Here is a 45,716-nt window from a genome sequence, read left to right as displayed (position 1 = left end):
TTTACTAATAATTATATAATATTTTATTACATTTTTGGATTAATTTATCTCGAAATATTTTTACTCGTTAAAGCTGAATTACTAAGATATATTTAAGTAAAAAATTCTCATCTTTATTTTCAAATATAAGGGTTATATGGTACTATAAATATATTAGAAAAGTTTGTTTTAAAGTGAGGTATGAGTATGGATAACAACCAAAGTAGTGGTATGCAATTTTCTATGGATTCATTTAAAATGCCTGGTACAGAGAATGATACTGTAGATAATCCTTTAGAAAAAAATAACAAAAAAGAAAATAATAAAGAAGAAAACATTATTCTTTGGCATAGCACAAATGTATTTGAGGATATGTGTCAGACTATTGAGGGAAAAAAGAAACATAATCTTGCAAATGAGACCAAAAATAATTTAAGTATAATTCTATGTAGATATAGTGGTTTTGATGATAAAAAAATATATTTAAGCTCCATAAAAAAACTTCATGAGAGACTTTTGAGTTTGAATAATCTATATAAGTTTTTCTATAAGGGAATTCCTATTTTATTAAATGAACATATAACTAATATAGTGTCAAATCGAATTGATAATGGATTGGATGTTAAAAAAACAGATTTTAGAATATTGTTAAATGAAACAGAACTATTTAATCATGTTGAGAAATCTAAAGTGAATAAGTCTTTTAAAGAAGCTTTCTTTATTGTATTAGAAAAGTATATTGATAGTGAAACAAGAGTAAATGCAAGTAAAGTAAAAAGTTTTATTGTAAAGTTAATATCTTGGTCAAAAGAATATATTTCAGTATTATTTAGAGATGAGATAGTAAATTACAATCCTAAAATAGTATATTTCGGAGAGGCAAAGAAGCATGAATGTTACTTTTTTATATTGCTATCTTTATTGGGTTGTGATGTGGTAGTCTTTGAGCCAGAGGGTGAAAAACAGTGGCATAATATTGATAAGTTTGGTAAGTATTCTTTTAGATATGAAGGAAGATACAAAGAAGATTTAAAGGAAAATCCATTTATAGTAGAAAATAAAAATACAACAACTAGCAATGTAGTTAAGAGAACTAGTAATGAAAGAAAAACTAATAGTAAATTTCAACCTATACCAAATGGAAGTCCTATTATTGGCACAAGAATAAAAAAGACATTGGATATATTTACAGAAATTAAACTTCCAACTGAAAAACGTGGAGGATATTTGCAAGGAAGTAATCCAATAGTACCTGTGTATTTTTATAGATATATAGGATTAGAAGAAGGAGAACTAGCCCAGGAAGAATATTCTAACAAAATATATTTATTGGATAAAGAATTTGAAAAACAGGAATATAATTACATTAAATTTATCGATAGAATTCCGTCACCTAGCAATAGTGAGTTAGGAAAAATAATTAACATAATAGATAGAATTTTTAAAGGTAAGACTACTGTTGATGTGGAATATATATTGAATGAAGTATATAGAAATAAATTATTGCCACAATCATCTAATGTAAGTTTAAATAATTCTTTTAAGTATGCACTTATGGAAGTTTTTAATATGTACTTGGCAAACGAGAATCCAAATGTATCTAAGACAAAAAATTTACTAGTTAAATTTATTGTTTGGATCAATAAGTACTCTAAAAATTTATTTAAAAATATCAAAGCTGATAGTTTAGATGTGCACAACCCCAAGATATTATATTATGGTGAAATAAAATATACTGAAGTATATTTGCTTATATATTTTTCAAGAATTGGTTGCGATGTGTTGTACTTAAATACTGAGTACAAAAGTGATGATATTTTTGCGAGAATAGATAAAGAAGAACAATATACAGTACTTCAGAAGAATGAAATATCTAGATCACTGATGGCATTTCCAACTGAAGAGAAGATAATAAGAAAATCAACAGTAGCATATAATGCTTCAAATGAAATTCAGGAAATGTTATTTAATCCCGATACAGGTATGTACAAACCTTGGCAATTCCAAGAATATAACACAATACCAGTTACTCTTAAGACAACCTTTGAAGAGATAAAAATTCTATGGAGTGAAGAGGCAAGGATCAGACCAAATTTTAAAATTGCTAATAATACAGTATATGTACCTAATTTGTTTTCCAAAATAAATGGAACATACACAGACTTATCAAAATACTGGTCCGTTTTGAGTGAATTAAGTGCAGCAGATGATACTTACTTTATAGAAAAGCTTCCATTTTCCAGGGTTAACTATACTAGGGAGGATGTTTTTTCACTTGCCTATGTGCTTAATAGAGATGGGACTGTTGATAAAGAAAAGCTCATTAAAAACAAGTTCTATAATTATTCTCACTTAAAAAATTCCTTGCAAGATTTTATTATTTCAAAAATAAATGAAGTGATAAAGAGTAACTATTTTTGCAGAGAAGTTGATAATAAATTTAGTCTTAAAATTTTAATGACCATTCTTAATATGCAGGATGATATACTAAATTTAATACAAAAATTTGATTTTCCACACTATATACCAAAAGTAATTGTATATGTTAATGACAAATCTGATTTTAGTGAGGAAGATATCATTACTTTGGTTTTACTTAATATTATAGGAATTGATGTTTTGGTATTTGCGCCAACTAATTACAACAATATTGAAAATCATATAAAACAATATGCTTTCGATGTTCATCAGTTAGAAGATTTTAAATTAGATTTACCATTAAATTTGAATAAAAAAGAACCTAAATCGTTCTTTTCTAAAATATTTAAAATGAATTAAGGAGGCAATAACATGGATATGGAATTTAAAAATAACCAAGTTTTAGATGGAGTCGATAATGCACCAACTTTTGATTTAGAGAAAAAGAAAGCAGAGGTAGCACAAAAGATTCAAAGTTCGCCAGAAATTCAGAATCTTGTAAGACAAATTGATTTGCAAGACGCAAGTAGTATTTTAAGTTTCGGAAAACCTGCAACAGAAGAAATGTCAACTTTTGCAGATAAATTATTACACCAAATGGAAGTAAGTAAAGTAGAAGATTCAGGACAGATGCTTGTTCAACTTAAAAAAATAATGGATAAATTTGATATCAAAGAATTACAAGGTGAAGAGAAACAGGGTATGTTTAGTAAGATGTTCAAGTCAACTAAAAACTCACTAGAAGCACTTTTTAAAAAGTATCATACTATGGGAGATGAAGTTGATAAGATATACATATCAATAAAACAGTATGAAACTGAGATTGAAAAGGCAAACAAAGATTTAGATGAATTATTTATGAGAAATGTTGAATGTTATGAGCAATTAGAAAAATATATCTATGCAGGAGAATTAGCAACAGACCATATAAAAACAAATATGGTTCCACAATTAGAAAGTAAAGTTGATAGTGGCAGTGAAATGGATAGAATTAATTTAGAAAATATGAATAGAGTTATTGAAATGATGGAGCAAAGAGTACATGATTTAAAATTAGCAGAACATGTTGCTCTTCAAGGAATGCCTGACATTAAAACTATGCAGTATAGTAACTATGGACTTGTTAGAAAAATTAATTCAGCTTTTATTATAACAATGCCAATATTCAAACAATGTCTTGTTAAAACAATTATGCTTAAAAGACAGAAAGTACAAGCTAAGAGTTTATCAGCATTAGATGAAACAACTAATGAATTATTATTAAGAAATGCAACAGCAACAGCTAATCAAAATAAAGAAATAGCAAAACTTACTACAGGAAGCTCTATAGAAATAGAAACTCTTGAAAAAACTTGGGAAACAATAGTTAATGGTATTGATGAAACTAAGAGAATACAAGAAGAAGCTAAGCAAAAGAGAGAAGATAGTAATAGAAGACTTTCTGTATTAAAAGAAGATTATGAAAAGAAGAGATATGTACAATAGCTAATGCACAATGCACAATGCACAATGCACAATCAAGTTCAAAAGATAAAAGATAAATGATAAAAGATAAATGATAAAAGATAAAGAATAAAAGATAGTTCACAGTTCACGGTGCATAGTTTACAGTAATGGATGATTTTCTTTCTGTTGGTCAGAAAATCTTTAGGTTAGATAGCGGATTTTGCGTAGCAAAATCATCCTTCACTGTACTCTGCACTCTGCAAACTGCACTCTATATTTTAAAGAGCACTCTATGCTTTAAAAAGGAACTTTTTATATAAACAATATTATTGATGCTAAGTAAACTTTAAAATATAGCTAATAAAAAGAAGGAGTGTTTATATTGGATTATAAGATATTATATGAAGGGGCATACCCGATTATACAAGCTAATTTGCAGCGCGGAGAGACGATAAAAGCAGAATCAGATGCTATGGTTACTATGTCATCTACTGTTGATGTTAAGGGAAGTATGGAAGGTGGAGTATTAAGAGGGCTTGGAAGAATGCTTGCTGGTGAAAAATTCTTCTTTCAAAACTTAACAGCTAGTAGAGGAGCTGGTGAGGTTCTTTTAGCTCCAGCAATACCGGGTGGAGTTCTTGATGTAGAATTGGATGGGTCTTATGGATTATGCGTTCAGAAGGATGGATTCTTAGCTGGTACTCAAGGAATTGAAGTTGAAACTCAAATGCAAAATTTAGCAAGAGGAATGTTTTCAGGAGAAGGATTTTTTATAGTAAAAATAAGAGGAAAAGGAACTGTCTTTGTAAGTTCATATGGAGCAATTCACGCTATTAACATACCAGCAGGGGAAGAAACTATTATAGATAATGGTCATTTAGTAGCATGGCCAGATTATATGCAATATACGATAGAAAAAGCATCTTCAAGTGGATGGATTTCTAGTTTTACATCAGGTGAAGGTTTGGTTTGTAGATTTAGAGGACCTGGAACAGTACTTATACAAACACGTAATCCTAAAGCTTTTGGTAGTTGGATACAGAAACTTATACCACCATCATCAAAGTAAAAATTATCAATCGGTGTAGTTACTAAATACGCTAAGATGAAATAACTTTAAAAAATCAAGTTCATCCTTTTAAATTCATAACTAGTAACATCGGTGCTTCTAGTTATGAACTATAAGTGATGAACTTGCTACATAAAAAACTTTACTAATAATTTACTACCAACTATAGCTCCGAGAAATAGAAATATACCATATACCCAACCAGATAAAGATAGTGAAGAGAGTGAACTGTAAAATCCACCTATATTACAACCAGAAGCAATTATTGCTCCATATCCCATTAATAAACCACCTATTACTGCTCCGAAAACTTGTTTTATAGATTTGATTTTTTTAATCCTGAAATGAGAAGCTAATAAAGAAGCTAAAAGAGCACCAACTATAATCCCGAGATTTCTCATAGTGCCAGGGTCATTTAGAAAACCAGATTGTAAAGTTATTTGTGCGCTTTCACTACTGAAATAGAACCATTTATCTACGCTACCACCAACTAATTGGTATAGCCATGCTCCCCAATAAGAGAATGTTTCAGTAAGTCCCCATGGGTTACCAGTAGTAACTAATATAACGATTTGCATAAGGGATAGTATAACTGCACCAGCTATGTATGACCACGAATCTTTAAACCAACTTTTATAGTATTTATTATTTTTCAAATTCATAATTACCCTCCTAATTAATTGTGTTATTTCCTGCTTTGCCATTTATCAGCTAAAATATATAGAGTAGCAATTAGTAAAAGTTGGATCATTAATGCTCCGGCCCATCCTAATATATCAGGCAAAAATATAGCTTTGCCATGTAAAATAAAATTGAGTTTCCACCATGCATAATCATGGGCAGCTAAAAGGGTTCCAACAATGAAAAATAATATAGTTATTAATTGTACTAAGAAACCTTCTCCTATTCTCATAAGAGTACCAGAGGAGCAACCACCGGAAATTACCATTCCAATTCCAAACATAAAGGCGCCAATAGCTGTTGCTGGACTAATAGGAGTAACATAATTTTGTCCAGGAATAGGTAATCCATTAGAATATGCACTAAACTTTATTGCAGTAAAAACAATAGTTGTAATTGCAAAAGCTATAAGTACTGATTTTGTAAGCGTTGTACTTCCAGTTAAGTAAGGATCTCTTACTGCAGCTGTAAAACAAAATCTTGATTTTTGGAGAACAAATCCTAGGCAAATCCCTGTTACCCAAAATAATCCTAATTTAATAGAAACATTAGAGAGTAAAATTCCAGATATTATTATAGCTATAAAAACTGCAATACCTATTGGTATTTGGTTTTTTTTAGTGCTTGTGTTGGTATATTTCATTAGATTTGCCCTCCTTTTTATAATAAATGGTTAATTTGAAAAAAAACATATTGAACTTTAGTTTTATGGGTTAAGTATATCACAAAAAATCATTAGTTTTCAATTAGCATAAATTGTGCTATAATGAAAACGTTTCTGAAATAACTATTATTGGAAGCTTTAAACTATTAAAGGAGGGAATTGTTTTGCCTATAGAATCCTTTAGATATTTTTATAAGGTGGCAGTAAGTAAGAGTATATCTAAGGTTGCAAATGAAGTTCATATCTCACAGCCTGCTCTTAGTCAACAGATTCAAAAGCTTGAAGAAAATTTAGGGTATAAACTATTAACAAGAAGTAATAAAGGTGTTGAATTAACAGACAAAGGGTTAATAGTTTTTAAATATGTAGATAATATAGTAAGAACTTATGATGCTATGATACAGCATTTAGAGCAGGATTCAAAAGAGAAGCAAATTATAAAAATTGAAGCATGTGGACCTATTGCTACATATGCATTGCCATGTGTGTTATATAAAATAAAGAATAAATTTCCACATCATAATTATGAATTGAAATCTAATTCATCTGATAAAATTGAAAATAATATAAAGAATAATATCGCTGATATAGGAGTGATTTACGAAAAACCTACTGATCAATCATTAGAATATTGTGAGATAGATACAGATAATTTATCTTTGGTTGCAGGTTATGATTACGAAATAGATGAAGAAATATCTTTGAAAAAGCTATTAAAGCACCCATTTATTTTGTTGAGTGATAAACTTGATATCGAAGATCGATTAGTTGATAATATTAATAGTTCAGGGTACGAATATAATGAATTAAATGTTTTATATAAAAGCGACTCTATTGAATCAGTGAAAGCTTCTTTATTTCAAGGCTATGGAATTGCATTTTTACCATATACATCTATAAAGAAGGAATTATATGAAAAAAGATTAAAATTAGTAAAAATATCAGACTTTCAAATTAAATATAAAATGTATTTAATAAATGATAAAAGAACTCAATTAAATAAGGCAGTTAATGAATTTTTAGATTATTTTAAAGAAATAGGGAAAAAATCTATGTGTTAAAGTTTAGTAATTGTTATTTCCCAGACACCATTAATAACTTCTTCAATTTCTTGTTTAACATCATATTCTTTTAAAAACTCGGTAAGAGCTTCAACGGTACAACTATGATCTGTTACTACCATAATAGATTCTTTAGGTTTTATCTTTCGAAGTTCTTTTTTTGTTTTTATAATTGGTACAGGACATATATCGCCTAAGCAATCCACTTTTTTCATTTTAAATCTCCTTTTATACGTATATTAGTTTGTAATTATATTGAATCAATTAATAAGTTAACATTTATAGAAATATCCCTTTATAAGTATATTGATTAGGTATTATACCATAAAAAATCGATTTATGGTATAATGTCGTAAAAATGTTGATAAAACTAACTTATCATATAAAGAATGTGGATAAAACCAAATTGTTGTACAAAGAAATGTGGATAAAAATAAATGTGGATAAAAATAAATTATTATATAAAGAATAGAGAGGGCTAAATGATTAGATATTTAATTACTGGAGGGGCAGGATTTATAGGCTCAAATTTTATAAGATATTTATTTAACAAGAGTGAAGATATAAGTATTTTAAATGTAGATAAACTAACATACGCTGGGAATTTAGATAATCTTAGTTATATAGAAGATAATCCTAATTATACTTTTGTTAAAGAAGATATATGTAATAGTAATAGTATTCAAAATATTTTTGAGAGCTATAGACCGAATTTTATTATTAATTTTGCTGCAGAATCTCATGTCGATAGAAGTATTGAAAAAAGTCAAGAATTTATAAAATCAAATATATTAGGTACACAAGTAATGTTAGAGTGTTCACTGAATAGTAATGTAGAAAAATTTATACAAATTTCAACGGACGAAGTATATGGTTCTATAGAAAATGGATTATTTACTGAAAAATCTAATTTAAATCCCAGAAATCCTTATGCAGCTAGTAAAGCTTCGGCGGATTTATTAGCACAATCTTTTTATAATACTTATGGATTACCTGTGATAATTACTCGTTGTAGTAATAATTATGGGGCTCATCAGCACAGTGAAAAACTTATACCAAAAATTATTACAAATATTTTAGATAGAAAAGCAATACCTATTTACGGTGATGGAAGAAATATTAGAGATTGGATTTATGTTATGGATCATTGTAATGCGATACATACAGTATTAAAAAAGGGCGTTATTGGAGAAATATATAATATAGGCAATAATAACGAGATAAGAAATATAGACTTAGTGAAAATTATAATTAATAAAACAAAAGAAATATTACAAAATGAAGGCCTTGATGCAGAGGGTATAGATGAACAATTAATCCAATTTGTAGAAGATAGAAAAGGGCATGATAAGAGATACGGCATAGATGCAACTAAATTAAGAGAGAATCTTGGATGGAGTTGTAATACTCAATTTGAGGTTGCTTTAGAAAAAACAATTAATTGGTACATAAATAATAAATTATAGATGGTGATAAATGATGGATATTCCTTTCAATAAAGTACATTTAACAGGCAAGGAACTAGGATTAATAGAGGAAGCCCTAAATAGGGGAAGCGTTAGTGGAGATGGATATTTTACCTCTAAAGTAATGTCACTTCTAGAAGATAGATTTTTTATATCAAACATCCTTATGACTACTTCAGCTACTCATGCACTAGATATGGCCATGATGCTTATTGACTTAGTGCCCGGAGATGAAGTGATAATGCCTTCCTATACTTTTCCTTCTACTGCGAATTCAGTAATGCTAAGAGGCGCAACACCAGTATTTGCCGAGATATTACAGAACACTTTGAATATTGATCCAGATGATATTGAGAGAAAGATTACGAATAAAACTAAAGCTATAGTACCTGTTCATTATGGTGGAATTGGTTGTGAAATGGATAGAATTATGGAAATTGCTAAAAAGCACAATCTATATGTAATTGAAGATGCAGCTCAAGGAGTGAACTCTAAATATAAGAATAAATTTTTGGGTACATGGGGACATTTAGCTTGTTATAGTTTTCATGGAACTAAGAATTATATAAGTGGTGAAGGTGGAGCTTTAGTTATTAATACAGAAAATAAACAATTGTTAGAAAGAGCTGAAATCATAAGACAAAAGGGAACTAATAGAAATAAGTTCTTAAGAGGAGAAGTTGATAAATATTCTTGGGTAGATATAGGGTCTAGTTATACACCATCTGATATTTTAATGGCGGTGTTATATGGACAACTAGAGGAATTAGATGGTATAAAAGATAAGAGAAGGAAAATAGTTAGTTATTATTATGAAAACTTATATAAATATTTAGAGGCTGGCGTAATAAAGGGAATGACTAGCATGCAAGAAGATGAAGATTTAAGTTATCATCTTTTTTATATTCTATTAGAAGATGAAAAGAGTAGAGATAAAGTTATTAAAAGATTAAAGCTATGTGGTATTCAAGCTTTTACTCACTTTGAACCACTACATAGTTCTAGTATGGGAGAATCTTTAGGATATTCATTAGGGAACTTACCAATAACAGAAAGAGTGAGCAAAACCATTTTGAGACTTCCTTTATATACAGATATGACAGCTGAAGAAATGAAATATGTTGTATGCAATCTAGAGGAAATATTAAAGGGGATATAAATATGTGGAGTAGTGTATCTGTTGTAATTCCAGTTTACAATAGTTTTAGTTCTTTAGATGAGTTATATACTCAATTAATCAAGGTATTGGAAACTATATTCGTGGATTATGAGGTTATTTTAGTAGATGATTATAGCTCTGATGATAGTTTTGTAAAGATGAGAGAGATACATAAGAAAAATAATAAATTTAAAGTGATAAGACTAAAGAAAAATTATGGTCAGCAAAATGCAATTAAATGTGGATTGGATTTTGCATCTAAAGATTATGTCATTACCATGGATGATGACCTGCAGCATCCGCCTGAAGAAATAATAAATATAATGAAAAAGATGGATGAAGAGTATGATGTGGTTTATGGCATAGCAGAAAAAAAAGAACATAATTTTTTAAGAAACCTTGGCTCTAAAGCAACTAATTCTTTGTTTAATATTATTTGTCATAAACCGAAAGATATAAAAGTAAGTAGTTTGCGATGTATTAGAAAAGATGTACTAAAAGAAATTAAAAAGAATAAAACATCTTTTGTGTATATAAGCGCAATAATACTAAGTATAACTAAAAATATTGGCAATGTTTATATTAAGCATAGACCGAGAAGGTATGGCAAGTCTAATTACAATTTTTCAAAGCTTGCTAAATTATTTTTGAAATTATATATTTATTATTCAGATACAAAACTATTTAAGAGATTTCGGAAGATGGAACCACAATTTGAAATTTACGAAAGTTACTTTTAAGGAGATTTGAAAATGAAACTTTTAGTATTAGGCGGATCAAATAGTCAGATTAATGCAATAAAATATGCAAACAAAAAAGGAGTTACTACAATTGTTTCGGATTATTATGAGGATGCACCAGCAAAAGAAATAAGCGATTTTGGTGAACTTACTAGTACTTTTGATGTAGAAGGGAATTTAGCCCTTGCTAAAAAATATAATATTGATGGAATAATGACTTTAGGTACTGACCAACCTATTTATACAGTGGCAGAAGTAGCTAATGACCTTGGACTTCCAGCCTTCTTGAAGGTTGACACAGCAAAAGCTGTCACCAACAAAAAAGTAATGAAGAAAATTTTTACTGAGAGCAAAATTCCTACAGTAAAATATGTGCTTATAGATAAGAATTTTAAAGATGAAGAAGTAAATAAACTGAAATTTCCTATAGTTATTAAACCTTTAGATAGTCAAGGACAAAGAGGGATTTATAAATTAAATTCTATAGAAGAAATAAGAAATAAGATAGAAGATACCTTAAGCTATTCTAGAGAAGATATAGTATTGGTTGAAGAATATTATGAAAGTGATGAGATTACTGTAAGTGGCTGGGTAGAGGATGGAAAAACTAGTATAATTTTAATTACTGATAGAGTTACCTTTAATAGGGATAAGCATATTGGAATATGTTATGCTCACAACTTTCCATCAAAACATTTACAGGAGTATTATGAAGATATAAAAAATATTACAGAGCAGTTAGTTAAAGACTTTGAAATTCAAAATGGTCCTATTTATTTTCAAATGCTTATTGGAGCCCAGGGTGTAAAAGTCAATGAGATAGCTTGTAGGATTGGTGGAGCTTTTGAGGATAGATTAATTCCTCTACTTACGGGAATAGATGTATTAGATATGGTTATAGATTATTCTCTAGGGAAAAAAGTAGACTATACAAACCTTAGAAATTACAGTTTGCTAGATAATAATAAAAAAGCTTCTGTTCAGTTATTTTTCGCGAAACCTGGTAAAATTGAATTTTTGAGTGATTTAGAAAAAATTAAAAAATTACCAGGAGTAATAGAAGCGAAATTCAATTTTAAAATTGGTGATGAATTAAAACAAATCACAAATGCTACTGCTAGAGCTGGGTATATGATTATTGTTGGAGAAGATAAAGAAAAACTTAATGACAATATAAATATAGCTTTTGAGCATTTAGAAATACTGGATGAGGATAATAAAAATCTTGTAATAGAGTATAAAGAATACTAATACACGAAAGGAAAAAAATCATGAAAAAAATTTTAAAATCTAAGAGTATATACATATTAGCTATAATAATTGTAGCTGGATTTTTGTTTAATGGGTGCACGACAAAGAAGGATGTATCAGAAGATACTGAGATAAAAATAGCACAGCAGTATGGACTTGCTTACGCACCAATCCAAATAATGAAGGAAAGAAAAATACTTGAAAAGAATTTACCTGGTGTAAAAATAACTTGGGAGCAACTGGGTAATACGGCTGCAATAAGAGAAGCTATGATAGCTAACAAATTAGACGTTGGATTTATGGCAATTCCTCCTTTTTTGATTGGGCATGATAAAGGGATGGATTGGAAAATTGCTAGTGGTTTATCTTCTATGCCTTTAGGCTTAGTTACTTATAAAGATGATATACAATCAATAGAAGATTTTTCAGAAGAAGATAGAATAGCCTTGCCACAACCAGGTAGTATTCAACATATACTTTTGTCCATGGCTTGTGAGAAGGAATTTGGGGATGCAACTAAATTAGATAATCAATTAGTTTCTATGTCTCATCCAGATGGTATGAATGCATTATTATCAGAGAAAGATATTACAGCACACTTTACTTCACCACCTTATATTTTTAAAGAACTTGAAAATGAAGGATTTCACCAAATTCTATCTGGCGAAGAGGCAATGGGCACGGAGTTTACTTTCATTGTCGGTGTAACAACTAAGGAATTCCATGATGAGCAGGGGGAAGCTTATAATGCTTTTGTTAATTCATTAAATGAGGCCATTGATTTTATAAATAATAATCAGGAAGAAGCGGCAGAAATTTTAGCTAAGGATTATGATTTATCTAAGGAAGAAGTCCTAGAATATATAACAGCAGAAGGCGTAGAGTATAGCTCAAATATAAAAGGGTTAAAGGATTTTGCAGACTTTATGGAAAGAAATGAATATATTTCGCAAACTGTTGAAGATATGAATGAAGTATTATGGGAAGATGCTGAGTATGAAGAATAAATTCATTCATAATAGATATGGTTTGAGAGTGTTTTGGATCGTAGTGATAATTGCCCTGTGGCAAATAGTTGCTGTACGTGAAGTGTTTAATCCAGTCTCATTCCCAAGAATAGAAACAATACTTAGCGCGCTGATAAAGGATATAATGGATGGGAGTATTATTGTACAAACGTTGTTTTCGTTGCAACTTATTTTAAAGGGGTTATTTATTGGTGTTACACTAGCCCTTATATTATCAGCAATTTCTATGACATCATATATTTTTGAAAGCTTTGTTGAAACCGTTGTGACTATCGCTCATCCCTTGCCAGGTATAGCTCTATTGCCACTTGTTATCCTGTGGATGGGGGTAGGTGAAGAAGCTATTATTTTTATAATAGTTCATTCAGTGATATGGCCAATGATACTTAATTTGCGTATAGGATTTAAGTCAATCCCAAAGATATATAAACAAATAGGAAAAAATTATGGATTAAGTGACATAGATATTATTATTCATATATTAGTTCCCGCAGCCTTTCCTTATTTTATTTCAGCTTTGAAGATAGGCTGGGCAAGAGCTTGGAGAGCAGTAATAAGTGCCGAAATGGTATTTGGTGCAGCTGGAGGTAATGGTGGTATTGGTTGGTTCATATTTAAGAAGAGAGTTTTTATGGATACTCCAGGAATATTTGGTGGACTAATAGTTATAATATTTATTGGAATAATTGTAGAAGATATTTTGTTTAATATACTTGAGAAAAAGACTATTAGAAAATGGGGTATGTCCATATGACCGCAATACTTGAAATTAAGGAATTGTCTAAATCTTTTTTAAAGGATAATAATAAAATAAATGTATTAAACAAAGTTGATATTAGCATTAATAAAGGAGAATTTGTATCTATAGTAGGACCTTCTGGGTGTGGTAAGTCAACTTTATTAGGATTAATTGCTGGATTTGATAAATATGATGAAGGTACTCTCATGCTAAAAGGCGAAAAAATAGTAAAAGCAAGCCCCAATCGTATTATGGTATTTCAAGATTTTAATCAACTTTTCCCATGGAAGACTCTTCTTCAAAATGTTTTATTTCCACTCAATAGAAATAAAAAAGAACTAGAAAAAAGTCAGAGAATAGATTTAGCCAAGGATTATTTAAGAAAAGTTAAGCTAGAAGAGTATGAGAATTATTATCCACATGAAATATCAGGTGGAATGAAGCAAAGAGCCTCTATAGCACGAGCTTTAGTAATGAAACCGGAAATTCTATTAATGGATGAACCTTTTGGAAGTTTAGATGTTCAGACTCGTTATGAATTGCACAGTATTTTATTAGATTTATGGAAGGAAATCCATTCTACCATAATATTTGTAACTCATGATATTGAGGAGGCAATATTAATATCAGATAGAATAATAATCATGGGGGAATCACCTAATAGTATTAAAAATATAGTTGTTAATGACCTAAAAAGACCAAGAGATAAATTGAGTACTGAATTTACTGCAAAGGCGAGAGAAATCTATTTTGAAATAAAACAATAAAAAGTAAGACCCTCGGGCATAAACAATTTTCTGTGAACTTTGATTAAATAATGCATAAATTTTATAATTTAGGATTGTATTAAAAATAATAAGTAATGTAACTTTGTGAAAATGAATGATATATTCTGAAGAGAGGAGGAAAAGTATGTCTATTAAAGATGGAAGAGATTATATTTATTTAGTGTGGAAAGAAATTAAAACAAGAAGACAATATAGTTTTGAATAGATAAATAAAATTTTATTGAAATTAAAAACCACTTGCCTGAGTCAATGATTTGCCTATAAAACATATTAATTATTAACCGATAATAAAGGTAAATAATAATTTAATAGGAGGAAGTAACTATGAGCATTAATGGTGTTGTAAGTAAAGGCATTAACATTTCAAATTATACAGATATAAATTCTACAAAAAAAAATACTGGAACAAGTACTGGAACAAGTGATGTAATAAAAGAGCAAGGAGTAAAAAAAGATAGAGCTACTGATGTATTTATTAAATCAACAGAAGAAAACATTAATTTAACGTATACGCCTAAAAAAGACAAACTTTCCGCAGATGAAGTTAAAGCGATAAAAGAGCAACAAGCAAATTTAAAAATAGATCTTGTAAAAAATTTCATAAAAGATACAATAAATAACCAGAATAAGCTACTTGGGAAATCAGTTGGAAATGAAACCAATGAAACTAATGAAATGTCACAAGAAACTACAGATTTACTTTCAGGAATATTTGGGTCTGTAGAAAATGCATATCCACCAATACCAACAACTAGAGAAGGTGCAATAGAAGCAATAGGAGAAGGCGGAGCATATTCTGTAAATTCTGTGGCAGATCGTATCATGAGTATGGCAAAAGCAATAGCAGGAGATGACCCAGAGAAATTACAAGAAATGAGAGCTGCTGTGGAAAAAGGATTTGAAGAAGCTGGACTAGTTTTTAATAGTGCAACTAATGATGAATTACCACAAATTTCTAAAGACACATACACTGAAGTTATGAAGAGATTTGATGAGTTACAATAAAAAATAATGAGGGTTTAAGTTTGTAAATATAAAATATAGTTTTAAGTGAACTAAAGAGACCGGGAGAGAAATTAAGTGCTGAATTTACTACAAATGCGAGAGAAATTTATTTTAAAATAAAACACTAAGTGGGTTAAACCACAAAGGTAAGTTGGATTTTAAATAGATTTCTCTTATTTATTTTTTGACTTTGTATATCCTTATCCACCAATCCTTTTGATCCATATATCTTACTATTCGTATACCATATACATTATCTTTAAATTCATGTACTTCAGTACAATTAGTATCTAAAAAGTTTTTCATATCATCATAGTAATAATATAAATTTCCATATAGTCCATTCCAAATAGGTCTTGAGTTATAAATAAAGTCCATTTCATCTGAATAAATTATATAATCTATATCATGATCATATATATAATCCGAGAATTTTAGATTATTTTCATTTAGAAAGGTAAGATTTCTATAATCAAATAGCTTCTCATTATTAAAATAATATTCCGTATTTAGGTTGGCTAAAACCGTATCTTCTTTTTTTACAACTTTCCCAATTTCATTTAGATACTCTTGGTAATCATGGCTTAAATAAGGAGATATATTGTTATAGCTACTGAATATAAGGAGTATAGCTATTAAAAATATAACTGGGATTTTATATTTTTTTAAATCGCTTATCATAAAAACTAACAGTATATAAAAAAGTGGAAATAAGAATACTATACTAGTTGCATTAAATCTACCAATTAGAACTATTCCAATATTTATAGAAATTATCGCTAAAATTATAGAAATATAGTTTTCTTTTTTTTGATTATCTTTAATAAAGAATACTTTAATTATAGATCCAATAAGGGATGCGATGAAAATATAAAATTGTAGTTTTATATTTGGAGTGTAGTAAGTTCCACTAATACCATAATGCAATTTAAGATAAAAGAGTTTTAGGTTTTCAAATTTCGATATTGCAGGATCTAAAACACCGAATTGATTTCCAAAGGCCATGTAATTATGGAGAAAGTTTGGGTCAAATTTAAAGCTTAGCAGTATAAAAAATACTGCGAATAATGAAGTTATAGAGATTAATGTTATAAGATTTTTTAATTTAATTTTTTTTGTGTAGAAAATATTATATAAATATAAGACTCCAAAAGGAAGAGATATTATAAAACTATTAGGATGAATTCCTATACTAATACCGATTAAAACACCTAGAAGTATATCTTTATTATATTTATGCTTAATATTATTATTAAAATAAATATATAAACAGAATAAAAGGTTAAATAATATTATTATTTCTTGTCTAGCAAAATGAGATGCATATATAAATTGAATATCTATAGCCAGTAAGAAAGCTGAAATTGTACCTAGTTTTTTTGAGTGGAATAAAATAGAGCATAGTTTATAAAAAAAGAATAGTGACATAGTACCAAATATTAGAGAAATTAATCTGAAGGTAAAAATTTTATAACCAAAAATCTTCAAAAATATTATTTGAATTGAATGAAATAGACTTTTAATGGCATGAGGATGTCTCCCATATAAATCAAAAAAACTTTCTGTTACTGAAAAATCATTCTTCTCCATAATATTTCTAGATAATCCACTGAGCCAAGACTCGTCAGAGTGAACAAAGGGAAATTTAGTTAAAAACAATAAATTTACTATAAAAAATAGGATTAGAAGTACTAGGATAAGTATTTTTTCATTAGTCAATCTTTTTTTGAACATTTTAACACCTCGTAGGATTAAAAAATAATAATTGGAAATTAGCAATTTGCAATGTGCAATTATAGTGTGAAGAGTTGAGTTGGAAAACATATTTCACACTATTAATAAAACAATACTTTATAAGTCAACAATTCTTTAAAATACAGCCGTTTATTTATTATAGCATTTATTCAAAATAATATTAGTATCAAGCTTATATTGAATAGTCTAATACTGTATATTAAATGCCTATAACAAAGATACTTGTATATAAAGTATAATTATAATTGTTGATAAATTAACAATCAAGTTTAAATTTTATCATATTAAAAAAAGATATATTAAGAAAAGATGTTAATTATTTAAGGAGGGGGAACCTATGAAAAGATTGTCGAAAGTATTATTAGCAATTTTTGTTGTAGCAACGATGATTTTTAGTGTTGCATGTGATTCGTTTGATGGAGAGCAGGGAACTGAGATCATTGAAGCAGAACAAGCACTTGAGTTAATTAATCAAGAAAACGTTATAATTGTTGATGCTCAGAATTCAGAAGGGTATTTAGACATCCATATTAAGAATGCAGTTAATATTACTAGGGAAGATATAGTAGTAACTGAGTCAGTAGCAAATATGCTTGCACCAAAAGAACAAATTGAAGAAGTGATGAGTGCAAAAGGTATATCAAATAATTCTACAATTATAATTTATGATAGTAATAACAATATGGATTCAGCAAGATTATGGTGGACTTTAAAGGTTTATGGTCATGAGGATGTTAAAGTTGTTAGTGGTGGTATAAAAGCATTAGCAAATATTGGTGCTGAGAGAACTACGGATGTACCAGGTGTTACGCCTACTGAATATGTTGCTAAAGAAAAGAATACAGATATGATTGCAACTATAGAGGATGTGAAATCACAGGTTAATGATCCTAAAAGTGATGTGAAATTAATTGATACACGTTCAAAAGAAGAGTATGATGCAGGAACTATTCCTGGTTCTATGTTAATGAACTATGTTGATAATAATTATACTGATGGAACTTTTAAACCAGTTTCTGATATTCAAGTAATGTACTTAGACGCAGGTTTAATACCAGAAGATACAGCTATTATGTATTGCAAATCTTCAATCAGAGGTGCCCAGACTTACCTTGCGCTATACAATGCAGGATATACAAATTTAAAATTATATGATGGTGCATGGCTTGAGTGGAGTTCTGATGAATCTTTACCAATGCAAGAGCCAGAAGAAAATGAAGTAGAGAGTAATGTTCAAGATAATTCATAATATTTTTGAATAGATTTAAAAAAATATTATGAATCTATATAAATCTTGCTATTAGATTTTCTTATCTAGCATTGAATATTCCGAGAATGTAAATAAGAAAATCTATGATATGATGAAAACATGTTAAATTAATAACAAAAAAACAGGGGGAATTTTAAAATGTTTAAAAAGACTAAAGCAATATCATTAATTTTATCACTAGGTTTAGTACTAAGTTTTGCAGGTTGTTCTTCAAATAATGCGGATCAAAATAATGCTGCCAATTCAAATGAAAATACTGAAGTAACTGAGAATGCAGAAACTAATACAGAAGAAGTTACTGAAGAAGATACTGATGTTTTAACTCAAACAGTAAACGATTATTTTGCTAATATGGGTGATAATATCTATAAGATTTCACAAGTTGATTTTGTTGAAAAAGTTAAAGCTGAAGAAGATATGTTCATACTAGACATAAGACAAGCAGATGTATACGCTGAAGGCCATATAAAAGGTGCAGTTAATGCTCCATGGGGAACTGCTATAAGCGAGAACCTTGATAAATTACCAATGGACAAGCCAATAATGGTTTACTGTTATTCTGGACAAACTGCTGGACAAACAGTTGCACTATTAAATATGGCTGGTTTTGATGCTACATCAGTTAACTTAGGATGGAATCTTGGAATTTCAAAAGTTGAAGGTGTTGCAGATGTAACTGAAACAACTGCTAATGAATTTGGAGAAGCAACTGGAATTGAAATTGAGTCAGAAATTAAAATGGTAATAGAAGATTATTTTGCAGGTCTTGCTGATGTTAAAGGAACAACATACGCAAACTATAAAATAAGTGAAGATGATGCTAAAGCAATATTAGATAAAGAAGACAGTTCTGTTATGTTCTTATCAGTAAGAAAAGCAGCAGATTACGCTGAAGGACATATCCAAGGTGCTGAAAATATACCTTTTGGAAATGATATGTATAAAGAATTTAATACACTTCCATCAGATAAAAAGATCATTGTATATTGTTATACAGGTCAAACAGCAGGTCAAACTGTAGCAGCTTTAAGAGTACTTGGATATGATGCTGTATCAATGAATGGTGGTACAGGAATGGAATCAAACGCTCCAAGTGGATGGTTAAATAAAGGATTTGAATTAGTAAAATAATTTCTTTGAAAAGATTCAAAATTAAAAATTCGACAGGTATCCATAGGGAGACCTGTCGTTTACTTGAATTAAATTATAAATCCCTCATGTTTGGTAAAAAACATTGATTTAAGTTTTAACAATTTTAGAGAATATGTTGATATTTATATGTATGCTTAAAAAAATATTGACTTTAATAATAATAATTAGCAATTAGTAATTAGTAATTAGTAATGAGAAATGACCAATTTGCAATTAAGAAGGATTTTGTTATATTTGGTCACAAAATCTTTAGATTTAATAAAATAAAGATTCTCGACCAAAGGAAGAGAATCAACCACAATTGTGCATTGTACATTGTGCATTGTGCATTGAAATAGGAGGTAATGGGATGAAAAAACTAGAAAATATTCTAGGTTTTATAGGAATTTTATTAGTACTAGTTTTAGGTAAAACGCTTCTTAAAACGGATATGCTATTCTTTAGACTTCTCATTGGTTTAGGAATTGGGTATACACTGACTAGAGCATATACGGGATTTGCAGGAAGTGTTAATCGAGCTTATAATACTGGATCAACGAAATTGATGAGAAGTATGATGTGGATGTTTTTTATAACTGCTTTAATTAATGCAGGCCTTTTATTTAAAGCAGATGTTACAGGGTATAGCCTTTGGATAAATCCTATAAATTTAGGATTAATTATAGGAGCTATATTATTTGGATTTGGAATGTCTTTTTCTTCATGTTGTGCTTCAGGGGTACTTACTGATTTAGTAACAGGATTACCTAGAGCTTTTATTACATTAATATTTTTCGGTATGGGTGTATTTCTTGGATATCCTATACAAAGAACTTCAAGTATAGTAAGAAGATCTTGGTTTTCAACAGAAGTAGGAGAGCAAATGACCGGAGGAGTTTATCTCCCAGATTTATTTAAGTGGGATGGTTTTGGAGGATATTTAGGAGCTATTTTATTAATAGCATTATTCTGCAGTATAGTAACTTATCTTGCTTATAATTACGAAAGACGTAGAAAGAAAAACAATACTTATAGTGGACATCCAATGGAGATGATGCAAGATAAACAAGTAGAGCTAGATAATAAAGATTATGGATTTTTTAGTACTGAAAATTATAAACGTTTTTTTGTAAAACCTTGGACATTAAAAGAAGGATCAATGATTCTTATTGTAATATTTGTATTATTAATGGGTGTAACTAAAGCAGGTTGGGGTGCTTCAACACCATATGGTATTTGGTTTGGGAAATTCTTAATGATTTTTGGAGTTTCAGCTGATTCACTTGCCTCTTTTACAAAGATAAAAGCTAGTGCTTTTGAATTACCTTTCTTCCAAAATGCAATTACAGTGCAGAATGTTGGAATCGTATTTGGAACTATGTTCTACCTATTAAGTGCTGGTATATTCAAAGAAACATTTTTCTCAGAGATGAAAATTTCAGTGAAAGAAGTATTTTTATTTGCTTTAGGTGGAATAACAATGGGTATAGGTACTCGTTTAGCTAATGGTTGTAATGTAGGTGCATTATTTACTCCTATTGCTAATCTTTCACTTTCAGGTTGGGTATTCTTGATTTTTATGGTGGTAGGTGGTTTTGCAGGCAGTACACTTAATAAAAAACTTATGGCTGGTAAGTAATTTATTTCAATAACTTTTTAAAATAAAGCAATAAAAAATAAGGAGGAATTTTATTATGAGTAAAAGAATTTTGATAGTAGGCGGTGTAGCTGGAGGAGCTTCAGTTGCAGCAAGAGCGAGAAGAATTGATGAATCAGCCCAAATAATTATGTTTGAAAGAGGACCTCATGTATCTTTTTCTAACTGTTCATTACCATTTCATTTAAGTGGTATGGTTGAGAATAGCGAAGACTTAGTTTTGATGTGCCCAAATAAATTTAAAAGCCAATATAATATAGAAGCAAGAGTTAATACTGAAGTAATTAGCATAAATAGAGAAGAGAAAGTAATAATGGTAAGGGATTTATTAACTGGTGAAGACCATGAGGAAGCTTATGATAAATTAGTTTTATCTCCAGGAGCAAACCCTATTTTACCAAGAAGTATTGAAGGTATTAATTCTCCTAATGTATTTACAGTAAGAAATGTTGTAGATATTAAAAAATTAAATGATTATATAGTTGACAATAATATTGAAGATATAGCTGTTGTCGGTGGTGGATTTATAGGAGTAGAAGTTGCAGAAAATTTACGTTTAGCAGGTAAAAAAGTTAGTTTAATAGAAGCACAAAATCAGATAATGACTCCATTTGACTATGATATGGTTCAAATTCTCCATAAAGAAATGATGGACAAGGGAATTAACCTTATATTAAGCGATGCAGTACAAAAAGTTAATGCAGATTCAGTTGAACTACAATCAGGTAAAAAAGTAGCTGCAGAAGTTGTAGTTATGGCAATAGGTGTGCTGCCTGAAACAACTTTAGCAAGAGAAGCTGGTTTAGAAATAGGTGTAACTGGTGGAATTAAGGTAGATCATAATTATTTAACTAATGATAAAGATATTTATGCAGTAGGAGATGCTATAGAAGTATATAATCGTCTAACTCATAAAAAGTCAAGATTACCACTTGCAGGTCCAGCTCAGAGACAAGCTAGAGCAGCAGCTGATGATATGTATAACATTCCTCATAGAAACAATGGAGTTATAGGTTCATCTGTAATTCAGATATTTGACTTAGGGGCAGCCTCTACAGGATTAAATGAAAAAACTGCAAAAGCAGCAGGAATTGAGCATGATTGTGTATATATAATTCCAGGAGATAAAGTAGGATTGATGCCTACAAGTAATGTAATGCACTTTAAGTTAGTATATGAATATCCAACAGGTAAAATACTAGGAGCACAAGCTATTGGAAAAGGTAATGTAGATAAGAGAATAGACGTTATTGCAACTATGATTTTAATGGGTGGAACTTTAGAAGATTTAAAAGAATTAGAATTATGTTACGCACCATTATTTGGAACTGCAAAAGATGTAGTAAACTTCGCAGCTTTAGTAGGATTAAATCTATTAAATGGACAGTTTAAGCAAGTTCCAGTTTCTAAGGTTAGAGAATTAGTAGAACAGGATGCCTTTATTGTAGATGTAAGAGAAGAAAATGAATTTGAAGAGGGACATTTAGTTAATGCAGTAAATATTCCTTTAAGCCAAATTAGAGATAGATTAGATGAGATTCCAAAAGATAGACCAGTATATTTACATTGCCGTTCAGCTCAAAGAAGTTATAATGCAGTATTAGCATTACAAAGTCTAGGATATGACAATGCATGTAATATTTCAGGTTCATATTTAGGAATTTGTTGTTATGAATACTTCCAAGACCAAGTAACAGGAAGAGAAAAAATAGTTACTGAATATAATTTTAACTAAAAATAATACTGCTGGCATATCAATTGCAAATTTATAAAAGTATTGAAAATTTAATAAAGAATCACTATTAGTAAGGTCGCTGGGTTTATACTTAGTGGCTTTACTATTATAATAATGGAATATGCTAACAAGTAGACTATTTTATTTATGACAGTCTGGAATGTGAAGAGTGGAGTGGTGGTTGATTCTCTCCCTGCCGTCGAGAATCTTTATTTTATTAAAACAAAAGATTAAATAAATGATTGTCATCTGCTGAAAATGATGTTTTAGCTAAGCTAAAACGAATCTAAAATTAAAGATTTTGTGACGAAAGGAACAAAATCATCCTTTCACTTCACACTACACATTTCACACTTCACACTATAATTAAAGTAAAAACTTTAATCAATAAGTAAAAATACAAATAGCAACAATACTTTAAAACAAAGCTAATAATAAAGGGTTGGTAATGTATGGGTTTAAAAGAAAGAATAAAAAAGAATAAAACTGAAAGAATATTAACGATAACTACTTGGAGTGTAATATTAGGTGCCTGGTATATAATAACCAAATTCCAGTTAGTATCTTCTACATTAGTGCCATCTCCATATAAAGTATGGACCACTTTTTTAAATATTTCACAAAATGGGTATAATAAAATTTCTTTATGGAATCATCTTGGTGCTAGTTTTCAAAGATTATTTATGGCTCTAGGATTCGCCATAGTGACAGCTATACCAATTGGGTTATTAAGTGGATATTCAAGTAAGTTTAAAGCAATTTTTGATTCCGTAGTCGAGTTCTATAGGCCATTACCCCCACTTGCATATTATACATTACTAATATTATGGTTCGGAATTGATAATAAATCAAAAGTAATATTATTATTTCTTGCAGGTTTTGCACCAATTTATATTGCATGCGTATCAGCAGTTAGAAAAATTAATGCTGATTATATATTAAGTGCTAAATCATTAGGAGCAGGCAAGCGAGATATATTTTTAAAAATAGTACTGCCAGCCTGTATGCCTGAGATATTTACAGGAATAAGAACTGCTGTGGGTGTATCGTATACTACGCTAGTTTCTGCTGAAATGATAGCGGCTACCTCTGGTATAGGTTGGATGGTACTAGATGCATCGAATTTCTTGAAAAGTGATGTTATTTTTGTTGGTATATTTATTATGGGAATTACAGGTATATTAATAGATGGCATACTTAGGATTATAGAAAAGAAGATTGTATATTGGAAAGGGTATGTTTAAATAATAATTTGCAATTTGCAATGTGCAATGTGCAATGTGCAATTTGCAATTTGCAATGTGCAATGTGCAATGTGCAATGTGCAATTGCGGATGATTTTGCTACGCAAAATCTTTGAATTGATACTCGTTTTGGTGAAGCCAAAACATCGTTGTATTTACTAGATTAATTATAGTGGTATTAAATTGCGTAAATGAAACATAGCTGAGCTTGAGACTTTAATCTTTAAATAAAATAAAGATTCTCGACTAAAAGGAGAGAATCATCATTAATTGTGCATTGTACATTGTGCATTGTGCATTATATTTTGAAAAGCATTGTGCATTATCTTTTAAAAAATATTGTGTATTGATAGGAGGTATACATTTGAAAAAATTATATAGGAACATATTTTTAGTAGTATTAATAGGGGTTTTAGTAGGAGTATTAGCGGCTTGTGGTAGTAATTCAGAGGATGCTAATAAAACGGCTAATACGGAATCGTCATTACCTGAAGAAATTAATTTTGGTATTTTGAGAGTACCTAATGATGAAACTTTAGCCATAGCTGAGGGAATATTTGATAAGTATTTTACTGAAAAAGGAATTAAGTGTAATTTTATTGTTTTTGATTCTGGAGTTCAAGCAAATAAAGCTTTAGCATCTGGAAGTATTGATTTTGCAACTATGGGTAATACAAATTCTATTATCGCTTTGGCAATGGACCTTGATGTAGAAATGGTTTGGATTCATGAAGTTCTTGGAGAAATAGAAGCTTTAGCTGTTAAAAATGATTCTGGAGTTAATAAAATAGAAGATCTTGAAGGTATGAAGATTGCAACACCTTTTGCATCTACATCTCATTATGTTTTATTGAATGCTCTTAAAGAAGCTGGAATTGATGAAAAAGTAGAACTTTTGGATATGAAAACTCCAGAAATTGTTGCTGCTTGGGAAAGAGGAGATATAAAGGCTGCTTATACATGGCAACCATCTCTCGGGGAACTTTTAGAAGATGGAACGATGCTTGTTTCAAGTGAAGATATGGCTGAAAAAGGCTATATAACAGCTAATGTAGAAGTTGTAAGGAAAGAATTTGCAGAGAAATATCCTGATTTAGTAGGGGATTATATAGCCTGTTTAACAGAAGCAGGGGATATATATAGGGAGGATCCAGAAAAAGCAGCAGAGATTATAGCAGAGGAACTTGAAATAGAACAGGAAGATGCTTTATTACAGATGAGAGGTTCAATTTGGTGTACACCAGAAGAATTATTAGAAGAAAACTATTTTGGTGTAAGTGGAGAACCAGGTGATTTTGCAACTATTATGAAGGATACTTCTGACTTCCTTAAAGAACAAGGCTCAATTGATAATTCTCCATCAAAAGAAGAATTTGATAGTTATGTTAACCCTGCTTATATTGAAAAATCTCTAGAAACATCTTCTAAATAAGTTATTAATAAGCATAAATAATGATAGAATTATTTTGAAATAGTTTAGTAATAATAAAATCAGAAAGGAATTTAATTATCGTGAATGAAGAAAAAGATGAGGTTCTAATAGATATTCAAAAATTAAAATTAGAATATGGAACTAAGCAGAATTCTGTTTTAGCCCTAGATAATATAGACCTGCAAATTAAACGCGGAGAGTTTTTATGTGTTTTAGGACCATCTGGATGTGGAAAGAGCACGTTATTAAAAACTATTGCTGGTTTTATTATGCCTACAGGTGGAAGTTGCTCTATGGATGGAGAACCTATTGTGGGTCCAGACTGGCATAGAGGAGTTGTGTTTCAGTCGCCTACTTTATATCCCTGGATGAGTGTGAAAGATAATGTAGAATTTGGTCCTAAAATGAAGAGGCTTCCATCAGATGAAATAGAAAAAATAAGTTCTCATTTTTTAGAGCAGGTTAAATTAGTAGGATTTGGTGATAAGCCTACTTTTGAACTATCAGGAGGCATGAAACAAAGGGTAGCCTTAGCAAGAGTTTTAGCTAATTATCCAGAAATGATCCTTATGGATGAGCCCTTTGGAGCTTTAGATGCCTTAACTAGAAGTAACATGCAAGCTTTAGTAAGGAGTATTTGGAGGGAAAATAATAGTACAATTTTTTTAATTACTCACGACGTTGATGAAGCCCTATCTCTTGGGACAAGAGTTCTAGTAATGTCAAAACGTCCTGGTACAATATTAAAGGAATTTAACGTCAATTTCACACAGAAAATATTTGATGATAATTCAAAACGTGTAATGTATGATGAAGAATACTTTAATCTAAAGAATGAAATCTTAGATATTATTAATAGTCAAATAGAGGAAGATAGCTAGTGATTTTTATCGCAAAGTTTCTTAAATTATAAATAAAGCACTGCTGAATGTTGAGTATATTCTGCAGTGTTTTTTTATTTTTTTATAAATGAGTTGATTAAGGATGATAATTATAAAGAAGGGAAATACAATTACTACAAAAACAATATTATTTTTCTACACATAGATTGATATCCTTAAGTGAGTTAGTTTTAATAATTGAATAAGGTGAATTAGAAAAACTATAAGCAATTTATTGGAATTAAATTTAATATGATTTATAATATAGTTATAATACACATTTATATTTTAAAAAAGTTTATCAATCGGGGGTATTCTTATGAAGAATAAATCTTCTCGTATAACAATTGGGCTTATTATTGATGGGATTTTAGAGTGGGATAAGCTCGGATATTATCAAAGTGATATTTTGAATGGCGTTTCTGATTTTGCAAAAGAAAATGATGTGAATTTGATGTGTTTTGTAGCTGGAAGACCAGGATCTCCTTATGAATGGGAAAGAGCTAGAAACATTATGTTTGAATTTATAGATGAAACAAAAATAGATGGACTCATTGTAATACCTTCAGTTATAGGAATATATGAAACAAATGGTAATATTCTAAAAATATTAAAAGGATACTCTGATATACCTATAATAACAATAGGGGAAACTTTTGAAGGGTATAATTCTGTATGCATAGATAATTATTCTGGTGAGAAAAAAATAGTTGACCATTTAGTTGAGATTCATAAATGTAAGAAGCTAGCATTTATTGATGGAATAAAAGGAAATGATGAATCCAAAATAAGATTTAGTGCTTTTCTTCATTCATTACAAGAACATCAATTGAATTTTAATGAGAATTTATTTTATCAAGGAAATTTTTTGGCTGAATCAGGATGTAAAGCAGTTAGAACATTTGCAAAGAATAAATTAGAATTTGATGGAATTGTAGCAGCTAATGATAATATGGCTATAGGAGCGATGAAAGAATTACGATTAATATTAGATGAAAAGGCACAAAATATACCTATAATTGGATTTGATGATTGTGGAGATAGTAAAATTCATAATTTATCAACAGTTAGACAATCGTTTATGAAAGAAGCTAAGATAGCAGCAAGAATACTTGTTAAAATAATCAAAGGTGAAGAAACAAGAATAAAACAAGTAGTAGAGCCAGAACTAGTTATTCGGTCTTCTTGTGGATGTGTTCCTTTCAATATAAAAAATGTATGTGTAGAGATTGAGGAAAAATCTAATTTAGATTTTAAAGATAACTATTTAATAATAAAGAATTTTATAATGAAAGAAATAATTATCTTTAATAAAGAAAATAGTTTATTAAATGATATGAAGAATAATCAAAATCTAGTAAAGTTTGAAGAGAAGTTGTTAAATAAGATCTATAATGATTTGTATTGTAGAGAAAAAAGTGAGTTTTTGGTTCAATGGAATAGCATTATATTATGGTTTATATCAAATAATTATGAATTATCATTTTTACAAGATTTACTTTCATGTATACGTAAAGAAATTAATAAATATTTAAAACAGAAAGAGGAAATTATTATTTCTGAAAATTTATTTCATAGTGCAAGATTAAGAGTAAGTGATTCGCTTCAAAGAGTTGTAGCGGATAAATTGTTTATATCTTCATTAAAGACACAAAAGGTAGAAACACTAGGAGAAGGACTTTTTTCAATATTAAATATAGAAAAACAAATGGATATTCTTTATGACAATATGGATGAATTTGGCATAACAAAAGGCTATGTTTCTATTTATGATGAACCTGAAAAACCCTTAAAAAGTTCGAATATAGTATTTGCATTTAATGGGGGAAAAAGATATGAGGTTGAGAAAAATGGAATTAATTATTCTACATTAGAATTATTACCACCTTATATGTTGAAGGATTTATATAATGATAGATTTAGTATTATTGTACAAACATTACATCAAGGTAATCAGCAAATAGGATATTCAATATTTGGATTTGAAGATAATGCAGACAAAATATTTGAGGTTATTAGATATAAACTTAGTATAGCACTCAAAAGTTCTTTACTAGTTGAAAATATTAAAAGACAATCGGCTAACTTAGAAATAGAAGTAAAAGAGCGTACTAAAGAGTTGAGAGAAAGCAATAGTAAACTGATGGAAGAAATACATGCGCGTAAAGAAATAGAAGAAAAGCTAAATAAAGCATTAAAAGAGTTAGAAGTGTATAATGATAAATTAAAAAATCAATCAATAAGAGATGAAATGACTGAATTATATAATCGTAGAGGAGTAATGGAGATAGCTAAAAGATGTTATGAAGAAGCTTTGAAAAGTAAAAAAAGTTTTTTATTGTTTTTTGCAGATTTAGATGGATTAAAGTATATAAATGATACATTTGGACATGATGAGGGTGATTATGCCATTATTAAAATTTCACAGATATTTAGAGAGGTGTTTGACAAAAATAATATAATTGGACGGTTAGGCGGAGATGAGTTTATAATTCTTGTATCTGATGTATCAGAGGATGACCAAGTTTTTTATAAAGCAAAATTAGAGTATAGGATAAATCAGTATAATTGGAGTTCTGATAAGAAATATAATCTAAAAACAAGTATAGGAGGAAGTTATTTTAATCCTGAAAAACCAATGGCATTAGAAGAGTTGTTTAAATATTCGGATGAAGCATTATATATAGAAAAACAAAGAAAAAAAGCTAATGGGAAACTAAAAAATATAATAAAACAATGATATATTTGTATATATCAAGCAATAGCATAAGCATTATATTTTAGAAAAAAATACTAGATATGTAGATGACGCTAAATAAAATAATTATTTAGCGTCTACCTGATTAAATTATTATTAAAAAGAATAATAGCTAGATTATTTTTTGTTGCGGGGCTTACCTATGAAAGCTATTGCTAACATATTTGGACCTACATGAGATGCAATTGTTGCTGATAATTCTGATACAATTATATTTTTAGGTATACAATCTTTTAGAATAAGTTCTCTTAATGCGTAAGCGTCATCGTGACAGTTTCCATGTCCAATGGTAACTATCATGTTATCGGCGTTAGTATTATTTTCTTTAAACTTTTTATATAAGTATTTAATTGATTTTTTTCTTCCTCGGACATTTGTATAAGAATTAAGTTTTCCATATGTGTCCATACTTAAAATAGGTTTAACATTTAAGGCAGTTCCAACTGCAGCTGTAGTGGCTGAAATACGGCCACCCTTTTTTAAATAATGAAGATCATCTACGGCAAACCAATGATTAGAATTTATTTTATTAGTTTCAAGCCATAAGACTAGTTCTTCATAAGCAATATTGTTTTTAAGCATGTCTACAGCATGGGCAACTAATACACCTAGACCAATAGATGCAGCGTAAGTATCAATTATAGTTATTTTTGCATCTGGATGTTCTTCGATAAATTCTTCTCTTGCCATTATTGAATTATTATAGGTTCCACTTAATCCTGATGAAAGGCCTAGATATATAATTGAATTTCCTAGATCATAGTGCTTTTTAAATACTTGGGTAAAAGTGTAGAAATTTATCTGTGCTGTAGATGGTATAATATCATTCCTTAGTTTTTCATAGAATTTATCGTGACTTAATGTTTTGCCGAAATCGTCAAAATACTCTGTACCATCTAAATTAAAAGGTATGCCAATAAAATCTAGATATTCAATGTTTTTTTCAACAAAGGTTAAGGGTAAGTCACAACTTGAATCTGTTAATATTAGAGTCTTCAATTTTATTCCTCCTTTCAATTAATTAGCATAAAAATCTTATAATAATACATTAAGCTAGAGTTGTAAATATAGCAATAGTAATTGAAGATAATTTTTAAAATATTAACAATATTATAAAAAAGATACTAATTAATATGTATATATAAAAATTTATGGATATAATATAAATGTAAATCCAATACAGGAAAATTTACATAAAATTTAATTTAATGATTAAAAACACTGCAATTTAAGCAAAATAGTGGTATAATGAGATGTTATATAATATAAGAAGTAAAAAGGATGGTAAAATGGATAAAAAGAGAATTGAGGAACTTAACTGTTCAAAAGCTGTGATTGATGCTATAAGAGATATGGGATTTGAAGAAGCAACTCCTATACAATCACAATGTATTCCTTTGATTTTAGAAGGAAGAGATGTAGTAGGTCAGACACAAACTGGAACTGGGAAAACAGCTGCCTTTGGAATACCTACAATTGAAAAAATTTCTATCAATAAAAAGGATCCTTCAGCGTTGATTTTGTGCCCTACTAGAGAGCTTGCAGTTCAAGTTTCGGAAGAAATGGCAAGACTTGCAAAGTATAGAAAAGACATAAATATACTTCCTGTTTTTGGGGGTCAATCTATTGATAGACAGATTAAAGCCTTAAAAAGAGGAATTCAAATAGTAATAGGAACGCCTGGAAGAGTTATGGATCACATTAGAAGAAAAACATTAAAATTAGGTAGTTTAGAAATGCTTATTCTTGATGAAGCAGATGAAATGCTTAATATGGGATTTAGAGAAGATATTGAAACTATTCTGGAAAGCATGAATGGAGAAAGACAAACATTGCTTTTCTCTGCAACTATGCCAAAAGCAATTTTAGAAATAATCAATCAATATCAAAATAATCCTAAAATTGTTAAGGTAGTTCATAAAGAATTATCTGCACCAAATATTGACCAATTATATCTTGAAGTTAGACAAAAGGATAAAATTGAAGTTCTTACAAGATTAGTTGATATATATAACCCTAAATTGACTATTGTTTTCTGTAATACGAAAAAGAAAGTTGATGAAGTAACAGATTCTCTTCAAATGAGAGGATATGCTACAGATAAAATTCATGGGGATATGAAGCAAGCTTTAAGAATTAATGTTATGAATAAATTTAAAAGAGGCGATGTAGAAATTCTAGTAGCTACAGATGTTGCTGCAAGAGGACTTGACATTGATGATGTTGAGGTGGTATTTAACTATGATATGCCTAGCCATGAAGAATATTATGTTCATAGAATAGGAAGAACAGGAAGAGCGGGAAGATCTGGAACTGCATTTTCTTTTGTTACAAGTGGGGATTACTATCTTCTTAAAAGTGTAATGAAATATACTAAAATGAAGATAAAAAGACATCCAATTCCTTCAATAGGTGATATAGAATCAATAAAAACAGAAGCCTTTATAACTGGACTTAAAGCTAAAATAGAAGAAGGAAATCTTCAAAAGTACGTTAAAATTGTTGAAAGACTTACAGAGGAAGATTTTCAATCAATTGAAATTGCAGCTGCTTTGCTGAAAATGGAATTAGATGTAAAATCTCAAAGAGATACTGATATTGAAGAAATAAAAGGCAATAAACAGAATGCTTCTTCTGGAAGTAGTATGGTTAGAATGTTTATTAATATTGGAAGAAACAAGAAAATAAAGCCAAAAGATGTTGTAGGTGCAATAGCAGGAGAAACAGGTGTAAATGGAGCTAACATAGGTGACATTGATATTTATGAAAACTACACATTTGTTGATATCCCAGAACAAGACGCAGAAGAAGTTCTTGCTATTATGAACAAGAACACTATCAAAGGAAATAAGATTACTATAGAACCTGCAAAGGGAAAAAAAGACAAGAAAAAAAGTAGATAATTTTAGTTAAAATGAATATAGTATAAATAAAGTAGAGATATTTTAGCCACGCTGAAGTATTTCTACTTTATTTTTCTAAATAAATATATAATCAATAATATTTAATATAGAGATTTAAGGACAGGTATATTGACAATTACATATACAAAGGATATAATAGTTAAGTGATTGATAATGAATTTCAGTTGCTGTATTTGGTATATGTTTTTTAAATCAAAGATATATTACAGTGTAATTGATAATGATTATTATAATCGCAAATGTACTTAAAAAAAGAGGCGATCATATGAGGCTTATACAAATATTAATGGCTACTATTATATTAGTACCTGCTATTGTTTTTAGTGTATTATCTCTTAGAAAATCCATTAAAAATGGAGGATGCAGTGGTGGCTGCAGTGGATGCTCTTTGAACGGAAAATGTGATGAGGATTATAAAAATAAGAATAGCTGAGGAGGCTAATTTTATGACTTTAGATAAAGCTAAAAGAGGACAAGAAATAGAAATTGTTCATATACCTGATAAAAATATAAGAGTACAAGCAATTAGACTTGGTATATTTGAAGGGGCAAAGCTTGTATGTTCAGAGAAAGTACCAGCAGGACCCGTAATTCTTAAAAATAGATTTCAAGAAGTGGCAATAGGGAGAAATTTGGCAAAACAAATAAAAGTTAAATGATATAACTAATGAATAGTTTGATTGAAGACTTTATGTTGATAAGGTTGAGGGGAGAAATAAAATGAGTAATGCAAACAGCCCAATAGATAATCTTGATATACCAGTTGGAGCAAAAAAAATAGTACTAGCTGGTAATCCCAATGTGGGTAAATCAGTTTTTTTTAATTATTTTACAGGTTTATATGTAGATGTTTCTAATTTTCCGGGGACTACAGTTGATATAAGTTCTGGAAAACTAAATAAAGATATAGTTATAGATACTCCGGGGGTATATGGTGTATCTTCTTTTAATGATGAGGAAAGAGTAGCAAGGGATATAATTCTTTATGCTGATATTGTTGTTAACGTTGTTGACGCATTACATATGGAAAGAGATTTATTTTTAACACAGCAAATTATTGATATGGGTAAAGAAGTAATTGTTGCCTTAAATATGATGGATGATGTTAAGAGAAATGGTATGAAAATAGATATTGATAAGTTATCTAAAGAGCTTGGAGTTGTAGTTATACCAACTACAGCAACTAAAAAAGAAGGACTCTTAGAAGTTAAGCAATCTATTGATAAAGCAAGAAAAGGTAATGAAATACTTGAGATTGCTAAGCTTAGAGATAGTGTTTTAGATAAAGTAGATACAAAATCAGAAGCACTTTTGGTTGCTGAAGAAGATGAAAATGTAAAAGCTAGATATAATATTGATAAAACAGACAATAAAAGAGAAGACATTTATAAATTAAGAAGATCAAGAGTAGAGGAAATTATAGGGCATGTTGTTGTAGATACAAAAAATAATTCTTCTTTTGCTATTAAACTGAGTGGATTAATGCTCAGACCTCTTACAGGAATACCGATTCTTTTTATAGCTTTATACGCAATGTTTTGGGTAGTAGGAGTATTTGTAGCTCAGACTGTTGTTGGAGTTACAGAAGAAATTATAATGGGGACTTATTATTATCATTTTATCATGAATACAATAGGCAGATTTTTTGATGGTACAACATTACTTGGACAATTAGTAATCGGAGATTTTGGGATATTAACTATGGTTCCAATTTATATACTAGGATTGCTTCTTCCATTAGTTATTGGATTTTATTTTTTCTTATCTCTTATGGAAGATTCGGGATATTTACCTAGAGTTGCAGCTTTAGTTGATAGAGTACTTAATTTTATTGGTTTAAATGGTAGGGCTGTAATACCTATGATACTGGGTTTTGGTTGCGTGACTATGGCAACTATGACAACTAGAATACTTGGTTCAAAAAGAGAAAAATTTATAGCAACTATGCTTTTAGGGTTAGCAATTCCTTGTTCTGCTCAATTTGGTGTAATAATAGGATTGATAGCACCATTAGGATTTAAGGCTTTTTTGATATATCTGTTTACCATATTTGCAGTTTTTGTAATCACAGGAACTCTTCTTAATAAAATATTACCGGGTGAATCAACTGATTTATTAATCGATTTACCACCTCTTAGGATACCAAAATTAAAAAATGTAGCACAAAAAACATATACTAAAGCTATTGCGTTTTTAAAGGAAGCAGCTCCATTATTTGTACTTGGTGGAGTTATAGTAACTGTAATGCAGTATACAGGAATGCTAGACGGTATAGCTACAGTTATGGCACCTCTTACTGAAGGGTTTTTAAAATTACCACCAAAAGTTTCACAAACCTTTATTATGGGTATTGTAAGAAGAGATTTTGGTGCGGCAGGGTTAAATCAACTAGTTCAACAAGGTTTGCTTTCAGGATCACAAACTATTGTAGCTTTAGTTGCAATTACTTTGTTTGTTCCATGTTTAGCAGCTATTATGGTAATATTTAAAGAAAGAAGCCCACAGGAATCAGCTCTAATATGGATAAGTAGTTTTGTATTATCATTTTTAACAGCAGGAATACTTGCGCAGATAATTATTTAAAGAGAAATGCACAATTTATAATGCACAATGCACAATGCACAATGCACAATGCACAATTTAGGAGGAAATATTTTAGCGGAGCTAAAATATTTCTTTTTATTTGTAGAAAGATAAAAGCATTAATGAAAATATATTAATAACAGTGTGAACTATGAGGAATGAAGTGATTAATGAATTCCTAATTATTCGGAATTTTTAAATAAATTAAAGATTTTCTGAACGAAGAGAAGAAAATCATCCATAATTGTGCATTGTAAATTGTGCATTGATTTAATATTGTGCATTGCCCTAATGTTGTGCATTGGTATAAGACCATAGTATAATTAAATAAATTCAATATATACTCAAAAATTAAATTACAAAGGAGAAGTACATGCTATATTTCATAAAGACTATTTATAAAACTTTTTTATTACCACCTGGTATAATAATTGTTTTTTTAGCTATATTGTCTTTTATCTCATTTAGGAAGAAACATAAAATATCAAAGTTTATATTAGTAGCAACAATAGCTCTTTATTTGTTTTCAATTCCTCTTGTAGGAGAATTTTTGATAGGTAGTTTGGAGAAGGAGTATTTTCCGCCAGAGAATCCAAGTGGAGATGTTATTATCATGTTAGGGGCAGGAGCTACACTAGATACCCCGAACGTAAACGGCAAAGGGCACTTATCAGGTTATGCGGCAAATAGATTGTTAACGGTTGCTCAGTTATATAAAAAACTAGATGTACCTATAATTCTTTCAGGAGGGCAAGTTTTTGGATTTACAGGTAAAGAAGCTGATATTGCCAAAGAAATACTGATAGGAATAGGTATTCCTGAAGAAAAGATAATAACAGAAGGAAAGAGCCTAAATACAACTCAAAATGCGCAGTATACAAAAGAAATAATTATGCAGTATGAATTTAGAGATCCTATTGTAGTAACTTCAGCATTTCATATGCCTAGAGCTGTAAAGCAATTTGAAAAAGTAGATGTCCAGGTAGAAGGATATCCTACCGATTATCAAACAAATATAAATAAAAGATATTCTTTTTATGATTTTATACCTTCAGCCAGTTCTATTAATTATTCCTCTTTAGCAATAAAAGAATATATAGGTATACTGGTGGCTAAATGGTATTAAAATAGTTGCAAAATAGATACTTATGGTGTAATATTACACTATAAGTATCTATTTTGCTGAACGAAAATAAGGAAGTGAAAAGGTGGAATTAAATACAAGAGAAGATTTGATAAATATAGTCTCTAAAAAGATACGTTTAATAAGAACAGAATATAATTTTTCGCAAGAAAAAATGGCTGACATATTAGGAGTATCAAAGAAGACGCTAATACAAATTGAAAAAGGAAGAACTTTAGCTGGTTGGACAGTAATCGTCGCTATATGTGGACTTTTTAGAGATAGTGAAATATTGAAAATGATTCTTGGAGATGATTCCATTGAGATATTAGAAACGATAACATTTGGAAATATAGATATACCAAGAAATGTAACAGGCGGCGGCAAGATTTGGTGGAAAATTGTAGTTGTTGAAAAAGGATTTAAAGTTCAAAAGAATATAATTTCAGGACATTATAGAATTATTGACGGATTTAGTAGAAGATGGTATAGTTCTATGAGTGAAATTAATGTACAGGATAAATTAAAAGAATTAATACTGAGAGGTGATAAAAGTGAAGAAGAGAATTAGTAAAAATAAATTCAGATTCTTTAAAAATGAACTTGAAGAACATAGAGATAGAGGTATTATTAATCAAAGTCAAATTGATGAGATGATGGTTTTTTATGAGGAAATATCTCCTTTTAATTTTGTTAGTGTATTAGTTACCATAGGAGCTCTACTTATTGGTCTAGGAATTATAAGTTTTGTTGCAAGTAATTGGAATTACTTAAGCAAACTAATAAAAATAATAATAATTCTATTTTTCTATAGTGGTTCAATGTTTGTATCATATAGACTAAATAACAAATATTACAAAACTTCCAAAGCATTTTTGTATTTAAGTGCATTAATCTATGGAGCGGGATTATTTTTGACTTCGCAAATATTCAATTTTGGAAGTCAATATTATAATGATTTCTTGTTGTGGTCAATAGGTGCTATAGTAATGGGAGTTATATTTAAAGATACTATACTATATTTATTCTCAAATATACTTTTTATAATTTATATAAATTTGAATTTTAATGACAATGTAATTTTAATTGTTTCCATTTTTATTGTTGTAGCCTATGCTTCAAATAAGATATTTAATTATACAAAAGAAAATACATTTTTCAACAATATAATTGGATTGAATTTTATTCTTTATATACTGAATTACTTTAATGTTGATCCATTATACACTACTATAAGTTTCTTTTGCATAGGAATGCTTATGTATTATGTTAAACATAATTTAAATCATGACATTTTTAAATTCCAAGGAAATATTATTGTTGGAATATGTGGAGTGATACTATCTTTTGGAGATATTTGGTCAACAGTAAGTTTTATAAGAAATGGAAATCCAATAGGGGTAACTTTTGGGATATTATTTATAATATATTTACTTCTGCTTATAAGAAAAGGAAACATAATAGCTCTAATTTTTACATGTGTTATGATATTAAGATTTTATTTTGATACGTTGTATGACTTCATGCCAAAATCGTTATTCTTTTTTACAGGAGGATTAATATTGCTTGGATTTGGTTTTTACTTCGAAAAGATGAGAAAGACTTTAAAGGTGGAGGATTAAACTATGAGAAAATTATATAGTAAAAATTGGTTTAAATATTTAATTGCATTTAGTATACCTTTGATTCTTCTTTTATCAATTTTGGTTAAACCACTTATGACCAGTGCATTTGGAGAAGAAATAATAATAAAAACTATGCCAAATGATCCAAGAGATATATTTAGAGGTGATTATGTAACATTAGATTATGAAATTAGTGAAATTTCTTTGGAAGATTTGGGGTTAGATATTAAAGATTTAGAATCAAAGGATGATATATACGATAAATATTATAAATTAAAGGATAAAGATTTGTATGTAGTACTAGATGAAGAAGGAGATTACTACAATATAAAGAAAGTCACTACAGAAATTCCAGAGGAGGATATTTACTTGATAGGTAGATATTCTTATACAATATACAATGATACCATGCCTGTGGAAGATAAAGGAAATCCAGAGGTTGTAGGAATAAAAGTTGAGTATTCCTTAGACAAATACTATGTACCTGAAAACACTGGTTTAGACCTTGAAAAAAAAGCAGAAGAAGGAAGTTTAATAGCAACAATAAAAGTTTATAGAGGATATGCTCTTCTTGAAAATATAAAGTAAAAACTTTGTTTAAAAAAGTTGTTGATACTTAAACTAGAGTGTAGAGGTGGATGTCTTCATGATTCTTCGGAAGTCTTAAAATCCACCTCAATTGTGCATTACTTTAAAATTACTTAGATAAGCTATCAATAAGACTTTTAAATGAATCATATTTTTGTTCTTTTACATTAAATTTAAATTCATAAGTTTTAAAATTCTTTTTAAGGATCCAGTTTAGTTTATGAGCAACAGTACTAGCACCTTTAGCGTCAGTTTCTACCAATAATAATAAAAACATAGTATCATTCCATCGGCAGAGAGTATCTAAATTTCTTATGTTTGCTTCTACTATTTCGCTTATCTCGTATATATCGTTTTTCTTAAATATCAAATCTTTTTGATTATTAAATATGGTACATTGAATTATAGAAAATTTATTACCATATCTATTATGACGTATTTGTTCTTTTTCTCCTATTTTTATAAATTCACTTTTATTATCTAATTTTTCCGTTAGATTAATCATTAGTTTTTCTATAATACCAATGTTGGTTTTGTTTTTAGATTTTTTTAAAGTAACTAGTTGATTAAATTTATTAATAAATGATTTTATATCTTTATGTCCAAGAAAAACACGCCAACTATTTTCTTCGTATATAATATTTTTACAGAAAGTATCCTGTTCAGTTCTGTCCATTATAAGATTTTTTTCTGTAGAACTCACTTCGAGCTGTACAATAATTTCAAAAAAGTTTTTGTCATCATCGTAAACATTTTTATAGATGTTTTTAAGAGTACACTCAAAATTATTTAATACAAATATTTCACTTACAAGAGATTGCCACTTAATGAAATCATTTTTTGTTAGTGCTTGTTTATCTCTATTAGAGAGTAATTGAAAAGCTTTTGCATACTTTTTTTGTGAGAGTAAGCTTAAATAATTTAGTAATACATTTTTACAAGGCACCACTGCAAAATCTAGTTGATGAATTCTTTTTCTGTTATTTTGTGAACTACCTATTAAAGAGTATTTATCCATCCATTTAACCATATATTGAGCTCTTAATACAGGGTCACGTAATGTATCATAGGCTCTGTTGATTTTTTGCATTACATTTTTTGCATCTTCAGATTTATTAACATCAGGGTGATATTTTTTTGACAGTTTTATGTAGGAATTTTTTATTATATCAGGTTCTGCCATAAAATGGACTTGTAATATTTCATAGTAATCTTCCCATCCATTTGTCATAAAAAAATCCTTTCTTTAACATAATATTCTTTAGATTATTTGGCTATGTTTTTAAATATAATTAGCAATTCTATTTAAAATGTAATTAGCAATTCTTTTTAAAATATAATTAGCAATTCTTTTTAAAATATAATTAGCAATTCTTTTTAAAATATAATTAGCAATTTGCAATGTGCAATTAGCAATTGATGTTGATTTTCTTCCCTTTGGTCAGAAAATCTTTAATTATTTAATTAATTCAAAAATTTTGCGTAGCAAAATCTACTTTAATTGCAAATTGCAAATGTTTTATGAATTAAAACTATTCATGCAAACAATATTTTATAAATGAACTATTCTCTAAGGTAGAGACAATCATTTAAGTATAGAGAGAAGTACTTGAGGTATTTTTTCAAGTGAAGCTTGTTTTTCAACAGCACCAACTTCATAAGCAACCTTGGGCATTCCGTAAACTACACTAGATTCTTCATCTTGACCTATTGTTTGGGCTCCTTTTCGTTTCATAGATAGCAAGCCTTTTGCACCATCATAACCCATACCAGTTAAAATAATACCAATAGCATTATTTTTAACTTCTTTTGCAACTGATTCAAATAGAACATCGACAGAAGGGCAGTGGCCATTAATTTTTTCACCTATAAAGAGTTCTACTTTATATCTATCCCCTATTTTACGTACACTCATATGCTGGTCACCAGGAGCTATTAGAATTTTACCTGGTTCTAAATAATCGCCATTTTCAGCTTCTTTAACATTAAACTTTGTTTGTGCATCAAGTCGTTCAGCAAACATTTTAGAGAATATAGGTGGTATATGTTGTACAATTACTATGCCTGGTATTTCAGGAGGAAGTTGCATTAAAATATCGTTAATTGCCCTTGTTCCACCAGTTGAAGCACCTATAGCAATCACTTTTTGAGTATCAACACTTATTTTAGAATAGGATTGTTGAACTTTTAAAATAGGCTTTTCTATTATATTTGCATTAGCAGCTATTTTAACTTTTGCTATCAATTCCAATATAAAATTTTCAACTTCTTTTGGTGATTGAACGTTTGGTTTTGTTACAAAATCAACAGCTCCAGCATTCATGGCATCAAACACAGCATCACTTACTGAACTGACAACAATTGTTGGAAGTGGGTATTGTGGCATTAGTTTTTTTATAAACTCAATTCCGTTCATTCGAGGCATTTCAACGTCACAAGTCATAACATCAGGTTCAAATTGTAAAATTTTATCACGAGCATCAAAGGGATCAGTAGCTTTAGCAACTATTTCTATATTATCGTCAGAACCAATACCTCTTGCCAAGACTTCCCTGAAAATTAAACTGTCATCCAAAATAAGTACTTTTATTTTCTTTTTCATTATTGAACCTCCTTTCGTTCTATGCAGTTATATTTTTCTATACAAAGCTGGGCTAATATATTTAAACTTAGTCTTTTCGCGGTTTAATGATTCTGAGTGGCCAACAAACAGATATCCACCAGGTTCCATAAAATTATAAAATTTATCTATTAGAGCATCTTTGGTATCATTATCAAAGTAAATCATAACATTCCTGCAGAAAATAATATGGAATTTCTTTTTAAAAGGAAAAATATTTTCCATCAAATTAAATTTTCTAAAAAGAACTTCATTTTTTATTTTATCATTGATAATTAAATTATTGTCGTCATACTTATTAAAATAATTTAATTTCCAATAATTAGGCAGTGGAGCTATTCGTTCTTTACTATATATACCTTTTTTTGCTATGTTCAAAACATTGGTAGAAATATCAGTAGCCAATACTTTAGTATCCCACCAAAGCTTCTTGTCTTTAAAATATTCATCTAAAATCATTGCAAGAGTATAAGGTTCTTCGCCGGAAGAAGCAGCAGCACACCATATTCTTAAATCTTTTTCTTTGCAAGTTTTTTCAAAACAGGGTAGGCATTGATCTCTAAAAATAGTAAAATGATCAGGTTCTCTCATAAAATATGTGTGATTTGTTGTAATTTTATTAACCAAAAGGGCACTTGCTTCTCCAGTTTTATCATTAATAAGATATTTATAAAATTCAGTAAAGCTATTAAAGCCCATTTGAATTAATACATTATTTAACCTTCCATTAACAAAAGCTTTTTTTTCACTTTTTAAATAAATTCCAAAATTATCTTTTATATATTTAGTAAGAAGTCTGAATTCTTCCTCCGTAATATTTATCATAGTTAGACCTTTCTGATTTTAATATTGTAGAAATATTGAAGTTAGTAAAGTGATTTATTTTGGTAAATTTTTATTCATATTTTCTAACAATGCTAATACTTCAGGAGTTAACTCCTCTGAGTTTTGCAACCTTTGAGAATATGATACTGTAGTATTATCTTTTAGTTTGAATTTTAAAATCTCATCTTTTAGCATTTGGGCTTGACCAGATAATTCTTCACTTGCAGCGGCTGTTTGCTCTGATGTAGCAGAGTTAGCTTGTACTACGTCTGAAATTTGAATAACGCCTTCGTTAATCTGATTTAAACTTACAGCTTGTTTTTCAGAAGCAAGAGAAATATTTTGTATAATTGTATCAATTTCTGAAAAAGTATCTACTATTATAGTCAATGATTTAGATGTAATATTTGCGATACTATCCCCAGTTTGTACTTTCGTCTCTAGATTTTCTATTAGTTCTGATGTTTCCTTAGCAGCTTCTGCAGACCGACCTGCTAGATTTCTTACTTCTTCTGCTACAACAGCAAAACCTTTACCGTACTTACCAGCTCTAGCCGCTTCGACAGCTGCATTGAGAGCTAAAATATTAGTTTGAAAAGCTATTTCATCAATTACTTTTAGTATTTTTGATATATTTATTGATGAACTTTGAATTTCACTCATTGCACTAACCATTTCGTTCATTTGAGAGAAACCTTCTTTTGCAGTTTCTAATGCTGTTGTTGAAATATTTTTAGCTCTTTCCCTTTTTTCAGAACTTTTATTATTTTGAACAGTTATTTCTTTTATAGAACTAGATAGTTGTTCAATAGAACTTGCTTGTTCAGTTGAACCTTGTGATAATGAAAGGCTAGAATCAGAAACTTGTTTTGCACCGGAAGCTACTTGGTCTGAAGCCGTATTAATTACAGCGATAGTTGAATTTAAGCTTTCAGACATTTTACCAAAAGCAGTAGCAAGTTCTCCTATTTCGCTAGTTGATTTAACATTTAATTCAATATCTAAGTTACCATTTGCAATTGAATTTGCGGCTTTTAACATTTGTATGATTGGTTTTCCTATTAATCTTGAAATAACATAGCCCATTGATACAGATAAGATTATAGCCATAAAAACATATATAATCATTTTAATAGAAGTACTTGAAGCTAAACTATTATTTAAATTGTATCTTTCTTCTGCGTCCGTTGCTTTCATTGAAACCAAAGTATCTATAGCTTCCTCTTGAGCATTTGCAACGGGAATTATTTCGTTATTATATAAAGCAAAAGCTTCATCATCTAAATTTTGTGTGCAAAGTGAATAGAATTCTTCTACATATAGTAAAGTTTGAGATCTAGTATCAATATATGAATCGTAAGCTTCTTGCATTTCAGTAGATAAAATTTTATTTTGAAATTCTTCATTTAGTACTTCTAAATCAGATGAAATTTGCATAAATTCATTAAATTTTTCTTCTATTTTTACAGAATCATTTTCTAAAATCATTTCAACTGAATAAATTTGGGATTTTTGAAAAAGCTTTGATATTTCTGATGCTGTTTTTAGTGGAACAGTCATATTAGTGTATAATTCCTTGTCGTTTTCGGACATTTTATTCATATTTATTACACTAACTCCACCTATAATTGCAGTTACTAATGCAATTATTAAAAATCCCATAATAATTCTCTGAGATAAATTCATTTTATTATATAAACGCATATCTAGGACCTCCATATAAGGTGTGCAAAAAAGCTAAATATCTTTCATTAGATAACCGTCAAATAAATTAACGGTTACTAATTAAAGATGTTATTTATAAACAATTAAATTTAGGATAGGCTAGATAAGTCGTCCATTTCTTCTTCGTTTAATAGCTTTTCACAGTCTAAAATTAAAGTAACTTTATCTTCTATTTTACCAATGTTTTTGATATATCTTCTGCCTTTTGTATTAATTTTTGGCGGAGGTATTATTTCACTATCAGGTATAGATATAACCTCTGATACAGAATCAACTATGAGACCTATTGCCATTTCTCCAGTATCAACAACGATAATACAGGTTCTATCATTGTATTCCATAGGTTCTTTTTTGAATTTTAACCTTACATCCATGACAGGTCTTATTTTACCTCTAAGGTTAATAATACCTTTAATATAGTTAGGTAGTTCTGGTACTTCTGTAATTGGTTGAATTCCTACAATTTCAGTAACATAGGAAATCTCAATACCGTAAGATTCTTTATCAATAGAAAAAGTTAAAAACTTCCCTTTTTGAGTATCTTCTTCTATAAATTCATTATTCATGTTTAGGTTATCCATATTTTTTTCTCCTTTTTAATTGATTTAAATAATTATTTTATGATATTAGTGATGTAATATCTAAAATTAAACTAATGCTTCCATCACCTAATAAAGTACATCCACTTAGTCCATTAATTTTCTTGTTCTTTTTAATATATGAAGGTAGAGCTTTTACTACAACCTGTTGTTTACCCAGTAGCTCATCAGCAAAGATGCAGCAAGTATTGTTATCTTGTTCTACCATAATTAAAATACCTTCGTTATAATCAGTAATTTCCGTTTTGATATCATAATATTTATGAAGACGAAGAATTGGATAACATTCTCCTCGTACCATAATCATTTCATTTCCTTCAGGGTCAGTTAATAAGTTCTTTTCTTTAGGTCTAAATGATTCTCTAATTGCAGTTATAGGTATAGTATATTTTGAATTACCAACAGAGATGTTCATTCCATCGATTATTGCTAAGGTTAGAGGTATTTTTAAGGTAATAATCGTACCTTGGCCTTCTGCACTATCCACAGATACTGAACCTCCAACAAGTTCCAAGTTTTTAGAAACAACATCCATTCCCACGCCTCTTCCTGAGAATTCAGTTACATTTTCTTTTGTAGAAAAGCCTGGTAGTAGAATAAGATTGAAAATCTCTTTGTCGGACATATCCTCTGGATTCTTTTTTAGTAGGTTGTTTTCTTGTGCCTTATTTAAAAGTTTTTGTTTATTTAATCCTTTTCCATCATCCTTTATTATGACTAAAACATCACTACCTGAATTTTTAGCTTCTAGTACAACAGTACCAGTTGGTTCTTTATCATTTTTTATTCTGTCCTCTTTGTCCTCTATTCCATGGTCAATGGAGTTTCTGATTATATGCATTAAGGGGTCGGAAATATGCTCTATAATATTTTTGTCAACTTCAGTTTCTGCACCTATGACTTCTAAGTTAACCTTTTTATCTAATTTTTTACACATATCTCGAACAATCCTTTGCATTTTTGCAAAGGTTGTTGAAAGAGGAACCATTCTAACAGACATAATCATATCTTGTAGTTCATTTGTTATCTTATGTAATTGGCGTGAAGCTTTTTCAAAATTATCTAATTGTAATCCTCTTAGGTCTGGATTTTGAGTTACCATAGCTTCAGCAATAACCATCTCACCCATTAGATCCATTAGTTTATCCAATTTATCAACATTTACACTAATCATATTTTGAATTGTTGAATGATGGTTTTCTTGTGTTGGTTGAATTTTAGGAGTTGACTCGCTAATTTCAGGATTTTCCTCTACGGTTGTTTTAATTTGTTCAAGTTTCAAGTCACTTAAAAACATTGTTTTCATGAAAAATGCATGCATTTCGTCATAGTTAGAATTAGTTTGTACAATAACTTCAAAACCTTTTTCGCGTATTAAGTCTGTGCTTTTATCATCTTCTAAAATGTTTTCAGGGGTATGTGTAACCTTGGCACTTATACCAACCAAATCATTAACTACAGTGTAAGCACGTAAATTTTCCATCTCACAGCCATCTTCAAAAAAAATTGTTGCTTTATATTTATTCATAGTATCGTCATTAGAATCATTTTTTGTAGACGTAGTGGACTGAGAAATATCTTTTGGGTTTATATTTTTCAAATCTGTTTCTGTTAAGTTAGAGGATTTAAGATTGTTTAGGAAAATATTTATTTCATTTATAATTTCATCAGCATTTCCATCTGGAGTATCCCCGTTTTTTATTTTAGCTACTTCTATTTTAATAAAATCTACACCATCTAGGACTAA

Annotated in this window: 39 protein-coding genes (1 of these 39 only partly in view); 28 read left to right on the top strand and 11 right to left on the bottom strand. The window is 29.3% G+C overall.

Going from position 1 to position 45,716, the window contains the following annotated elements; genetic code table 11:
* Positions 1 to 186 precede the first annotated feature (186 nt).
* The 3 genes from ACVHXK_RS07715 to ACVHXK_RS07705 all read left to right on the top strand — a co-directional run bounded on the left by ACVHXK_RS07715 (position 187) and on the right by ACVHXK_RS07705 (position 4,912).
* Positions 187 to 2,757, top strand: coding sequence for a YceG family protein (locus tag ACVHXK_RS07715; protein WP_461205800.1), 2,571 nt, complete (start codon positions 187 to 189; stop codon positions 2,755 to 2,757).
* A 12-nt stretch (positions 2,758 to 2,769) separates the two neighbouring features.
* Positions 2,770 to 3,882, top strand: a complete 1,113-nt coding sequence (locus tag ACVHXK_RS07710; protein WP_461205799.1) for a toxic anion resistance protein — start codon at positions 2,770 to 2,772, stop codon at positions 3,880 to 3,882.
* Positions 3,883 to 4,225: 343 nt separating this feature from the next.
* Positions 4,226 to 4,912, top strand: a complete 687-nt coding sequence (locus tag ACVHXK_RS07705) for a TIGR00266 family protein (RefSeq protein WP_461205798.1) — start codon at positions 4,226 to 4,228, stop codon at positions 4,910 to 4,912.
* Positions 4,913 to 5,040: 128 nt separating this feature from the next.
* Here ACVHXK_RS07705 and ACVHXK_RS07700 read toward each other — a convergent pair whose 3' ends face one another.
* Entirely contained in the window at positions 5,041 to 5,574 is a 534-nt protein-coding gene (locus ACVHXK_RS07700) for a YeeE/YedE thiosulfate transporter family protein (RefSeq protein WP_461205797.1), read from the bottom strand.
* 23 nt (positions 5,575 to 5,597) lie between these two features.
* Positions 5,598 to 6,236 (bottom strand): YeeE/YedE thiosulfate transporter family protein, encoded by a 639-nt coding sequence (locus tag ACVHXK_RS07695; RefSeq protein ID WP_461205796.1) that lies wholly within the window; start codon positions 6,234 to 6,236, stop codon positions 5,598 to 5,600.
* A gap of 185 nt (positions 6,237 to 6,421) precedes the next feature.
* On the opposite strand from ACVHXK_RS07695, the gene ACVHXK_RS07690 reads away from it, so the two are divergent.
* Positions 6,422 to 7,318: a LysR family transcriptional regulator gene (locus ACVHXK_RS07690; protein ID WP_461205795.1), complete on the top strand. Its 897-nt coding sequence runs from the start codon at positions 6,422 to 6,424 to the stop codon at positions 7,316 to 7,318.
* Here ACVHXK_RS07690 and ACVHXK_RS07685 read toward each other — a convergent pair.
* Entirely contained in the window at positions 7,315 to 7,533 is a 219-nt protein-coding gene (locus tag ACVHXK_RS07685) for a sulfurtransferase TusA family protein (RefSeq protein WP_461205794.1), read from the bottom strand. The two genes, ACVHXK_RS07690 and ACVHXK_RS07685, sit on opposite strands and share 4 nt — an antisense overlap.
* A gap of 267 nt (positions 7,534 to 7,800) precedes the next feature.
* Between ACVHXK_RS07685 and rfbB the strand changes: the two genes are divergently transcribed.
* The 8 genes from rfbB to ACVHXK_RS07645 all read left to right on the top strand — a co-directional run bounded on the left by rfbB (position 7,801) and on the right by ACVHXK_RS07645 (position 15,494).
* The gene (gene rfbB, locus ACVHXK_RS07680; RefSeq protein WP_461205793.1) at positions 7,801 to 8,784 is read left to right on the top strand and encodes a dTDP-glucose 4,6-dehydratase; all 984 of its coding nucleotides are present in this window, start codon (positions 7,801 to 7,803) and stop codon (positions 8,782 to 8,784) included.
* 10 nt (positions 8,785 to 8,794) lie between these two features.
* Positions 8,795 to 9,943: a dTDP-4-amino-4,6-dideoxygalactose transaminase gene (gene rffA, locus ACVHXK_RS07675; RefSeq protein ID WP_461205792.1), complete on the top strand. Its 1,149-nt coding sequence runs from the start codon at positions 8,795 to 8,797 to the stop codon at positions 9,941 to 9,943.
* A 2-nt stretch (positions 9,944 to 9,945) separates the two neighbouring features.
* On the top strand, positions 9,946 to 10,683 hold the full coding sequence (locus ACVHXK_RS07670) for a glycosyltransferase family 2 protein (protein WP_461205791.1): 738 nt from the start codon (positions 9,946 to 9,948) through the stop codon (positions 10,681 to 10,683).
* A 12-nt stretch (positions 10,684 to 10,695) separates the two neighbouring features.
* Entirely contained in the window at positions 10,696 to 11,934 is a 1,239-nt protein-coding gene (locus ACVHXK_RS07665) for an ATP-grasp domain-containing protein (RefSeq protein ID WP_461205790.1), read from the top strand.
* Between the two features lie 20 nt (positions 11,935 to 11,954).
* On the top strand, positions 11,955 to 12,941 hold the full coding sequence (locus ACVHXK_RS07660; RefSeq protein WP_461205789.1) for an ABC transporter substrate-binding protein: 987 nt from the start codon (positions 11,955 to 11,957) through the stop codon (positions 12,939 to 12,941).
* Complete coding sequence (locus tag ACVHXK_RS07655) at positions 12,931 to 13,716, top strand: ABC transporter permease (protein WP_461205788.1); 786 nt, start codon at positions 12,931 to 12,933, stop codon at positions 13,714 to 13,716. The genes ACVHXK_RS07660 and ACVHXK_RS07655 overlap by 11 nt, the downstream gene beginning before the upstream one ends.
* On the top strand, positions 13,713 to 14,468 hold the full coding sequence (locus tag ACVHXK_RS07650; protein WP_461205787.1) for an ABC transporter ATP-binding protein: 756 nt from the start codon (positions 13,713 to 13,715) through the stop codon (positions 14,466 to 14,468). The genes ACVHXK_RS07655 and ACVHXK_RS07650 overlap by 4 nt, the downstream gene beginning before the upstream one ends.
* Before the next feature lie 345 nt (positions 14,469 to 14,813).
* On the top strand, positions 14,814 to 15,494 hold the full coding sequence (locus tag ACVHXK_RS07645; protein WP_461205786.1) for a hypothetical protein: 681 nt from the start codon (positions 14,814 to 14,816) through the stop codon (positions 15,492 to 15,494).
* A 177-nt stretch (positions 15,495 to 15,671) separates the two neighbouring features.
* Here the strand turns inward: ACVHXK_RS07645 and ACVHXK_RS07640 are convergent, their stop codons facing one another.
* Positions 15,672 to 17,228, bottom strand: a complete 1,557-nt coding sequence (locus tag ACVHXK_RS07640) for an ArnT family glycosyltransferase (RefSeq protein WP_461205785.1) — start codon at positions 17,226 to 17,228, stop codon at positions 15,672 to 15,674.
* Between the two features lie 358 nt (positions 17,229 to 17,586).
* Between ACVHXK_RS07640 and ACVHXK_RS07635 the strand changes: the two genes are divergently transcribed.
* The 8 genes from ACVHXK_RS07635 (at position 17,587) to ACVHXK_RS07600 (ending at position 29,339) form a co-directional block, all read left to right on the top strand.
* Entirely contained in the window at positions 17,587 to 18,498 is a 912-nt protein-coding gene (locus tag ACVHXK_RS07635) for a sulfurtransferase (RefSeq protein ID WP_461205784.1), read from the top strand.
* A 159-nt stretch (positions 18,499 to 18,657) separates the two neighbouring features.
* Complete coding sequence (locus tag ACVHXK_RS07630) at positions 18,658 to 19,650, top strand: rhodanese-like domain-containing protein (protein WP_461205783.1); 993 nt, start codon at positions 18,658 to 18,660, stop codon at positions 19,648 to 19,650.
* 370 nt (positions 19,651 to 20,020) lie between these two features.
* A complete protein-coding gene (locus tag ACVHXK_RS07625; RefSeq protein WP_461205782.1) occupies positions 20,021 to 21,289 on the top strand; it encodes a YeeE/YedE family protein in 1,269 nt (422 codons plus the stop codon).
* Between the two features lie 55 nt (positions 21,290 to 21,344).
* A complete protein-coding gene (locus ACVHXK_RS07620; RefSeq protein ID WP_461205781.1) occupies positions 21,345 to 23,042 on the top strand; it encodes an FAD-dependent oxidoreductase in 1,698 nt (565 codons plus the stop codon).
* Between the two features lie 452 nt (positions 23,043 to 23,494).
* On the top strand, positions 23,495 to 24,286 hold the full coding sequence (locus ACVHXK_RS07615; protein WP_461205780.1) for an ABC transporter permease: 792 nt from the start codon (positions 23,495 to 23,497) through the stop codon (positions 24,284 to 24,286).
* Between the two features lie 364 nt (positions 24,287 to 24,650).
* Positions 24,651 to 25,718 carry a taurine ABC transporter substrate-binding protein gene (locus ACVHXK_RS07610; protein ID WP_461205779.1) on the top strand — a complete coding sequence of 356 codons (1,068 nt, stop codon included), beginning with the start codon at positions 24,651 to 24,653 and terminating at the stop codon, positions 25,716 to 25,718.
* Between the two features lie 80 nt (positions 25,719 to 25,798).
* A complete protein-coding gene (locus tag ACVHXK_RS07605; protein ID WP_461205778.1) occupies positions 25,799 to 26,599 on the top strand; it encodes an ABC transporter ATP-binding protein in 801 nt (266 codons plus the stop codon).
* 319 nt (positions 26,600 to 26,918) lie between these two features.
* Positions 26,919 to 29,339 carry a diguanylate cyclase gene (locus ACVHXK_RS07600; protein WP_461205777.1) on the top strand — a complete coding sequence of 807 codons (2,421 nt, stop codon included), beginning with the start codon at positions 26,919 to 26,921 and terminating at the stop codon, positions 29,337 to 29,339.
* A 135-nt stretch (positions 29,340 to 29,474) separates the two neighbouring features.
* On the opposite strand, the gene ACVHXK_RS07595 is transcribed toward ACVHXK_RS07600, so the two are convergent.
* Positions 29,475 to 30,356 carry a DegV family protein gene (locus ACVHXK_RS07595; RefSeq protein ID WP_461205776.1) on the bottom strand — a complete coding sequence of 294 codons (882 nt, stop codon included), beginning with the start codon at positions 30,354 to 30,356 and terminating at the stop codon, positions 29,475 to 29,477.
* Between the two features lie 254 nt (positions 30,357 to 30,610).
* Here ACVHXK_RS07595 and ACVHXK_RS07590 point away from each other — a divergent pair, with 254 nt between their 5' ends.
* The 8 genes from ACVHXK_RS07590 (at position 30,611) to ACVHXK_RS07555 (ending at position 38,200) form a co-directional block, all read left to right on the top strand.
* Complete coding sequence (locus ACVHXK_RS07590; RefSeq protein WP_461205775.1) at positions 30,611 to 32,260, top strand: DEAD/DEAH box helicase; 1,650 nt, start codon at positions 30,611 to 30,613, stop codon at positions 32,258 to 32,260.
* Between the two features lie 286 nt (positions 32,261 to 32,546).
* The gene (locus tag ACVHXK_RS07585) at positions 32,547 to 32,714 is read left to right on the top strand and encodes a FeoB-associated Cys-rich membrane protein (RefSeq protein ID WP_461205774.1); all 168 of its coding nucleotides are present in this window, start codon (positions 32,547 to 32,549) and stop codon (positions 32,712 to 32,714) included.
* A 13-nt stretch (positions 32,715 to 32,727) separates the two neighbouring features.
* The gene (locus tag ACVHXK_RS07580; protein WP_461205773.1) at positions 32,728 to 32,940 is read left to right on the top strand and encodes a FeoA family protein; all 213 of its coding nucleotides are present in this window, start codon (positions 32,728 to 32,730) and stop codon (positions 32,938 to 32,940) included.
* Positions 32,941 to 33,001: 61 nt separating this feature from the next.
* A complete protein-coding gene (feoB, locus tag ACVHXK_RS07575) occupies positions 33,002 to 34,864 on the top strand; it encodes a ferrous iron transport protein B (RefSeq protein WP_461205772.1) in 1,863 nt (620 codons plus the stop codon).
* A 373-nt stretch (positions 34,865 to 35,237) separates the two neighbouring features.
* The gene (locus ACVHXK_RS07570) at positions 35,238 to 35,990 is read left to right on the top strand and encodes a YdcF family protein (RefSeq protein WP_461205771.1); all 753 of its coding nucleotides are present in this window, start codon (positions 35,238 to 35,240) and stop codon (positions 35,988 to 35,990) included.
* Positions 35,991 to 36,072: 82 nt separating this feature from the next.
* Positions 36,073 to 36,558, top strand: a complete 486-nt coding sequence (locus tag ACVHXK_RS07565) for a helix-turn-helix transcriptional regulator (protein WP_461205770.1) — start codon at positions 36,073 to 36,075, stop codon at positions 36,556 to 36,558.
* On the top strand, positions 36,542 to 37,609 hold the full coding sequence (locus ACVHXK_RS07560; protein WP_461205769.1) for a DUF2157 domain-containing protein: 1,068 nt from the start codon (positions 36,542 to 36,544) through the stop codon (positions 37,607 to 37,609). The genes ACVHXK_RS07565 and ACVHXK_RS07560 overlap by 17 nt, the downstream gene beginning before the upstream one ends.
* A gap of 3 nt (positions 37,610 to 37,612) precedes the next feature.
* Positions 37,613 to 38,200 (top strand): GDYXXLXY domain-containing protein, encoded by a 588-nt coding sequence (locus ACVHXK_RS07555; protein WP_461205768.1) that lies wholly within the window; start codon positions 37,613 to 37,615, stop codon positions 38,198 to 38,200.
* Between the two features lie 109 nt (positions 38,201 to 38,309).
* Here ACVHXK_RS07555 and ACVHXK_RS07550 read toward each other — a convergent pair whose 3' ends face one another.
* From ACVHXK_RS07550 to ACVHXK_RS07525, 6 genes are all read right to left on the bottom strand, one after another.
* Positions 38,310 to 39,431: a DnaJ domain-containing protein gene (locus ACVHXK_RS07550; protein WP_461205767.1), complete on the bottom strand. Its 1,122-nt coding sequence runs from the start codon at positions 39,429 to 39,431 to the stop codon at positions 38,310 to 38,312.
* A gap of 354 nt (positions 39,432 to 39,785) precedes the next feature.
* Positions 39,786 to 40,802, bottom strand: coding sequence for a protein-glutamate methylesterase/protein-glutamine glutaminase (locus ACVHXK_RS07545; protein ID WP_461205766.1), 1,017 nt, complete (start codon positions 40,800 to 40,802; stop codon positions 39,786 to 39,788).
* 27 nt (positions 40,803 to 40,829) lie between these two features.
* On the bottom strand, positions 40,830 to 41,645 hold the full coding sequence (locus ACVHXK_RS07540) for a CheR family methyltransferase (protein ID WP_461205765.1): 816 nt from the start codon (positions 41,643 to 41,645) through the stop codon (positions 40,830 to 40,832).
* A 54-nt stretch (positions 41,646 to 41,699) separates the two neighbouring features.
* Entirely contained in the window at positions 41,700 to 43,349 is a 1,650-nt protein-coding gene (locus ACVHXK_RS07535) for a methyl-accepting chemotaxis protein (protein ID WP_461205764.1), read from the bottom strand.
* A gap of 110 nt (positions 43,350 to 43,459) precedes the next feature.
* A complete protein-coding gene (locus tag ACVHXK_RS07530; RefSeq protein WP_461205763.1) occupies positions 43,460 to 43,951 on the bottom strand; it encodes a chemotaxis protein CheW in 492 nt (163 codons plus the stop codon).
* Positions 43,952 to 43,988: 37 nt separating this feature from the next.
* On the bottom strand, positions 43,989 to 45,716 hold the 3' portion of the coding sequence (locus ACVHXK_RS07525) for a chemotaxis protein CheA (RefSeq protein WP_461205762.1). It continues 282 nt past the right edge of the window; the window shows 1,728 of its 2,010 coding nt (coding positions 283-2,010); its start codon lies beyond the right edge, outside the window; its stop codon occupies positions 43,989 to 43,991.

The sequence above is a fragment of the Clostridium sp. DL1XJH146 genome (assembly GCF_054819755.1).
This window is presented reverse-complemented; position numbering and strand designations above follow the sequence as displayed.

Coding starts and splice junctions, on each gene's coding strand:
- ACVHXK_RS07645 (WP_461205786.1), top strand. CDS start 14,814: ATGAGCATTAATGGTGTTGTAAGTAAAGGCATTAACATTTCAAATTAT.
- ACVHXK_RS07640 (WP_461205785.1), bottom strand. CDS start 17,228: ATGTTCAAAAAAAGATTGACTAATGAAAAAATACTTATCCTAGTACTT.
- ACVHXK_RS07620 (WP_461205781.1), top strand. CDS start 21,345: ATGAGTAAAAGAATTTTGATAGTAGGCGGTGTAGCTGGAGGAGCTTCA.
- ACVHXK_RS07670 (WP_461205791.1), top strand. CDS start 9,946: ATGTGGAGTAGTGTATCTGTTGTAATTCCAGTTTACAATAGTTTTAGT.
- ACVHXK_RS07530 (WP_461205763.1), bottom strand. CDS start 43,951: ATGGATAACCTAAACATGAATAATGAATTTATAGAAGAAGATACTCAA.
- ACVHXK_RS07615 (WP_461205780.1), top strand. CDS start 23,495: ATGGGTTTAAAAGAAAGAATAAAAAAGAATAAAACTGAAAGAATATTA.
- ACVHXK_RS07535 (WP_461205764.1), bottom strand. CDS start 43,349: ATGCGTTTATATAATAAAATGAATTTATCTCAGAGAATTATTATGGGA.
- ACVHXK_RS07710 (WP_461205799.1), top strand. CDS start 2,770: ATGGATATGGAATTTAAAAATAACCAAGTTTTAGATGGAGTCGATAAT.
- rfbB (WP_461205793.1), top strand. CDS start 7,801: ATGATTAGATATTTAATTACTGGAGGGGCAGGATTTATAGGCTCAAAT.
- ACVHXK_RS07660 (WP_461205789.1), top strand. CDS start 11,955: ATGAAAAAAATTTTAAAATCTAAGAGTATATACATATTAGCTATAATA.
- rffA (WP_461205792.1), top strand. CDS start 8,795: ATGATGGATATTCCTTTCAATAAAGTACATTTAACAGGCAAGGAACTA.
- ACVHXK_RS07630 (WP_461205783.1), top strand. CDS start 18,658: ATGTTTAAAAAGACTAAAGCAATATCATTAATTTTATCACTAGGTTTA.
- ACVHXK_RS07590 (WP_461205775.1), top strand. CDS start 30,611: ATGTTATATAATATAAGAAGTAAAAAGGATGGTAAAATGGATAAAAAG.
- ACVHXK_RS07545 (WP_461205766.1), bottom strand. CDS start 40,802: ATGAAAAAGAAAATAAAAGTACTTATTTTGGATGACAGTTTAATTTTC.
- ACVHXK_RS07580 (WP_461205773.1), top strand. CDS start 32,728: ATGACTTTAGATAAAGCTAAAAGAGGACAAGAAATAGAAATTGTTCAT.
- ACVHXK_RS07625 (WP_461205782.1), top strand. CDS start 20,021: ATGAAAAAACTAGAAAATATTCTAGGTTTTATAGGAATTTTATTAGTA.
- ACVHXK_RS07655 (WP_461205788.1), top strand. CDS start 12,931: ATGAAGAATAAATTCATTCATAATAGATATGGTTTGAGAGTGTTTTGG.
- ACVHXK_RS07555 (WP_461205768.1), top strand. CDS start 37,613: ATGAGAAAATTATATAGTAAAAATTGGTTTAAATATTTAATTGCATTT.
- ACVHXK_RS07650 (WP_461205787.1), top strand. CDS start 13,713: ATGACCGCAATACTTGAAATTAAGGAATTGTCTAAATCTTTTTTAAAG.
- ACVHXK_RS07570 (WP_461205771.1), top strand. CDS start 35,238: ATGCTATATTTCATAAAGACTATTTATAAAACTTTTTTATTACCACCT.
- ACVHXK_RS07685 (WP_461205794.1), bottom strand. CDS start 7,533: ATGAAAAAAGTGGATTGCTTAGGCGATATATGTCCTGTACCAATTATA.
- ACVHXK_RS07585 (WP_461205774.1), top strand. CDS start 32,547: ATGAGGCTTATACAAATATTAATGGCTACTATTATATTAGTACCTGCT.
- ACVHXK_RS07700 (WP_461205797.1), bottom strand. CDS start 5,574: ATGAATTTGAAAAATAATAAATACTATAAAAGTTGGTTTAAAGATTCG.
- ACVHXK_RS07635 (WP_461205784.1), top strand. CDS start 17,587: ATGAAAAGATTGTCGAAAGTATTATTAGCAATTTTTGTTGTAGCAACG.
- ACVHXK_RS07600 (WP_461205777.1), top strand. CDS start 26,919: ATGAAGAATAAATCTTCTCGTATAACAATTGGGCTTATTATTGATGGG.
- ACVHXK_RS07665 (WP_461205790.1), top strand. CDS start 10,696: ATGAAACTTTTAGTATTAGGCGGATCAAATAGTCAGATTAATGCAATA.
- ACVHXK_RS07715 (WP_461205800.1), top strand. CDS start 187: ATGGATAACAACCAAAGTAGTGGTATGCAATTTTCTATGGATTCATTT.
- ACVHXK_RS07695 (WP_461205796.1), bottom strand. CDS start 6,236: ATGAAATATACCAACACAAGCACTAAAAAAAACCAAATACCAATAGGT.
- feoB (WP_461205772.1), top strand. CDS start 33,002: ATGAGTAATGCAAACAGCCCAATAGATAATCTTGATATACCAGTTGGA.
- ACVHXK_RS07540 (WP_461205765.1), bottom strand. CDS start 41,645: ATGATAAATATTACGGAGGAAGAATTCAGACTTCTTACTAAATATATA.
- ACVHXK_RS07550 (WP_461205767.1), bottom strand. CDS start 39,431: ATGACAAATGGATGGGAAGATTACTATGAAATATTACAAGTCCATTTT.